The organism is Arthrobacter sp. SLBN-112 (assembly GCF_006715225.1).
In the GTDB taxonomy this organism is placed as follows: domain Bacteria; phylum Actinomycetota; class Actinomycetes; order Actinomycetales; family Micrococcaceae; genus Arthrobacter.
The window spans coordinates 3,780,152-3,837,392 of the sequence record NZ_VFMU01000001.1; the positions used below are offsets into that span (position 1 = coordinate 3,780,152).

52 protein-coding genes and 1 tRNA gene (2 of these 53 cut by a window edge) are annotated in these 57,241 nt (G+C 66.5%); 14 read left to right on the plus strand and 39 right to left on the minus strand.

Translation table 11 applies throughout. The annotated features are described in order from the left end of the window. The 4 genes from FBY33_RS17380 to clpS all read right to left on the minus strand — a co-directional run. Positions 1-325: the beginning of an MBL fold metallo-hydrolase gene (locus tag FBY33_RS17380; protein ID WP_142031605.1), read on the minus strand. The gene continues 473 nt to the left of window position 1, outside the view; the window shows 325 of its 798 coding nt (coding positions 1-325); its start codon is at positions 323-325; its stop codon lies beyond the left edge, outside the window. Then, positions 322-1,392 (minus strand): glutamate racemase, encoded by a 1,071-nt coding sequence (gene murI, locus FBY33_RS17385; RefSeq protein ID WP_142031606.1) that lies wholly within the window; start codon positions 1,390-1,392, stop codon positions 322-324. Before murI ends, FBY33_RS17380 begins: the two co-directional genes overlap by 4 nt. A 66-nt stretch (positions 1,393-1,458) precedes the next feature. Further along, on the minus strand, positions 1,459-2,025 hold the full coding sequence (locus FBY33_RS17390) for a DUF2017 domain-containing protein (protein ID WP_142031607.1): 567 nt from the start codon (positions 2,023-2,025) through the stop codon (positions 1,459-1,461). Next, the gene (gene clpS, locus FBY33_RS17395) at positions 2,018-2,401 is read right to left on the minus strand and encodes an ATP-dependent Clp protease adapter ClpS (RefSeq protein WP_056335145.1); all 384 of its coding nucleotides are present in this window, start codon (positions 2,399-2,401) and stop codon (positions 2,018-2,020) included. The genes FBY33_RS17390 and clpS overlap by 8 nt, the downstream gene beginning before the upstream one ends. Before the next feature lie 38 nt (positions 2,402-2,439). Between clpS and FBY33_RS17400 the strand changes: the two genes are divergently transcribed. Beyond that, complete coding sequence (locus tag FBY33_RS17400) at positions 2,440-3,768, plus strand: nicotinate phosphoribosyltransferase (RefSeq protein WP_142031608.1); 1,329 nt, start codon at positions 2,440-2,442, stop codon at positions 3,766-3,768. Positions 3,769-3,778: 10 nt separating this feature from the next. After that, positions 3,779-4,411, plus strand: a complete 633-nt coding sequence (locus FBY33_RS17405) for an isochorismatase family protein (protein ID WP_142031609.1) — start codon at positions 3,779-3,781, stop codon at positions 4,409-4,411. A gap of 4 nt (positions 4,412-4,415) precedes the next feature. Here FBY33_RS17405 and FBY33_RS17410 read toward each other — a convergent pair whose 3' ends face one another. The 5 genes from FBY33_RS17410 to FBY33_RS17430 all read right to left on the minus strand — a co-directional run bounded on the left by FBY33_RS17410 (position 4,416) and on the right by FBY33_RS17430 (position 9,796). Further along, complete coding sequence (locus tag FBY33_RS17410) at positions 4,416-6,197, minus strand: DEAD/DEAH box helicase (protein ID WP_142031610.1); 1,782 nt, start codon at positions 6,195-6,197, stop codon at positions 4,416-4,418. Further along, positions 6,197-6,538: a DUF3039 domain-containing protein gene (locus FBY33_RS17415; protein WP_142031611.1), complete on the minus strand. Its 342-nt coding sequence runs from the start codon at positions 6,536-6,538 to the stop codon at positions 6,197-6,199. The genes FBY33_RS17410 and FBY33_RS17415 overlap by 1 nt, the downstream gene beginning before the upstream one ends. Positions 6,539-6,646: 108 nt before the next feature. Beyond that, entirely contained in the window at positions 6,647-7,426 is a 780-nt protein-coding gene (gene nagB, locus FBY33_RS17420) for a glucosamine-6-phosphate deaminase (protein WP_142031612.1), read from the minus strand. Positions 7,427-7,448: 22 nt separating this feature from the next. After that, positions 7,449-9,020: a transporter gene (locus tag FBY33_RS17425; protein WP_142031613.1), complete on the minus strand. Its 1,572-nt coding sequence runs from the start codon at positions 9,018-9,020 to the stop codon at positions 7,449-7,451. Then, on the minus strand, positions 9,002-9,796 hold the full coding sequence (locus FBY33_RS17430) for an ABC transporter ATP-binding protein (RefSeq protein ID WP_142031614.1): 795 nt from the start codon (positions 9,794-9,796) through the stop codon (positions 9,002-9,004). Before FBY33_RS17430 ends, FBY33_RS17425 begins: the two co-directional genes overlap by 19 nt. Positions 9,797-9,847: 51 nt before the next feature. On the opposite strand from FBY33_RS17430, the gene FBY33_RS17435 reads away from it, so the two are divergent. Further along, entirely contained in the window at positions 9,848-11,722 is a 1,875-nt protein-coding gene (locus FBY33_RS17435; RefSeq protein ID WP_142031615.1) for a Na+/H+ antiporter, read from the plus strand. 34 nt (positions 11,723-11,756) lie between these two features. On the opposite strand, the gene FBY33_RS17440 is transcribed toward FBY33_RS17435, so the two are convergent. From FBY33_RS17440 to FBY33_RS17450, 3 genes are read right to left on the minus strand one after another with little or no spacing between them, the layout of a single operon-like run. Next, a complete protein-coding gene (locus FBY33_RS17440; protein WP_142031616.1) occupies positions 11,757-12,854 on the minus strand; it encodes an NADH:flavin oxidoreductase/NADH oxidase in 1,098 nt (365 codons plus the stop codon). Continuing rightward, positions 12,854-13,867, minus strand: coding sequence for a tetratricopeptide repeat protein (locus FBY33_RS17445; protein WP_142031617.1), 1,014 nt, complete (start codon positions 13,865-13,867; stop codon positions 12,854-12,856). The genes FBY33_RS17440 and FBY33_RS17445 overlap by 1 nt, the downstream gene beginning before the upstream one ends. Before the next feature lie 52 nt (positions 13,868-13,919). Continuing rightward, a complete protein-coding gene (locus tag FBY33_RS17450) occupies positions 13,920-15,596 on the minus strand; it encodes a hypothetical protein (protein ID WP_142033008.1) in 1,677 nt (558 codons plus the stop codon). A gap of 234 nt (positions 15,597-15,830) precedes the next feature. Here FBY33_RS17450 and FBY33_RS17455 point away from each other — a divergent pair, with 234 nt between their 5' ends. Next, complete coding sequence (locus tag FBY33_RS17455) at positions 15,831-17,150, plus strand: AI-2E family transporter (RefSeq protein ID WP_142031618.1); 1,320 nt, start codon at positions 15,831-15,833, stop codon at positions 17,148-17,150. On the opposite strand, the gene FBY33_RS17460 is transcribed toward FBY33_RS17455, so the two are convergent. Next, positions 17,147-17,944 carry an alpha/beta hydrolase gene (locus FBY33_RS17460; RefSeq protein ID WP_142031619.1) on the minus strand — a complete coding sequence of 266 codons (798 nt, stop codon included), beginning with the start codon at positions 17,942-17,944 and terminating at the stop codon, positions 17,147-17,149. The two genes, FBY33_RS17455 and FBY33_RS17460, sit on opposite strands and share 4 nt — an antisense overlap. 78 nt (positions 17,945-18,022) lie before the next feature. Continuing rightward, positions 18,023-18,376: an ATP/GTP-binding protein gene (locus FBY33_RS17465; RefSeq protein WP_142031620.1), complete on the minus strand. Its 354-nt coding sequence runs from the start codon at positions 18,374-18,376 to the stop codon at positions 18,023-18,025. A gap of 119 nt (positions 18,377-18,495) precedes the next feature. On the opposite strand from FBY33_RS17465, the gene nucS reads away from it, so the two are divergent. Together nucS and FBY33_RS17475 are read left to right on the plus strand one after the other, a co-directional pair. Further along, entirely contained in the window at positions 18,496-19,191 is a 696-nt protein-coding gene (gene nucS, locus FBY33_RS17470; protein WP_142031621.1) for an endonuclease NucS, read from the plus strand. A 306-nt stretch (positions 19,192-19,497) separates the two neighbouring features. Beyond that, positions 19,498-19,701 carry a cold-shock protein gene (locus FBY33_RS17475; RefSeq protein ID WP_011692441.1) on the plus strand — a complete coding sequence of 68 codons (204 nt, stop codon included), beginning with the start codon at positions 19,498-19,500 and terminating at the stop codon, positions 19,699-19,701. 157 nt (positions 19,702-19,858) lie between these two features. On the opposite strand, the gene FBY33_RS17480 is transcribed toward FBY33_RS17475, so the two are convergent. The 14 genes from FBY33_RS17480 to FBY33_RS17545 all read right to left on the minus strand — a co-directional run bounded on the left by FBY33_RS17480 (position 19,859) and on the right by FBY33_RS17545 (position 33,399). After that, positions 19,859-22,429: a phosphatidylglycerol lysyltransferase domain-containing protein gene (locus FBY33_RS17480; RefSeq protein ID WP_142033010.1), complete on the minus strand. Its 2,571-nt coding sequence runs from the start codon at positions 22,427-22,429 to the stop codon at positions 19,859-19,861. 32 nt (positions 22,430-22,461) lie between these two features. Continuing rightward, on the minus strand, positions 22,462-23,790 hold the full coding sequence (locus tag FBY33_RS17485) for an alpha/beta hydrolase (RefSeq protein ID WP_142031622.1): 1,329 nt from the start codon (positions 23,788-23,790) through the stop codon (positions 22,462-22,464). A gap of 5 nt (positions 23,791-23,795) precedes the next feature. Then, positions 23,796-24,227 (minus strand): DUF2550 domain-containing protein, encoded by a 432-nt coding sequence (locus tag FBY33_RS17490; RefSeq protein WP_142031623.1) that lies wholly within the window; start codon positions 24,225-24,227, stop codon positions 23,796-23,798. 10 nt (positions 24,228-24,237) lie between these two features. After that, complete coding sequence (locus FBY33_RS17495) at positions 24,238-24,522, minus strand: F0F1 ATP synthase subunit epsilon (protein WP_056335099.1); 285 nt, start codon at positions 24,520-24,522, stop codon at positions 24,238-24,240. Position 24,523: 1 nt separating this feature from the next. Then, positions 24,524-25,978 carry a F0F1 ATP synthase subunit beta gene (atpD, locus tag FBY33_RS17500; RefSeq protein WP_056335096.1) on the minus strand — a complete coding sequence of 485 codons (1,455 nt, stop codon included), beginning with the start codon at positions 25,976-25,978 and terminating at the stop codon, positions 24,524-24,526. An 82-nt stretch (positions 25,979-26,060) separates the two neighbouring features. Further along, positions 26,061-26,951: a F0F1 ATP synthase subunit gamma gene (locus FBY33_RS17505; RefSeq protein ID WP_142031624.1), complete on the minus strand. Its 891-nt coding sequence runs from the start codon at positions 26,949-26,951 to the stop codon at positions 26,061-26,063. Positions 26,952-27,023: 72 nt separating this feature from the next. Next, positions 27,024-28,661, minus strand: coding sequence for a F0F1 ATP synthase subunit alpha (gene atpA, locus FBY33_RS17510; protein WP_142031625.1), 1,638 nt, complete (start codon positions 28,659-28,661; stop codon positions 27,024-27,026). Between the two features lie 77 nt (positions 28,662-28,738). Further along, positions 28,739-29,566, minus strand: coding sequence for a F0F1 ATP synthase subunit delta (locus FBY33_RS17515; RefSeq protein ID WP_142031626.1), 828 nt, complete (start codon positions 29,564-29,566; stop codon positions 28,739-28,741). Next, on the minus strand, positions 29,566-30,117 hold the full coding sequence (locus tag FBY33_RS17520; protein ID WP_056335084.1) for a F0F1 ATP synthase subunit B: 552 nt from the start codon (positions 30,115-30,117) through the stop codon (positions 29,566-29,568). The genes FBY33_RS17515 and FBY33_RS17520 overlap by 1 nt, the downstream gene beginning before the upstream one ends. A gap of 51 nt (positions 30,118-30,168) precedes the next feature. Next, entirely contained in the window at positions 30,169-30,372 is a 204-nt protein-coding gene (gene atpE, locus FBY33_RS17525; RefSeq protein WP_009356484.1) for an ATP synthase F0 subunit C, read from the minus strand. A gap of 107 nt (positions 30,373-30,479) precedes the next feature. After that, complete coding sequence (gene atpB, locus FBY33_RS17530; protein ID WP_142031627.1) at positions 30,480-31,280, minus strand: F0F1 ATP synthase subunit A; 801 nt, start codon at positions 31,278-31,280, stop codon at positions 30,480-30,482. Positions 31,281-31,361: 81 nt separating this feature from the next. Continuing rightward, positions 31,362-31,700 carry an AtpZ/AtpI family protein gene (locus tag FBY33_RS17535; RefSeq protein WP_142031628.1) on the minus strand — a complete coding sequence of 113 codons (339 nt, stop codon included), beginning with the start codon at positions 31,698-31,700 and terminating at the stop codon, positions 31,362-31,364. Positions 31,701-31,704: 4 nt separating this feature from the next. Further along, a complete protein-coding gene (locus FBY33_RS17540; RefSeq protein WP_142031629.1) occupies positions 31,705-32,175 on the minus strand; it encodes a hypothetical protein in 471 nt (156 codons plus the stop codon). 111 nt (positions 32,176-32,286) lie between these two features. Further along, a complete protein-coding gene (locus FBY33_RS17545) occupies positions 32,287-33,399 on the minus strand; it encodes an MraY family glycosyltransferase (protein ID WP_142031630.1) in 1,113 nt (370 codons plus the stop codon). A gap of 286 nt (positions 33,400-33,685) precedes the next feature. On the opposite strand from FBY33_RS17545, the gene FBY33_RS17550 reads away from it, so the two are divergent. Then, a complete protein-coding gene (locus tag FBY33_RS17550; RefSeq protein ID WP_142031631.1) occupies positions 33,686-34,582 on the plus strand; it encodes a glycosyltransferase in 897 nt (298 codons plus the stop codon). Positions 34,583-34,634: 52 nt separating this feature from the next. On the opposite strand, the gene FBY33_RS17555 is transcribed toward FBY33_RS17550, so the two are convergent. The 10 genes from FBY33_RS17555 to argS all read right to left on the minus strand — a co-directional run bounded on the left by FBY33_RS17555 (position 34,635) and on the right by argS (position 47,380). Further along, the gene (locus tag FBY33_RS17555; protein ID WP_142031632.1) at positions 34,635-35,393 is read right to left on the minus strand and encodes a WecB/TagA/CpsF family glycosyltransferase; all 759 of its coding nucleotides are present in this window, start codon (positions 35,391-35,393) and stop codon (positions 34,635-34,637) included. Further along, positions 35,393-36,205: an L-threonylcarbamoyladenylate synthase gene (locus tag FBY33_RS17560; RefSeq protein ID WP_142031633.1), complete on the minus strand. Its 813-nt coding sequence runs from the start codon at positions 36,203-36,205 to the stop codon at positions 35,393-35,395. The genes FBY33_RS17555 and FBY33_RS17560 overlap by 1 nt, the downstream gene beginning before the upstream one ends. After that, a complete protein-coding gene (gene prmC / locus FBY33_RS17565) occupies positions 36,202-37,101 on the minus strand; it encodes a peptide chain release factor N(5)-glutamine methyltransferase (RefSeq protein WP_142031634.1) in 900 nt (299 codons plus the stop codon). The genes FBY33_RS17560 and prmC overlap by 4 nt, the downstream gene beginning before the upstream one ends. 13 nt (positions 37,102-37,114) lie before the next feature. Further along, positions 37,115-38,188, minus strand: coding sequence for a peptide chain release factor 1 (gene prfA, locus FBY33_RS17570; RefSeq protein WP_142031635.1), 1,074 nt, complete (start codon positions 38,186-38,188; stop codon positions 37,115-37,117). 204 nt (positions 38,189-38,392) lie between these two features. After that, positions 38,393-40,558: a transcription termination factor Rho gene (gene rho, locus FBY33_RS17575; RefSeq protein ID WP_142031636.1), complete on the minus strand. Its 2,166-nt coding sequence runs from the start codon at positions 40,556-40,558 to the stop codon at positions 38,393-38,395. A 293-nt stretch (positions 40,559-40,851) separates the two neighbouring features. Further along, positions 40,852-41,826 carry a homoserine kinase gene (gene thrB / locus FBY33_RS17580; protein ID WP_142031637.1) on the minus strand — a complete coding sequence of 325 codons (975 nt, stop codon included), beginning with the start codon at positions 41,824-41,826 and terminating at the stop codon, positions 40,852-40,854. 2 nt (positions 41,827-41,828) lie between these two features. Next, complete coding sequence (thrC, locus tag FBY33_RS17585; protein ID WP_142031638.1) at positions 41,829-42,935, minus strand: threonine synthase; 1,107 nt, start codon at positions 42,933-42,935, stop codon at positions 41,829-41,831. Beyond that, positions 42,936-44,252, minus strand: a complete 1,317-nt coding sequence (locus FBY33_RS17590) for a homoserine dehydrogenase (RefSeq protein ID WP_142031639.1) — start codon at positions 44,250-44,252, stop codon at positions 42,936-42,938. Next, on the minus strand, positions 44,253-45,725 hold the full coding sequence (gene lysA, locus FBY33_RS17595; RefSeq protein ID WP_142031640.1) for a diaminopimelate decarboxylase: 1,473 nt from the start codon (positions 45,723-45,725) through the stop codon (positions 44,253-44,255). It lies immediately after the preceding gene. A 5-nt stretch (positions 45,726-45,730) separates the two neighbouring features. Beyond that, the gene (gene argS / locus FBY33_RS17600) at positions 45,731-47,380 is read right to left on the minus strand and encodes an arginine--tRNA ligase (RefSeq protein WP_142031641.1); all 1,650 of its coding nucleotides are present in this window, start codon (positions 47,378-47,380) and stop codon (positions 45,731-45,733) included. A 164-nt stretch (positions 47,381-47,544) separates the two neighbouring features. Here argS and FBY33_RS17605 point away from each other — a divergent pair, with 164 nt between their 5' ends. From FBY33_RS17605 to FBY33_RS17620, 4 genes are all read left to right on the plus strand, one after another. Further along, positions 47,545-48,036, plus strand: a complete 492-nt coding sequence (locus tag FBY33_RS17605) for an FMN-binding protein (protein ID WP_200831418.1) — start codon at positions 47,545-47,547, stop codon at positions 48,034-48,036. Positions 48,037-48,039: 3 nt separating this feature from the next. Next, positions 48,040-48,912, plus strand: a complete 873-nt coding sequence (locus FBY33_RS17610) for an FAD:protein FMN transferase (protein WP_142031642.1) — start codon at positions 48,040-48,042, stop codon at positions 48,910-48,912. Further along, entirely contained in the window at positions 48,909-50,477 is a 1,569-nt protein-coding gene (locus FBY33_RS17615; RefSeq protein WP_142031643.1) for a ferredoxin--NADP reductase, read from the plus strand. Before FBY33_RS17610 ends, FBY33_RS17615 begins: the two co-directional genes overlap by 4 nt. Positions 50,478-50,587: 110 nt before the next feature. Then, positions 50,588-50,660: transfer RNA gene (locus FBY33_RS17620), tRNA-Arg, on the plus strand. A gap of 79 nt (positions 50,661-50,739) precedes the next feature. On the opposite strand, the gene FBY33_RS17625 is transcribed toward FBY33_RS17620, so the two are convergent. Further along, positions 50,740-51,690: a cation diffusion facilitator family transporter gene (locus FBY33_RS17625; protein ID WP_142031644.1), complete on the minus strand. Its 951-nt coding sequence runs from the start codon at positions 51,688-51,690 to the stop codon at positions 50,740-50,742. A 125-nt stretch (positions 51,691-51,815) separates the two neighbouring features. Here FBY33_RS17625 and FBY33_RS17630 point away from each other — a divergent pair, with 125 nt between their 5' ends. The 3 genes from FBY33_RS17630 to hrpA form a co-directional block, all read left to right on the plus strand. Next, entirely contained in the window at positions 51,816-52,868 is a 1,053-nt protein-coding gene (locus FBY33_RS17630) for a M4 family metallopeptidase (protein WP_142031645.1), read from the plus strand. A 58-nt stretch (positions 52,869-52,926) separates the two neighbouring features. Next, on the plus strand, positions 52,927-53,265 hold the full coding sequence (locus FBY33_RS17635; RefSeq protein WP_142031646.1) for a protealysin inhibitor emfourin: 339 nt from the start codon (positions 52,927-52,929) through the stop codon (positions 53,263-53,265). Positions 53,266-53,332: 67 nt separating this feature from the next. Further along, positions 53,333-57,241, plus strand: the 5' portion of a protein-coding gene (hrpA, locus tag FBY33_RS17640) for an ATP-dependent RNA helicase HrpA (protein ID WP_142031647.1). It continues 51 nt past the right edge of the window; only the first 3,909 of its 3,960 coding nucleotides appear in the window; the start codon lies at positions 53,333-53,335; its stop codon lies off the right edge, out of view.

Below are 57,241 nucleotides of genomic sequence, written 5' to 3' on the forward strand. Positions count from 1 at the left end.
GCCCGTAAGCCGTTGCCATCCTGTCCGCTGTGGCGGCGGGGCCCCACACGGGAATCCGGCCGCGGTCCCAGCCGCCGGGCTTCCAGCGGATGGCCACGTGCAGCCCGCACAGGTCCATGCAGTGGTCCGGGTGCAGGTGCGTGAGGAAGATCGCGTCAATGTCTTCAAGATCCGTGTAGCGCTGGATGGCTCCCAGCGCACCGCTGCCGAGGTCCATCACCACCTTCCACGTCCGTTCACCGTCCGTGGCGGTCAGGAGGTAGCACGACGCCGGGGAGCCGGGCCCGGGGAACGAGCCCGTGCATCCCACAATGGTGAGCTTCACAGGGCGGGCCCTCCGGCTCGGCGGGCACGGGCCAGTCCGCCGCCCACGAAGTTGGAGATCCTGGGGCGGTCCCGCGCGCTCTGCGCCGCGGCGATCATCTCCGGGGTGATCCGCGCCAGGCTGCCCGTGGGGTACTGCGCGGCCACATGGTCCACGTGGCGGACGGACAGCACCTCGGGGCCCAGGAAGCGCCGGGCCAGCGCCTCGAACTGTCCGGCGTCGCCGGTGGCCACGAAGTGGTGCTCGGGCGGGGTTGGGGAAGTTCTCTGCAGGTTGTGGGTGGCCAGGGCCCGGTAGACGTCCTTGGCGGTTTCCTCGGCACTGGAGACCAGCGTGACGTCCGCGCCCATGACGTAGGAGATCACGCCCGTCAGCAGCGGGTAGTGCGTGCAGCCCAGGACCACGGTGTCCACACCGGCGGCCTTCAGGGGCGCAAGGTATTCCTCCGCAACGGCGAGCAGCGCCGGGCCCGTGGTGATTCCGGCCTCAACGTAGCTGACGAACTCAGGGCACGCCACGGAGGTGATCTCCAGGTCAGGCGCGGCGGCGAAGGTGTCCTCGTAGGCGCGGGAACCAACGGTGGCCGACGTGCCGATGACGCCCACCCGCCCGCTGCGCGTGGCGGCAACGGCGCGCCGCACGGCGGGCTGGATGACTTCGATGACCGGGATGCCGTACTTGGCGGTGTAGCGTTCCCGGGCGTCCCGCAGGACAGCGGCCGACGCCGAGTTGCAGGCGATGGTGAGCAGCTTGACGCCGGAGTCCACCAGTTCGTCCATGACGCCCAGGGCGTTGGCCCGCACCTCTGCGATGGGCAGCGGCCCGTAGGGCCCGTGGGCGGTGTCCCCCACGTAGAGGATTGACTCATTGGGCAGCTGGTCGATGATGGAGCGTGCCACGGTGAGCCCGCCGACACCGGAATCGAAGACGCCGATGGGACGGGTTTCCGGGGCAGCGTCCGGAAACCCGCTGTCGGGGTCCGTGTCCTGCGCGTCCGCCGGTGGTTCCAGGCTCGGGGCTGTAGTCATGATTATTCGAGGATAGGTGTTCCCGGAAGCGTCAGCCATCATCTTGTGTCCTGCGACTCATGTCGTCTGCGTCACAGCGGACGGCCTCCCCCTGGCCGCCGTGGCTCACCGGGGGGATTCCATGGACTGCAGCATGGCCTGGACCAGTGACTCCTGAAGCCAGGTAGTGAAGTTGTATACGAGCGCCAGGTAGCTCTCCACGTCCTCGGCCTGGGACCAGTCCTGCATGCGGTGGACGTGCTCGGCATCTGCCTCGTCCCGGATGTCCAGCCGCTCTGCGAGGACCAGCCGGACATCGTTCAGCGCCATGGACCAGTGCTGCGCCCCCTCGGGCGTCAGGACGATCTCGTCCTTGTCCAGGTCCAGGGCCGCGGCGCGCAGGGCCCCGATCTTTGTTTCCCGAAGCGTTCGCTCGGTGAGCTGGCGGAACTCGAGGGACGCGCCGCCGTCGTCCTTCACCACGTTGGGGAGCAGCCGCTTTACCGCACGGTCCGTGGGTTCGGCCACGTCCATGTCCAGGCCGATCAGCGCTGCCAGCGGGTCCTGCCCGGTGCGGTCCTCGGGCTCAAGCATGGAGATGACGTCGTCGATCAGGCTGCGCAGCAGGTCCCGTTCAGCCGGTTCCAGGTAGCCGGTGATGCCTTTGAGCCCGTATTTAAATGCCTTAGCCACGTTTTCCCTTACCCTGGCGCGGACCGCCGGACTTGCCTGATGCGCCGCCGTTGCCGCCGCTGGCCTTTTCCACCGTGGCCCACAGGCCGAACCCGTGCATGGCCACGGCGTGGCGCTCCACCTGCTCCTTGCTGCCCGAGGCGACGATGGAGCGGCCCTTCCGGTGGACCTCCATCATCAATTTGTTCGCTTTCGTCTCGGAGTAGCCAAAGTAGCTTTGGAACACGTAGCTGACGTAGCTCATCAGATTCACGGGATCGTTCCAGATCACCAGGTTCCAGGGGATGTCCGGTGCCGTCAGGGAGTCGGTGGACTCTGCCGTGCCGGTCCGGGTGCCCTCCTGTGTATCAGGGCCGGGCGCAACGCTTATGGTCATCTGTCCATTCTATGGGGATGCCCGTTAGAGTGACTTTCGTGAGCACCTCAGCCGGCTGGGACCATCCCCGCACGTCCTTTTACACCGACCACTACGAGCTGACCATGCTGCAGGCATCCCTCCATTCCGGGGCCGCGCACCGCAGGTCGGTGTTCGAGGCGTTCGCGCGGCGGCTGCCCGACGGCCGGCGCTACGGCATCGTGGCCGGAACCGGACGGCTCCTGGAAGGCATCGCGCAGTTCCGCTTCGGCGACGCCGAACTGGAGTTCCTGGAGCGGACCCGGGTGGTCAACCGGGAGACGCTGGAGTACCTGGCCAACTACAAATTCTCGGGCGACATCTGGGGCTATGCCGAGGGCGAGGCGTACTTCCCCAACTCCCCCATCCTGATCGTCGAGGCCTCCTTCGCCGAAGCCTGCATGCTGGAGACCTACCTGCTGTCCGTGCTTAACCACGACACCGCCATTGCCTCCGCCGCTTCCCGGATGGTCAGTGCCGCCGGTGGGAGGCCCTGCATCGAGATGGGCTCGCGGCGCACCCATGAGGAAGCCGCCACGGCATCGGCCCGCGCGGCCATCATTGCCGGTTTTGACAGCACGTCAAACCTTGAGGCAGGCATCCGCTACGGCGTGAAGACCGTGGGCACCGCAGCCCACTCGTTCACGCTGCTGCACGACACCGAGCGGGAGGCCTTCGAGGCCCAGATTGCCTCGCTGGGAGAGGGAACGTCGCTGCTGGTGGATACGTACGACGTCGAAAAGGCAGTCCGCACGGCAGTGGACCTGGCAGGACCCCGCCTGGGCGCCGTCCGGCTGGACTCCGGCGACCTGGTGGCCCAGGCGCAGTGGGTGCGCAGGCTTCTGGACGACCTCGGCAACGAACACACCAAGATCGTGGTCACCTCGGACCTGGACGAATACGCCATCGCCGCCCTGCAGTCGGCGCCGGTGGATTCCTACGGCGTGGGGACGTCGCTGGTGACCGGCTCCGGAGCTCCCACCGCCAGCATGGTCTACAAGCTGGTCAGCCGCGCCGGCGATGACGGCAACTTCGTGTCCGTGGCCAAGGCGGCCAAGAACAAGGCCAGCGTGGGCGGGCGCAAATACGCGCTGCGGAAGCTGGACGAACGCGGCACCGCCACCGCGGAGATAGTGGGCGTGGGCCACCGGCCCGAAGACGATGGCAATGACCGTGCGTTGCTGCAGCAGTTCATGAAGAACGGCGAACTGCTGCCTGGCTGGACCGGATACGACGGCGTGCTCCGCGCACGGCAGCGCCACGCCGACTCCATGGCCGAGCTGCCGTCCGTGGTCAACCGCCTGCAGCGGGGCGAGGCCGCCATCCCCACTGTCTATGAGGAAAACTGAAGGAGCACTGATGTCCCGCGCTTTGATCATCGTGGACGTGCAGAACGATTTCTGCGAGGGCGGCTCGCTCGCCGTTCCCGGCGGCGCGGCCGTGGCAGGTGCCATCAGCGAGTACCTGGATGCCCACAACGGCGAATACGACTTTGTGGTTGCCACCCAGGACTGGCATGTGGACCCCGGCAGCCACTTCTCGGACACCCCTGATTTCAGGGAGAGCTGGCCGCCGCACTGCGTGGCCGGCACCCGCGGAGCCGATCTCCATCCGGATCTGGACACCGAGTACATCGATGCCTACTTCCGGAAAGGCCAGTTCGCTGCCGCCTACTCAGGCTTCGAGGGACTGCTGGCCCCGGAGGACGCCGTTCCCACCGGGGAACGGCAGGCCGGCGGCCTGGCCGGCGCCAGGGAGTCGCTGGAGCCCGATGAAGACGCCATCGGCCTTGATGACTGGCTGCAGAGCCACGACGTGGAGGACGTGGTGGTGGTGGGCATCGCCACCGACTACTGCGTGAAGGCCACTGCGCTCGACGCCGTCCAGGCCGGCTACGGCGTCACGGTGGTACGGTCGCTGACCGCCGGCATCGCCGAGGACCTCGAAGACACGGTGGCCGAGCTGGAACTGGGCGGCGCCGACATCGCCTGAGCCGCTACTTGCGGCCCACGAACCAGTCCTGGAGCTTGCGCAGCCGCGACTTCAGCTGTTCCTCGTTGGCCTGCGCCACGGGAGGCCCGCCGCAGACCGTGCGCAGCTTGGTGTGCACCACGCCGTGGGGTGTCCCGGTCCGGGCAGCCCAGGCAGCGACGTTCTTGGCCAGTTCGTTGCGCAGGTCCATAAGCATCCGGTGGTCGGGAACGGCCGGGACCTGGCTTTCGGCGGCCGCCGGCGCTTTCCGGTTCTTCCGGTTCAGCTGCTCGTGCTGGCGCTGGCGCAGCAGTGTCCCCACCTGCTCCGCGTCCAGCAGGCCGGGGATGCCCAGGAAGTCCAGCTCGTCGTCGGACCCCACTTCGCCGCCCGTGCCGAACTCGCCGCCGTCAAACAAGACCCGGTCAAAGGAGGCCTGGGAGTCCAGTGCCTCGAACTTGCCCTTGGTCAGGCTGTCGGAGGCCTTTTCCTCACGGTTGGCCTCCTCCATGAGCGAGTCTTCGGGATTGAACAGCCCGTCCCCGTCCTCCTTCTCCGGCCGGTCCAGGGCGTGGTCGCGTTCCATTTCCATGGAGTTGGCCAGCGCCATCAGCTGCGGTACCGAGGGCAGGAAGACCGACGCCGTCTCTCCCCTTTTGCGGGCACGCACGAAGCGGCCCACAGCCTGGGCGAAGAACAGCGGCGTGGAGGTTGAGGTGGCGTAGACGCCGACCGAGAGCCGGGGCACGTCCACGCCTTCGGACACCATGCGCACGGCCACCATCCAGCGTTTCTCGCCGGCGGAAAATTCCTCGATCTTGCTCGAGGCCTTGGCGTCGTCGGACAGGATGACGGTTGGCGATTCGCCGGTAATCCTCTTCAGCTGCCCGGCGTAGGCACGTGCGTCCTCGTGGTCGGTGGCGATGACCAGGCCGCCGGCGTCCGGGACGGTGCGCCGGACTTCGCTGAGCCTTTTATCCGCACCGGCCAGGACCGCGGGGATCCACTCCCCCGCCGGGTTCAGCGCCGTCCGCCAGGCATGGCTGGTGATGTCCTTGGTCACCGCTGCCTCACCGAGGGACGCCGCCATTTCCTCGCCCGCGCTGGTGCGCCAGCGCATCTGGCCGGAGTAGGCCATGAACATCACGGGCCGGACCACATGGTCGCGGAGGGCGTTGCCGTAGCCGTAGGTGTAGTCGGCCTTGGAGCGCCGGATGCCGTCCCGGTCCTCCGCGTATTCGACGAACGGGATGGGCGAGGTGTCGGAGCGGAATGGCGTACCGGTCAGGGACAGCCGGCGCACGGCGGGATCAAACGCCTCGCGCAGGCCGTCGCCCCAGGACAGGGCTTCGCCGCCGTGGTGGATTTCGTCCAGGATCACCAGGGTCCGGGCCGCTTCAGTCTTGGCCCGGTGCAGCAGAGGCTTGCTGGCCACCTGGGCATAGGTGACGGCGACGCCGATGAAGCCGCGGCCGTGCTGGCCGTCGGAGTTCTTGAAGTTGGGGTCGATGGCGATCCCCACTTTGGCGGCAGCATCCGCCCACTGGCGCTTCAGGTGGTCAGTGGGCGCCACGATGGTCACCCGGTTCACAGCACCGGAGTCGATGAGTGTGGAGGCGATCCGCAGCGCGAAGGTGGTCTTGCCTGCACCCGGGGTTGCCACCGCAAGGAAGTCCCGGGGACTGTCCTTCAGGTAAAGGTCAAGGGCTTCCTGCTGCCAGGCACGGAGTTTCGGGGCGGTTCCCCAGGCTGCGCGTTCCGGATAGGCCGGAGGCAGGGTGGGGCCGCCAAAGAGCGTCTCCGTCACTACTTGTTGCTGCCCGAGTCCCCTCCGGGACCCTTGCCGCCGTCGTTGCCCGGCCGGAGGCCTTCGTAGACCTCCTTGCACATGGGGCAAACCGGGAACTTCTGCGGGTCCCGGCCCGGCGTCCAGACCTTGCCGCAGAGGGCGATGACGGGCTCCCCTGTCAGCGCGGACTCCATGATTTTTTCCTTCCGCACATAGTGCGAAAAGCGCTCCCGGTCCCCGGGTTCCACTTCCTGGCGCAGTTCCTCGCGCTCAATGGTGGCCGTGGACGATCCAGCCCCGGAAAGCTCGCGCATCGGGTCGTTGTCGAGAGGGTCCGTCATGCTAGTCATGGCATTCATCTTAGCCGTTCCACGGTCCGGGCGTTCGACGGCGGCACGCCCGCGGCGGGGTCCGGCGCCGGCCGCCGTCGTACTTTTTCATGGTCGGCGGCAGCGCCGGTAAGGCATCTAAAGCCCCTGCCAGGCCGGCTTGTTCTCGTAGGTGTGGCGGTAGAAATCCGCCAGTTTCAGGGCGGAAGCGGCGGCCTCGTCCAGCAGGACGGTGGCGTGCGGATGGAACTGCAGCACCGACGCGGGGCAGATGGCTGCCACCGGCCCTTCGACGAAGTCGCGGACAGCCTGGGCCTTTTGCGCCCCCGTTGCCAGCAGGATCACATGCCTGGCGGCCATGATGGTGCCCAGCCCCTGGGTGATGACGTGGTGCGGCACCTCTGCGAGGCTGTTGAAGAACCTGGCGTTGTCCCTGCGGGTCTGCTCGATCAGGCTCTTGATCCTGGTCCGGGATGCGAAGGAAGAGCCTGGTTCATTGAAGCCGATGTGGCCGTCGGTGCCCACGCCCAGCAACTGCAGGTCCACGCCGCCTGCCTCGGCGATGGCCTGTTCGTACGCGGCGCAGGCTGCGGGGATGTCGGTAGCGGTTCCGTCGGGGCCATGGACGTTCTCCGGCGCGATGTTCACCCGGTTGGTGAATTCACGGCGCACCACCTCGCGGTAGGACTCGGGATGGCCTGCCGGCAGGCCCACGTATTCGTCCAGCGCGAATCCGGAGGCACGGCTGAAGTCCAGCCCCTGTTCGTGCCGGGCGGCCAGTTCGTCGTAGACGGGCAGCGGCGAGGACCCGGTGGCCAGGCCAAGGACGGCGGCCGGCTTGCGCCGGACCAGCTGTTCAATGGCGTCGGCTGCGAGCTTTCCGATCTGCCTGCTGCCGCCAAGGATGACGATTTCCATATTGTTCCTTTCCGGTCGCTTGTCAGCGGTTGACGGTTACCTGCGCCAGAAGCTCGGGCCCCCGAGCCTCGAGCCACTTGCCGCCAAGGCGGACACCGGCCAGGAAGAGGACCAGGCCAACGATTGTTCCTGCGGCCAGGTTGAGCCAGCCGAACAGGACGTTCCCCGTGACAGCCTGGGCAACCAGCAGCGCGGCCTCGGGCAGGACCAGGACCATCAGGACCAGCATCCCCACGAACTGCACGGCCAGGGTCTGCCCCACGTTGCCCGGAGGCTTTTTGAACGGGCTGTCGCCAGGGAGCGGGACCGTTACCGTGTACCGGGCCGAGACCACCGAGGACAGCCCGAGGCCCGTGAAGAGGATTCCCAGGCTGAACCCCAGCTGGCCCGGCAGCGCGGCCCAGTTGTGGGTGAATGCCGCGTACCCCATGGAGAACGCCAGCACCACCGGCAGGGCGAAGGTCAGGCACGCCAGGGCCCGGCCAAGCCGGTCCGCTACCCCGCGGACCCCGATGGCCAGGTGCAGCGCAAAGGCGGTGTTGTCATAGGAGACGTCCGCGGAGATGGACCAGGCCAGGATAAAGGCCGCCACCGGGGCGAGGAAGGCAAGGCTGCCATAGCTCCCGGTCTGGGCACCCTGGAACGCCAGCACCACCGGAAGCAGTGGGATTACCACCAGCGAACCTGAATACCGCGGGTCCCGAAGCCAGTAGGTGAGCGACCTGGCCATCACGGCGCCGGCGGGGGTGGCCGGCAGCACGCCGAACAGACCCAGGCGGCGGCCCCTGCGCTTGCCGGCACCGGCGAATGGCGGGGTGACCAGCGCGCGCTCGAGCAGCAGCTTCCAGCACCAGGCCAGGGTGCCGAGGACCGCCACGGACACCAGCAGCTTGGCAGCGGCCTGCCCGGGCCGGCCGGAAGCGATGTCCCCGCCAAGCGCCCACGGTGCTCCGAGCGGGGTCCAGGACAGCGTCCGGGCGAACCCGGGCAGGAACCCGGTGGACGCGCTGATGCCGCGGCCAACCCCTGCCACGATGGGTCCCAGCAGGACCAGGGGCACCATGAACGCGATGGCGCTGATGTCCTTGAACCGCCGGGAAGCAGCCAGGCTTGCCGTTGCGGTGGTGACCACCTTGGCCAGTACGACGCAGGTCATCACGCCCAGGGCTGCCCCCAGGAGGGCTGCGAGCGCGGGAAGCACTCCGCGGGACCAGGTCACCACCGTGGACAGGGCCACGAGCGCGGTGGCCAGGCCCGGGATGCCGATCAACCCGCCAAGGGCCAGGCCGGCGAGCAGCTGCTTCATGGGAACCGCAAAGGTGGTGAAGCGCGCCGGATCAAGGGTCATGTCCGTGGCGGATGCCACCACCGGTATGACGCCCCAGCCAAGCACAGCGGCGGAGCCGCCGAGGACAACTGCGGTGTGTGCAGTCACGGGGTTTGCGTTGCGCAGCAGGACCAGGGCGATGATCAGTGTCGCCACCACCCCCAGCGCATAGAGCCCTGCGATGGCCATGCCCACCAGCTGCCAGGGGCTGCGGCGCAGCCCGTTGCGCAGCAGCGTGAGCTTGAGCCTCAGAAGGTGCGCAACCATTCCAGCCCTTCCGTGTGGCTGTGGCCGCCGACCAGCTGCACGAAGCGGTCCTCAAGGGAGGCGCCGGCGCGTACCTCGTCCACGGTCCCCGCCGCCAGCAGCCGGCCACGGGCCACCACGGCAACGTGGTCGCACATGCGCTGGACCAGGTCCATCACGTGGCTGGACACGATGACGGTCCCGCCGGAGGCCACGTACCGGTCCAGGATGGAGCGGATGTTCGCGGCCGACACAGGATCCACCGCTTCGAAGGGCTCATCCAGGACCAGGAGCCGCGGGGCGTGGATCAGGGCGGAGGCCAGGGCGATCTTCTTGGTCATGCCGGCCGAATAGTCCACCACCAGCGTGCCGGCGTCCTGCGTCAGGTCCATGGCTGCCAGCAGCTCCCCCACCCGGGCAGCCACCACGGCCTTGTCCATGCCGCGCAGCAGCCCGGCATACGTAATCAGCTGTTCTCCTGTGAGCCGGTCGAAGAGCCGGACGCCGTCCGGCAGGATCCCCATCAGCCGCTTGGCTTCGAGCGGGTGCTGCCAGACATCCACCCCGTGCACCACCGCCGTTCCGAAGTCGGGGCGCAGGAGGCCGGTGGCCATGGACAGCGTGGTGGTCTTGCCCGCACCGTTCGGGCCCACGATTCCGAAAAACGAACCCGCGGGGACCTCCAGGCTGATGCCGTCCACCGCGATTTTCCCGCCGAACCGTTTGGCGAGCCCGCGGATGGAAAGGGCCGCCACGGGCCCGGTATTCGACGCCTGGTCAGGTATCGGAGCAGTCATGAGGCCAGCCTAGCCGGGGACCGGTCCGGGCGGGGGTGGGAGACTAACTCCATGGACATTGCGTTGGGCCTGCTGGTGATCGTTGCTGTGGTGTGTGCCGGCAGCGCCGTGGGCCGCAGGTTCAACATCCCGGTTCCGCTGCTGCTGGTCCTGGCGGGGGTGGCGGGATCGTTCCTGCCGTTCATTCCGCCGGTGGAGCTGAACCCCGAACTGGTGCTGGTGGGCCTGCTGCCGCCGCTGCTCTACGCGGCCGCGTTCCGCACCTCGCTGTTCGACTTCAAGACCAACCGCCGGTCCATCGGCCTGTTGTCCGTGGGCTACGTCATCTTCGGCACCCTGGGAGTCGGGCTCGTGGTGTGGTGGCTCTTCCCCGAAATCCCGCTGGCGGCCGCCATTGCCCTTGGCGCAGTGGTGGCGCCTCCGGACGCCGTCGCCGCCACGGCCATCGCGCGGAAGGTGGGAATGCCGCGCCGGATCGTCAACATCCTGGAAGGCGAATCACTGGTCAACGACGCCACGGCGCTGGTGTGCCTGCGCGCCGCCCTGGCGGCCATCGCCGGCTCCGTCTCGGTACTGGATGTGGCCGGCGGCTTTGTGGTGGCGGCCGGCGGGGGCCTGGCGGTGGGCCTCGCCGCCGCTTACCTCCTCACCGAAATCAGGAAACGGATCAGCAACGTAGCCATCAACACCTCAACATCGCTGATGGCACCGTTCGTTGCGTTCCTGCCCGCCGAGGCGATTCACGCGTCCGGCGTGCTCGCCGTCGTCGTGACCGGCCTCGTGATGGGCACCAAGGCGCCCTCCATGCCCAACGGTGCCGCGCGGCAAAGCGCCCGGAGCAACTGGGACACTGTCCAGTTTCTGCTGGAGAACGCCGTGTTCCTCCTGATCGGCCTGCAGGTTCGAAGCATCATTGACAGCGTCCAGGACGATTCGCTGGGCGCCGGCCGGGTGTGGCTCGGCTGCGCCGTGATCCTGCTGGCGGTGCTGGTGCTGCGCCCCGTCTGGGTCTTTCCGGCCACGTACCTGCCCCGCCTGGTTCCTTCCGTGCAGCGGGCAGACCCTGCGCCGCCCTGGCAGTTTCCCGCCATCGTGTCCTGGGCGGGCATGCGCGGGGTGGTCACCCTTGCCGCCGTCTTGACGCTGCCGGATGACCTGGAGCACCGCAACGTGCTGGTCCTGGCCGCCATGGTGGTGGTGGCCGGCACCCTGGTGCTGCAGGGATTCACGCTGCCACCCCTGGTCCGGGCCCTGGGGCTGCCGGGGCCGGACAGGCGGGAGGACGCGCTGAACCAGGCCTCACTGATGCAGCTGGCCACCGCCGCGGGGATGAATCGGCTGGAGCAGCTGCGGCGCGACAGCGACCCGCCGGAGGTCATGGACATGCTGCGGCGGCGCACCCAGGAGCGGGGACTTGCGGCCTGGGAACGACTGGGCAGGTCCGCGGCAGAGGCGGCCACCCCCAGCCAGCGGTACGCGCAGCTGCGGATGGCCATGCTGGAGGCCGAACGGGACAAGGTGCTGGAGCTGCGGCGCGGCGGGGATTTTGCCCATGAAGTCCTCAGCGAAGTCCTGGAACGGCTGGATGTGGAGGAGTCCATGCTGGATGCTTCCCTCAACGAACTGGGCGCTGCCGCTGAAGGCGGCGGCGAAGGGTTGTCCCAGCCCGGCGGCATATGCGACCACCTGACGGCCACCATGCCATCGCCTGCCCCCGCCAATCCGTCCTGTGCCGCGTGCGAGCGGGAGGGAACCACGCCGGTGCACCTGCGCATGTGCCTGGGGTGCGGAAACGTCGCCTGCTGCGACTCCTCCGTGGGCCGGCACGCCAGCCGCCACTTCAAGGAGTCCGGTCACCCGGTCATGCGCAGCATCGAACCCGGCGAAGAGTGGCGCTGGTGCTATGTGGATGACCTGCTGGGCTGACGGCATCATGAACCGGCAGCCCGGGACGCCGCGGTCAGAAGGCCCGGCGCGGGATGGCCCGCTCGTATTGGGGCGGCCAGGCGAGGTCATGGCCCAGGTCGAATGCCGCGCGGAGCCACCAGTGGGGGTCCCGCAGGGCCGCCCGGGCAATGAAGACCCCGTCTGCCTGCCCGGTGGCGATGGCGTGCTCCGCCTGACCGGGGGTGGTCACCAGGCCCACGGTGCCGGTGGCAATTCCTGCCTCCCCGCGGATAGCGGCAGAGAATCCGGTTTGATAGCCCAGGCCCGGCTTGATCTGCTGGTTGGCCACTGCCCCGCCGCTGGAGACATCCACCAGGTCCACGCCGTGCGCGGCGGCCTCCCGTGCCAGGCGGACCGACGCTGCCTGGTCCACGCCGCCCGGCGCCCAGTCGGTGGCCGAGATCCGGAGCAGCAGGGGCATGGAATCGGGGATCACCGCACGGACCGCGTCAACCACGGCCAGCATGAGCCGGTTCCGTCCGGCTTCATCGCCGCCCCAGTCATCGCTGCGCTGGTTGATCAACGGGCTCTGGAACTGGTGCAGGAGGTAGCCGTGGGCCCCGTGGATCTCCATGGTGTCAAAGCCTGCGTCCACGGCGCGGACAGCGGCTGCGGCGAAATCGGCAATCACACCATGGATCTGTTCCTCGGTCATGGCGGCAGGCGCCGCATAGCCCTCGAAGGCCGTGGTGGACGGGCCCACGGTGTCCCAGCCGCCGTCGGACGCCGGAACACTGCCGTGCTTGCCTGAAAACGGCCAGTACGTTGATGCTTTGCGCCCGGCGTGGGCCAACTGCACGCCGATCTTCGTTCCGGCTACACCGTGCCGGTGGACAAAGGAAATGATCCGCTGCCAGGCCGCCGCCTGGTCGTCGTTGTAGAGGCCGGCATCGCGGGGACTGATCCGGCCGGCGGCGTTCACTGCCGCGGCTTCGGTGAGGATCATCGCCGCGCCGCCCGTGGCAAACCCGCCCAGGTGCACCAGGTGCCAGTCGTTCGGCACACCCGGAGCGTCGTCGGGATCGCAGCTGTACTGGCACATGGGCGACACCCAGCCGCGGTGCTCCAACTCCATGGACCGCAGCGTCAGCGGCTGGAACAGGGCCGGCACTAGAACAGCACCCGGGCAAGCGCCTGCCGTGCCTTTGCCACCCGCTCATCACCGGCGCCGACCACGTCGAACAGCTCCAGCAGCCGCAGCCGCGCGGTCTCCCGCTCCGGGCCGAAGTTCCTGCCGATGAACGCCACCAGCCGGTTCAGCGCATCCTCGACGTGCCCGCCGGCCACGTCCAGGTCGGCCACCCCAAGCTGCGCGGCCAGGTTGTCCGGCTCATCGGCGGCCCGCGCCCGCAGCGCCTCGCTGTCCTGGGCCGACAATGACTGCAGCCGGTCCATCAGCTCCACCTGCGCCAGCCCGGCCTTGGCCTCGTGGTCCGACGGCATCTCCTTCAGCGCCTGGCGGTACGCCTCGGCGGCAGCGGCGTAGTCGCCGGCCTCAATGGCGTCGAAGGCGGCCTGGTGCAGCGGCGGCAGCGGCGCGGGCTCCGGCTCTCCGCCCGCTCCGCCGTCAAGGCTCCCGGTGACCCCGTTCGCCGCAGCCACCTTGAGGAGTTCGTCAAAGAGGCTGCGCACCTGCTGTTCCTCGGCCCCGCCCTGGAAGAGCGGCACCGGCTGCCCCTTGAGGACGGCGACGGCGGTGGGGACGGCCTGCACCTGGAAGGCCTGGGCAAGCTGCGGGAAGGCTTCGATGTCCGCGGCGCCAAGGACCAGCCGGCCGCCGTAGCTGGCAACCACGCGCTCAAGGGTCTCAACCATCCTGCCGGACTCGGGCGAGTAGGGGGCCCACAGGGCAAACACCACCGGCACCTGGGCGGACAGTTCCACCAGCTGCTGGAAGTTGGCCTCGGTGACGTTGACCGTGAGTTCGGTGCCGCCGGCGGAGGCCCCCGGCTGCGGGGACTGCGGCGCTCCTGCGGCAGGGCCGGAGGGGGCGGTAGTACCGGAGGCGGCGGCAGTACCGGCGGGTGATGCGGGGCGCTTCAGCGAGGAAAGGTCGACGGCGCCGCGCAGATTAAGCGGGTTGGCAGCGGCAGGAGGGACTGGGCGGGAAGCTGGCGAACTCATGTTTCCCACTCTAGCCACTCCGGCCGCTGCCGGTGGTAATACAGCCAGGGGCCTACTTGAAGGAGGCCCCGACCAGGCCGCGGGTGGCGGCGACGAGCTTCATCGGATCCGTGGATCCTGCGGGCGGGACGTAGACCGCCATGGATTCGGCGAAGCTCAGGACCATGCCCGTGCTGGTCTCCTTGCCGCCGGCCAGGGCTGCCGCGTCGTCGCCGATGCTCAGCTTGTCACCGGCCGCCTTGGGGGTGCCTTCGAAACCGAAGTTGATCCGGCCCAGGACCAGGGCCCCGCCGTCGGAAGTGTGGAACACCACGGTGCTCTCGGGGACCACCTTGTGGGTGAAGGAGAAGTTGCCGTTCTCGCCTGCCTTGACCACCTCGGCCTGGTAGGACAGGGTGTCGGCGATGTACGGCGAGGACTGGCCCTCGACCAGCTTGTCCTTGAAGGGCGAGTCCGCTGAGGTGAGCCTGTCAGCCAGGCCGGACATTGCTTCCTCGCCACTGTAGAGCAGCCCGGTCTTGTCCGATGCGGCGAGCGTCTCGGTACCGCCCCGGCTGATGTTCGGGAAGGTGGTGCCCGGCTGAAGGGGGGTGGTTTCCATCAGCTTGTAGTTTTCGCGCGGTGACTGCTGGACCAGGGTCAGGATCTGCGGAACCACGTTCCCTTCGCCCTGGGTCACGGCCAGCACCGAGCGGGGCCAGTCGCGGCCGCTGGTGACCACGGTGGTGAGCAGCTTGGTGGAGCGCACGGGCATCCGCGGCTCGTAGGAGCCCACCTGGGAGCGGATCTTGTAGTTCTGGGTGCGGATTTCCAGTTCGGGTCCGGCCACGCGGTCCGACAGCTTGGCCGCATCCTTGGCTGCATCACCGGCGTCGGTGGCGCTGGAGACCTGTTCGAGGATCCGGCGGAACTGGGCGTCCAGGAGGACAGGCGATCCCGCGGCCTCCTTGGCTGCCGGCGATGCGGCGCCCCCGGACGGCTGCGGGCTGGGAGTGGCCGCCTGGGCTGCGGTGCCGGATCCGGCGAGCAGGGCTGCAACCACACCGGCCGCCACCATGGTGGCCTTGGAAGAGGAGGACGACGGCGGGGCCTGGCCCTGCGGCGCGGCGTTGCGTTCACGGGCGCGGCGGGCGTAGCTGCTGTCGCCGCCCTCGCCGTCCTTCCGGCGGGCCGAGAGCAGCGCCAGGACGATGCCGCCCAGGATCAGCAGGCTGCCCAGGACCATCAGCGGAACGGCCCAGGGGGTGGAGGTGTCGTTGGGGAAGGTCATGGAGACAGAGGCGGGAGCCGGCTTGGTGCCGTCGGAGGCGAGCAGCAGGCTCCAGTCACCGTCCGCAGGCGGGGTCCAGGTGTAGTCGAGCTCGCCGCCGGCGTTCTCGGTGGAAACCCAGAGATCTGAACCGGCGGGGTTGGGCGCGGTGCCTTCGCCGTCTGCGTGCTCAACCACGAGGGATTTTTCATCCCCGGACACGCCCGTGATGGTGTTGTGGGCCGTCTGGCCCACCCAGGCGCTGACGTCATCAGGCCGTCCGGTGGCCAGCATGAAGTTTCCGTCGCCCTGGACGGTGATCTTGACCGGTCCTTCGTGCAGGGTACGCAGCTTCTGGTCGATGACGGTCAGCGGCGCGGCGGCGGAATCGGCCGGCACGGACGCGGTGAACGTCTCGGATGGAGCCCAGATGGTTCTCTGGCCGATACCGGCCAAAAGTGTCAGGAGGCCGAGCAGCACAAGTGCGGCTGCAGTCTTTAAACGCAAGGGAAACACCTATCATCAGCGGGGGTTTGCCTTCAATAGTAACCTTTTTGTTACCACTGGCCCCTTTTTGCCTGGTCCGCCCCTTCCGTTGGCGGACCCAAGGTGGTGGCTTCAGCTCGCGGTGACAAGCCTGCTGATAGTGTTTGCGATGATCATCACACCCGCCCGCAAACGCGGAGCCACACACGGAACAGGCCCCCAAGACCAGTGACTGACAAGACGGACCCGTCCTCGGCGGCAGCCGGAAAATCCGGGGATGCCAAGGGCCCTGTCCCTGCGCCGGTGCCTCCCCTCGGCATGGCAGCAGCCGCGCACCGCAGGGGTCACGCCACCGCCGCCCTTGGCCAGGTGGTCCGCAGGCTCCGCCAGCCCCTGCCGGGGGCACAGCCCAGGCTTCGCTTCGAAATGCCACCCGAATACACCGGGCAGGTGCCCGAGGCGGACCATGGCGGCGAGGACGAACCCCAGTTCGGCCACCCGGGTCCACGCATGTCCCCCCAGCATCCGCTGTACATGGGCTTCATGGGGACGGTGGGCGTGGGACTGGCGCTGCTGGTCTACTGGATCGGGTCCCACACCACGCAATTGCTGCTGTGGATCGTCGCGGCGCTGTTCATCGCCCTGGGGCTTGAACCCGTGGTGGGCTGGCTGGAGAACCGCAGGATCCCCCGGCCCGCGGGCATCCTGGTCTCCGTGGCTGTCCTGATGGGCGCCGTCGTCGGATTCTTCGCCACGCTCATCCCCACCATTGTTGAACAGGTATCGGAGATCGTGCGGCAGGCGCCGGACTGGGTGCGCAGCTTCATGGACTCGGACTTCTTCCGCAGCCTTGATGACCAGTTCGGCGTGCGCGACCGCATTACCGAGGAACTGGACAAGTTCGTCAACGATCCCGCCGCCATGGGCGGTATTTTCGGCGGCGTGGTGGGATTCGGTTCCACCGTGGCCAACGGGCTGTTCGGCACCCTGATCGTCCTGGTGCTGAGCCTGTACTTCCTGGCGGCGCTGCCGGCCATGAAGAAGTGGGGCTACCGGCTGGCGCCGCGCTCCCGCCGGAAACGGGTGGCAGCCCTCTCGGAGGAAATCACCCGGTCGGTGGGGAACTACGTGATCGGCCAGGCCTGCGTGGCCCTTCTCAATGCCACGTTCGCCTTCGTGGTGATGTCCATTGTGGGCATTCCGTTTGCCCTGCTCCTGGCGTTCGTGGTGGTCCTGCTCGCATTCATCCCGCTGGTTGGCGGCATGATCGCAGGCATCGTGGTGGTCCTCGTGTCACTTACGGAGGGCTGGCAGGCGGCTGCCATCTACGCGGTCTGCTACTTTGCCTACCTGCAGTTCGAGGCCTACTTCATCTCGCCGCGCATCATGCAGAAGGCAGTTGCCGTGCCCGGTGCGGTGGCGGTGATCTCCGTCATTGCCGGCGGCAGCCTGCTGGGCGTGCTCGGTGCCCTGATCGCCATTCCCACCGCCGCCGCCGTGCTGCTGCTGCTCCGGGAGATCTACATCGTCCGGCAGGACCAGCACTAAGCGCCGGCAGTGGCCACCGGGCCGTCCCATTCCTGTGGCAGCGGGGCCGCGCCGGAGTCGGGGCTGACCAGGGCCACGATGTCGTTCAGGACCCGCCCCGCGTACTTCTCCCCCACCCACAGATGCTTGGCCCCGGCCACGCCCACCACGCGCGCCTGCGGCACCAGCCGGAACCGTTCGGCGGCCTCGGCAGGCTGGAGGAAGTCGTCATGCTCCGGCACCAGGACGGTCAGGGGCTTGCCCGATTCCGCCCACAGCTGCAGGTGCTTGTCCGTGGCCCGGTGCAGCGGCGGCGACAACAGCACCGCGCCCTCGATCTCCCCGGCCACCGGCTCCAGGGCGCCGTACATCAGCGCCAGTTCGGTCCCGAATGACCAGCCCACCAGCCAGCGGTTGGGAAGTCCCCGCTCAACGGCGAACCGCACGGCCGCCTCGACGTCATGCCGCTCCCCGATCCCTTCCTCGAACGCCCCGCTGCTTGTGCCGCGGTCGGAGGCGGTACCCCGCGTATTGAAGCGCAGCACCGCAATTCCCGCCAGCGCCGGCAGCCGGTAGGAGGCCTTGCGGTAGACGTGGGAATCCATGAAGCCGCCGTGCGTCGGCAGCGGATGGAGCGTGATCAGCGTGGCCTTGACCGGACCCGATTCCGGCAGCGCCAGTTCGCCCACCAGCCTGTGGCCGTCCTCGGTCTGCAGTTCGATGTTCTCGCGCCGGGCAGGCAGGACAGTGGAGGCACGGATGGGGACAAGGCCCCCGGACTGGGTGAATTGGTACGACGCCGGATCAAAAGTCATGCCTGCCAGCTTAGCGACAGCGGGCGCGTGGCTGCGTCACACGACAGGGCCTGCGGGGCGGCTGCCCGCAGCGGGTGGTCAGCGGTACCGGTAGCTGCGCGTCATCCAGCAGTTGGTATGCCAGTGCCGCCGCTCCGCCAGGCCGGCGGCCGCACCAAAGAGGTGGTCATCCTTCCAGACCACCAGGTGTGCAACGCCGGGCAGCACGGCCGTGGAGCATTCCGGGCAGATGTAGGTCTTCTCCGCGTTCCTGGCGGTCATGGTCCGGACCATCCACTCGCCGTCAGGGGCGCTTTCCCGGCGGGCAATCCCGGCCCGGGCGCGTTCCAGGTCCAGCTCGGGGACCTCGCCGCTCCTTTTCCCTCCCGTGCCCCTGCCGGATGCGGAACCCTTGCCGGAAACGGGACGGCGGGGACGGTTGGAACGCGGCATGTATCCATTCTGCCCCAGCCCGCCCACTCGCCCGTCCCGCTCCATGCCGCCCCTTGCGGCGCACCCGGCCTCCCGCCGTCGGGCATGGCATGCCGGGCCCACGCGGTAGTCTGTACGGCGTGCGACTTGTCATAGCCCATTGCTCCGTTGATTATGTTGGCCGGCTCAAAGCCCATCTCCCCCTCGCCACCCGGCTCCTGCTGGTCAAGGCGGACGGCTCCGTGCTGGTCCATTCCGACGGCGGTTCCTACAAGCCGCTGAACTGGATGAGCCCGCCGGCCACGCTGCGGGTTTCGTCCCCGGACGACGTGGACCTCGAACTTGGCGTGGTGGAGCAGTGGACCGTGCAGTCGGCCAAGACCGATGACCGGCTCATCATCAACATCCACGAGAAGATCACTGAGTCATCCCATGACCTGGGCGTGGACCCCGGGCTGATCAAGGACGGGGTGGAAGCGGACCTGCAGCGGCTGCTCGCTGAACAGATCGAGACGCTCGGCCAGGGCTACTCGCTCATCAGGCGCGAGTATTTCACCGCCATCGGCCCCGTTGACATCCTGGCGCGGGACGCTGACGGTGCCACGGTGGCCATCGAGCTCAAGCGCCGGGGAGACATCGACGGGGTGGAGCAGTTGACCCGGTACCTGGAACTGCTCAACCGCGACCCCCTGCTGGCACCGGTGCGCGGAATCTTCGCGGCCCAGCAGATCAAGCCGCAGGCCAAGGTGCTGGCCAACGACCGCGGGATCGATTGCGTGACGCTGGATTACGACGCCATGCGCGGCGTTGACGACAGCGAATCCCGCCTCTTCTAGGTTTTCCTTTCCTGCTTAGGCATTTAATCGCCGGGCTTTGGCTGCACGCTTCTGAGACATCTGAATTTTTACCCAAATTTTGTCCTTTTTGTCCTCCGGGCCGTTGACCTGCGGGAATGGGCATGAAATTCTTATCTCAGTCTTTGTGTAGGTGTTTTTCATGCTCGCAAGACATGTTGCGAGCGCGAAGCTCCTGCAGCGCCGGACCTCCCTTTGGGACGAGGCAATCAGGATTCTTCTCGCGGAGTGACCAAGGTCGGCACGAGGTGTGCCGGTCTTAAAAAGTTCCACAATGAGGAGAAATAAATGGCACAGGGAACCGTCAAGTGGTTCAACGCTGAAAAGGGCTTCGGCTTCATCACCCCGGATGACTCCGATGGCGATGTCTTCGTTCACTACTCCGAAATCCAGACCGGCGGCTTCAAGACCCTCGACGAGAACCAGCGCGTTCAGTTCGAAATCGGCCAGGGTGCCAAGGGCCCCCAGGCCACTGGCGTAACGCTGGTCTAGTACCGCCCGGCCGCCCACCGCGGCTGTCAGCGAAACAAATGGTCCCCGGCACAATTGCCGGGGACCATTTGTTTATGCCGCAATTGTTGCCACAGAAATACTGCATTTCCGGCAAACCGACCTGACGATTGCCGGGCCGTTCCCTGTTGATGCCGCGTCAGGTCACCAGTTTGCGGACCAGCCTCGCGCCCTGTGCCAGGGAAAGTCCGGGCAGGTACGCCCGGGTCAGCGCCCTGCCGATGGCTGGCAGGTGCAGCGGGTCCTGGTAGTACAGGTAGAGGGCGCGGTACTCCGGCTTGAACCGGGATTTGAAGGCCGCCAGGGAGCGGAAGCCGTAGACCGGCTCAAGCGCGTGGCCCACCAGGTCAAGGATCCTGACCAGGTTCTGCGCGCCCTCATCGGGAGCCTCCTGCCCTTGGTCACCGGGCCCACCGATTCCTTCGGTGCCTGTGCCCTCTGCGCCTGTTCCCCGTTCCGGCGGGCCATCGGGCCGGCTGGCCAGCGGCGACCCCGACAGGGAGATGACGTCCACCGAACCCCGCAATTCCAGCACGGCAGAGGCAATCAGGAATTCCATCACCCCTGGAAATCCCTCACTCCCCCGGCGCATGACGTCCAGCGTCCTGCTCACCAGCCGCCCGCCGTCGTACACCGGCAGCCAACTGGTCACTCCATGGACGGCACCGCTGCCGTCCACGGCCAGGCAGCACAGGACTTCCTCGTCGTCGAGCTCGTCCACTCCCCCCAGCGTGAAGCCCATCTCCGGAACGGACTTGCCGGCCGCCCATTCCTCGGAGACTTCGCTCAGCCGTGACCGGAGCGTTGCGGGCAGCGAATGGTACGAACCCCAGACGGCATGGACCCCCAGCTTCGCGGCGCGGTTGAGGGCGGTCCTGACGTTCTGCCATTCCTTGCCCTTGAACTCAAGCTCGTTCAGCGCCAGCCGGGTCTCCTGGGCGACGGCCACACGGGAAAAGCCGCGTTCCCTCAGCATGGGCCACATGGTGTCATCACAGGAATACAGCGCCGGTATCAGAGCCTGGCTGCGGCAGTAGTCGAGGAACCCATCGGTCACCCGCTGCTCAGCCTTACGGTCACCGAACGCGCCGCCCAGGGTCAGGGCAACGGTCCCGTGCTGCTGGAACGCCATGCCGCCTGCCCCGTCCGGGCTGAACCAGTACGTGTTGGGCTCCCAGAGGGCCATCCAGGACAAGGGGCCGCCGCCCTGGTGGAGCAGCTCCCGGGCACGGCTGCGGTCCTGCCGTCCGAAGTGGAGCCCGTGGTGCCGCCCCACCAGGATCCACCACACCGCAGCCAGGGCTACGACCCAGAACACCGGGCCCGAGTAGGCAAACAGCAGTGCTTCGGCACTGTCGCGCTCGGGGAAGACCCGGCGGAACTGCTGCGGAATCGGCACCGGGACGTACTGCCGGGCCAACTCGGCGAAAAGGCCCAAAAGTCCGCCGTCACGGGACAGCCCGCCGGACCAGAACCAGGCCACGGTATAGGAACTGGCCAGGACAAGCCAGGTTCCGCAGATCACAGCCCCGAGCGTCCGCCGGGCGCCGGGACGCGTCTGGACGCGGAACTGCCGGCGGTTCAGCCACAGGACTACCGCCAGCAGGAGCGGGACACCCACGAGTGGCAGCACATGGGCGAAGGCGGAGGACAGGGGCGTTGCGTGCGTGCCCTGCAGGCGCGAAGGGACAAGGGCGAACAAGGCAAGGTAGACCGCCGCGAGGGCAGTGACAGCCAACTGGATGGCCAGCGCAATGTTCAGTGCCAGCCGGCGGCCCCGGCGCATGCCGTCGGCGCAGATCAGCAGCAGGATGACCGGGACCACGGCCAGCGCCAGGCCGAAGGGTCCGGCGAATCCTGCCCTTCCCGTTTCCAGGCAGGTGGCGTCAACGGTGGCACCGCAGTTGAAAATCAATTCATTCAGCGTGGGCATCGGGCTTAGCACGACATCCCGCAGCAGTGCCAGCGGGCCGGTCGGCGCCCGCGTGATTCCGGTCAGGATGGGACCCACCGCAAACACGGCGACGGTCAGGGCCAGGAGGTTCCTGGTTTCCCGTCCGGTGGACCGGTGCCGGTGAAGCCTCCCCTGGTCCCCCTGGATCCACCAGCCGGCAAGGAGGCCAAGGAGGGCACCGATGAGGCCAATGACGGTTTCGGCGTGCCCCACATAGAGGACCAGCAGCAGGGAAATGGACAGCACCGCGGTGCGGAGCCGGCGCTGCCACAGCAGCGTGATCCGGGCACTGGCCGCCAGGCCCGCGGTGAGCACCGGGGCGTAGGGGCCGATGAGCCGGTCATCCACCATTGCGTCCAGCCAGCCGTCGCCCACATACCCGGCCAGCTGGGTCACCAGGAGGAACACCGTGACGGCCGCGAACTGCCCGCCAAAGAACAGTCCGACGGCGGCCCGCCGGCCAAGTTTGCGCTCCGCCAGGCCCAGCAGCAGCACGATCATCAGCGACGCTGCAAGGTAAGCGAGCGGGTTGGTGGCGAAGAAGAGGCTGGTGAAAAGTGTCCACCACTGCCCGCCGCGCAGCCCGGGGCCGCTGACGGAGGCCAGTCCCAGGAGCTGCTCCGGCGGCCCGTCGAGGAAGCTTCCGGTCAGCGCCGCGGCGGCAAGGAAGGTTACAAGCACGCCCAGGGTGAAGGGCATGGACTTCAGCGTGAGCAGCGCCTGCCGGACTGCAGGGCGTCCGACGGCGGCCCACATCAGGGCGGTGGTACGGTCCGAGTTCCTGATGCTCACCACTGCAGCCCCCACTGGGTGCCAAGGAACTGAAGGGCATCCGCGAACCGCTTGGACGAGGTGTCCCAGGAGTGGCCGGTGTGCTCCACCTCGTGCGCCTGCACGGTGAAGCCCGCAGCCTGCGCCGCATCGGCCAGCGTGTGGAGGTTCGCCACGAACTCGGGGTCGTTCCGGCCTGCGGTGAGGTACATGCCGCTGGACGCAAACCGTTGGTGTTTCATAATCTCCAGTGGAGTCTGCCTGGTGAATTCATCAGGGTTTCCGGGGAAGGCTGCGTCGATGGTCTTCTGCCGTTCCTTTGCAATGGCGGGCTCGGCCTCACTGGAAAAGGCGAGCACATCGGCGTAGATGTCGGGATGCCGTGTGCCCATCTGCACGGCGCAGGTGCCGCCAAAGGAGAACCCGCCCACGGCCCAGTGGCTGTGGTTGGTATCGACCGCCAGGGTGGAACTGATCCACTGCGGAACGTCCCGGGCGAGGTAGGTGTCCGCTTTGGCAATGCGGCTGTCCATGCACATGGTGTTGGCAGACTGCGAGCCATTGGGATCCGGGATGACCACCACCGGGGACACCCCGCCGTGTGCCGCGGCAAAGGAATCCATGTGGCCCCGGAGGGCTCCGCCGGTTAGCCAGTCCGCAGGCCCTCCCGGCTGGCCCGCCACCAGGACCAGTACCGGCAGTGCAGGTCGGTTCGATGCAAAATAGGCCGGCGGAAGGTAGATGTAGGCGTCGCGGGTGTTCATTCCGGACAAGGTCCCGGGGATCGCGGACTTCCGGACGACGCCCCCGGCCGGCAGCTCCCCCTCCGGCTTCCAGCCCTGGAGCGGTACGCCGTCAAATTGGCCCGGTGGACGCATGAGGTCCTGCTCGAGGACCGGGATCCGGGCCTGGGCCGTGCCGAGCAAATCGCTGACCGTCCTGTTCAGCCCGAAATAGGCGTTGATTTGGACCGCCGAGAGCAGCGCCACCAGCAGCGCCGCGAGGATAGCTCCCCCGCGTGCGCCCCAGCTGGTCCGCGGCAGCCGGAGCAAGCCCAGGAAGACAGCAGCTACGCCGGGCACCAGCCACAGCAGGACGGGGTCCGGCAGGTCCTCGGGGAAGGTGGTGAAGATATTGATGAGCGCCCAGTGGACGGTACCCACCAGCGCAAAGGCAGCTGCCGCGGCGGTGAGGATGCGGGACGCCCATGCCGTGGCCCGGTGCGCCGGCGTCATGGAGGCGCGCCAGGGTGGCACCAGGAGGTAGGCTGCGCCGCCCATTCCCAATACCAGGACAGTTCCATACAGTGGACCGTCCGTGAGCCGGATGTCTGAAAGCCAATCCACGTCGGCTAACGCCAGGTCCCCACGCCTATCACCGGACCTGCTTCCAGCCAGGATGAGAGACCCGTATAGGCGTCGAACTTCATGGCCAGGTGCAGGTCCTGCCCCTCATAGCGGAGTTCAACGATCACCACATCCGGCTGGACCTTGACGGCCTCAGCCTCCGTGGGTTTCCGGCGGCCCAGCAGCTCCAGTGAACTGCGCTTGAACGTGTACTTGGGGCGGACGCTCAAGGAGATGAGCCTGAACCATTCCAGGTCATTGTCCTGATAACGACAAACCCCCATTTGCCAGCTGTTTCCAGCCAGGCGAATGGAGGCGTCCACCGTGCCGAGGGCACGCCGCAGGTTGAAGCGGCGCACCCCCGAAAGGCACAGTGCGATAATCAGCAATCCGAAGGCGATTGCCAGTGCGATGAACGGAATACCCGGAGCGTCCATCAAGGTCGTGCTAGCGGATCCCAGCGGTAGCCGAGCCGCCCATCTGGGCATTGTCGGCGACGATCACCACGCGGTTGTTGTCAACGGAGAAGAACCCGCCATCCACATCCACCGCAATACGGTCCCCGGACACCGGCTGGATGGCCAGTTCACCTTCGGCCAGGATCGCCAGCAGGGGCGAGTGGCCGGGCAGGATTCCGATTTCACCATCGCTGGTGCGGGCCTTGACCATCTTGGCCGCTCCGGACCACACGAAGTGGTCCGCTGCGACAATCTCAACCTCAAGCTCAGCCATATTACTTGGTCTGTTCCTGGATCTTGGCCCACTGGCGCTCGACGTCATCGAGGCCGCCGACGTTGAAGAACGCCTGCTCCGCGATGTGGTCCAGCTCGCCGTCGCAGATGGCAGCGAAGCCTTCAACGGTGTCCTTGATGGAAACCGTGGAGCCCTCGACGCCGGTGAACTGCTTGGCGGTGTAGGTGTTCTGCGAGAGGAACTGCTGGATGCGGCGTGCACGCGACACGACGATCTTGTCTTCTTCGGAGAGTTCATCGACACCGAGGATGGCGATGATGTCCTGGAGTTCCTTGTTCTTCTGCAGGATCTGCTTCACACGGACTGCCGTGTTGTAGTGGTCCTGTCCGATGTACTGGGGATCCAGGATGCGGGAGGTGGACGTCAGCGGGTCAACGGCCGGGTACAGACCACGGGAGGCGATTTCACGGGAGAGTTCCGTGGTCGCGTCGAGGTGTGCGAAGGTCGTGGCCGGAGCCGGGTCGGTGTAGTCATCTGCGGGGACGTAGATGGCCTGCATCGAGGTGATGGAGTGGCCCTTGGTGGAAGTGATGCGCTCCTGCAGGAGGCCCATCTCATCCGCCAGGTTGGGCTGGTAGCCCACGGCCGAAGGCATGCGGCCCAGCAGGGTCGAGACCTCGGAGCCGGCCTGGGTGAAGCGGAAGATGTTGTCGATGAAGAGCAGCACGTCCTGGTTCTGCACATCGCGGAAGTACTCCGCCATGGTCAGTGCGGACAGGGCCACGCGCAGACGCGTTCCCGGCGGCTCGTCCATCTGGCCGAAGACAAGGGCGGTGTCCTTGAGGACACCCGCCTCTTCCATTTCAACCCAGAGGTCGTTGCCTTCACGGGTACGTTCACCCACACCGGCGAAGACCGATGTACCGCCGAAGTTGCGTGCAACACGGGTGATCATTTCCTGGATCAGAACGGTCTTGCCCACGCCGGCACCGCCGAACAGGCCGATCTTTCCACCCTTGATGTACGGGGTGAGGAGGTCGATGACCTTGATGCCGGTTTCCAGCATCTCGGTGGAGCCTTCGAGCGAAGCGAAGCTCGGTGCCTTGCGGTGGATGGGCCAGCGTTCGCTGATCTCCAGCTCCGACTCGGCAACGTCCAGGGGCTGGCCGAGGACGTTGAATATGTGGCCCTTGACGCCGTCGCCAACCGGGACGGAAATCGGGGCACCGGTGTCCACCACGTTGGTGCCGCGGACGAGGCCGTCGGTCGCCTGCAGCGAGATAGCGCGGATGAGGTTGTCGCCGAGGTGCAGCGCAACCTCGAAGGTGATGGTCTTGGTTTCACCGTTGAGAGTAATCTCGGTGGTGAGGGCGTTGTAGATCGACGGGATTGCGTCAGCCGGGAATTCGACGTCGACAACCGGGCCGATTACGCGCGCAATACGGCCGGTTGCACCGGACGTTGCGGCTACGTGTTCGGTAGCAGTGGCAGTCATCTCTCTCACTTCATTCAGTAGATGGCGTGGGGTTAAGTCTATCTGTGGTGGTGCTGGTTACGCGGAACCGAGGCGGTGGAGGCTACGACGCCAGGGCGTCGGCACCGGCAACAATCTCGGAGAGTTCCTGCGTAATTTCGGCCTGGCGGGCCGTGTTGCGCAGACGCGTGTACTTCTTGATCAGGTCCGTCGCGTTGTCGCCTGCGGACTTCATCGCCCGCTGGCGGGCGGCGAGCTCGGAAGCTGCTGCCTGCAACATGGCTGCGAAGATACGGGATTCGATGTAGCGCGGGAGCAGGGCGCCAAGAACACGCTCCGTTTCCGGCTCGAACTCGTACAGCGGCAGGAGATCCGACTCGGACGCGGCCTGCTCTTCCACTACTTCAAGCGGGAGCAGGCGGATGACCGTCGGCTCCTGGGTGACCATGGACTTGAAACGCGTGTAGACAACGTGGATTTCGTCCACGCCGCCCTCTTCGAAGTCCGTTGCGAATTCTGCCAGCAGCGCTTCGCGGAGCTCACGGGCGGTTGCGAACTCTGGCGCGTCCGTCCCTCCGGTCCAGACCCGCGCGTACTCGCGGTTCCGGAAGTCGAAGTAGGCCTGGGCCTTACGGCCCACAAGGTAGGTCTTGACTTCCTTGCCTTCAGCGTGGAGCAGCTCGTTGAGACCTTCCGCCTGCTTGAGGACGCTGGCGGAGTAGGAACCGGCCAGGCCGCGGTCCGAGGTGATTACCAGGACGGCGGCACGGCGGATCTGCTCCGGTTCAGTGGTCAGCGGGTGGTCGATTTCGCTTTGGCTGGCGACAGCAGAAACGGCGCGCGTGATCGCGTTCGCGTAAGGCAGTGAAGCTGCTACGCGCGCACGGGCCTTCCCGATGCGCGAGGTAGCGATCAGTTCCATCGCCTTGAAGATCTTGCGCATCGACGTGGTCGAGCTGATCTTCTGGCGGTAGACCCGGATCTGGGCTCCCATACTTATCCTTTCCTAACATTCCGTGACCGGGTGTGCCGGGCCGTTGGCCCGGCACACCCGAATCATGCGGAACTAGCGCTTCTGCTTGACGATCTTTTCCTGGTCGACTTCGCCCTCGGAGATAGCATCATGCTCCTCGTGGCCGGCGCCTACCAGGTGGTTGTCACCCTGGCCGAAGAAGCCCTTTTTGAAGTCGACGATCGAGGACTTCAGAGCTGCAACAGTGTCGTCGTCCAGCACGTTGGTCTGGGCCAGCGTGGTGAGGATCGAGGACTTGTGGCGCAGGTGCTCCAGGAACTCACCTTCAAAACGGCTGATGTCCTCGACGGGAACGTCATCCAGGTAGCCGTTGGTGCCGGCCCAGATGGAGACGACCTGGTCCTCGACCGGGAACGGCGAGTACTGGCCCTGCTTGAGCAGTTCCATCAGGCGGGCGCCACGCGTCAGCTGCTGGCGGGATGCTGCGTCCAGGTCGGATGCGAACATTGCGAACGCCTGCATATCGCGGTACTGCGCCAGGTCCAGCTTCAAGGTACCGGAGACCTTCTTCATGGACTTCACCTGGGCGGCACCGCCAACGCGGGAAACCGAAACACCCACGTCAACAGCAGGGCGCTGGTTGGCGTTGAAGAGGTCGGACTGCAGGAAGATCTGGCCGTCCGTGATGGAGATGACGTTGGTCGGGATGTAAGCGGACACGTCGTTCGCCTTGGTCTCGATCAGCGGCAGGCCCGTCATGGAGCCGGCACCGAGCTCGTCGGAGAGCTTGGCACAACGCTCCAGCAGGCGGGAGTGCAGGTAGAAGACGTCGCCCGGGTAGGCTTCGCGTCCCGGCGGGCGGCGCAGCAGCAGCGACACGGCGCGGTAGGCTTCGGCCTGCTTCGACAGGTCATCGAACACGATGAGGACGTGCTTGCCGCCGTACATCCAGTGCTGGCCGATGGCCGAGCCTGCGTACGGAGCCAGGTACTTGAAACCTGCGGGGTCGGAGGCGGGAGAAGCCACGATGGTGGTGTACTCCAGCGCGCCGTTGTCCTCGAGGGTCTGGCGGATGGCGGCAATGGTGGACGCCTTCTGCCCGATGGCCACGTAGATGCAGCGGACCTGCTTGGTCACATCGCCGGAAGCCCAGTTGGCCTTCTGGTTGATGATCGTGTCGATGGCGATGGCGGATTTACCGGTCTGGCGGTCGCCAATGATGAGCTGTCGCTGGCCGCGGCCGATCGGGATCATGGCGTCGATCGCCTTGAGGCCGGTCTGCATCGGCTCGTGCACCGACTTGCGCTGGGTCACGCCGGGAGCCTGGAGCTCCAGGGCGCGTGTGGTCTCGGCCTTGATCTCGCCGAGGTCGTCGATGGGCATGCCCAACGGGTCAACGACGCGGCCGAGGAAGGCGTCACCCACGGGGACGGACAGAACCTGTCCGGTGCGGTGCACTTCCTGGCCTTCTTCGATGCCGGTGAAATCACCGAGGACGATGACGCCGATTTCGCGGACGTCGAGGTTCTGGGCGAGGCCCAGGGTGCCGTCCTCAAAACGAAGCAGCTCGTTCGCCATGACCGAGGGAAGGCCCTCAACACGGGCGATGCCGTCACCAGCGGTGGTTACGCGGCCGACCTCTACGCGCTCTGCGTTTCCGGGTTCGTAGGACGCCGCGAACTCGTTCAGCGCATTACGGACGTCGTCGGCGTTGATGGTCAATTCGGCCATCTGCAGTCCCTGCTCTCCTGTTTGTGGTCACCGCAATCGGTGACCGGGGTTTCTATCAGTTTGGTGTGCTTGTCCGGCTAGCCGGCCAGCTGGCGTTGCAGTTCGCCCAGCTTGGTGAGAACCGAAGCGTCAAGCACTTCGTCACCGACCTGGACGCGGATGCCGCCAATGAGTGCCGGGTCAACGTTGACGTTGACCTTCAGTTCCCGCCCGTACAGGGCATTCAGGCCGGCCTGCAGGCGGGCAAGCTGCGTCTGCGTCAAAGGACGGGTCACGCTGACCGTTGCAATCCAGCGCCGCTGCCGCTTGGCTGCCAGCTCGGCGAACCGCTGCACAAGCCGGGTGGGCTTGATGCCGCGGGGCTGGGTCACAGCCTGTGCAATGAGGACTTTGGCTTCCTCACTGGCAGCGGGTACAAGCTTCTCGGCAAGCGCAACCTGGGCTGCACTGCTGGCCTGTGGTTCGGACAGAGCACGTTGTACCTCATGGCTGGAGGCAACAGCCTGGTTGAAGGAAAACAGATCGTTCTCCAGCTCTTCCAGGCCAGTGATTCCGGAGGCAGAAACGGCCGACTTGTTTTCAGCAACGGAAATGACCACCGTTGCGGCAAGAGTCTCGAGTGCATCGCCGATATCACGGGCGTTTGCCCAGCGTGAGCTGGCCAGTCCGCCTGCGATGTCTGCAGCATCAGCGGAGACTTTCCCGCCAACCAGCTGCCTGACCAGCGCCGACTTTTCGTCACCGTTGCGGGACGGGTCAGTCAGGGCGCGGCGCAAGCCAGCCGAGCTGTCCACCATTCCCAGAATTCCGAAGAGTTCCTTTGCCAGCTGCAGCGACGCCGTCGGAAGCTTTGCTTCCAACTCCGCCAGCGCTGTTGCCAGCGATTCGCTCGATACGCCTGCCATTACTTAGCTGCACCTGCGTTCTGGGACTCCAGATCTGCCAGGAAACGGTCCACGACCCGTGCGGCGCGCTCATCGTCGTTGAGCGATTCGCCCACGATGCGGCCGGCAAGGGTGGTGGCCAGGGTGCCCACCTCAGAGCGCAGCGACACAACGGCCGCCTGGCGCTCGGACTCGATCTGTGCGTGGGCCTGCGCGGTGATGCGGGCAGACTCGGCTGCAGCCTTCTCCTTGAGATCCGCGAGGATCTGTGCACCTTCGGCGCGGGCTTCCTCACGGATGCGGTTGGCTTCGGTGCGGGCGTCGGTCAGCTGCTGCTTGTACTCTTCGAGTGCAGCAGACGCCTCAGCCTGTGCCTTTTCAGCCTTGGCGATGCCGCCTTCGATGGCCTCGGCACGCTCCGCGAAGGTCTTCTCGAACATCGGGACAACAAACTTGACCACGATGAACAAGAGGATGAGGAAGCCCACGAGGACAACGCCCATTTCCCAGAGGTTGGGCATGAGGGGGTTGACTTCGCCCTCAGTGGCGGCTGAGATGATCAGCTGATTCATATTTCACCCGTCCTTTTCTACTCGGTTCTGAAAGTTCGCTTCGCTCTAGGACTAGAGAACGAAGGCGAAGACCAGGCCGAGGATGGCAAGGGCTTCGGTCAGCGCAAGGCCAAGGAACGCGATCGGCTGCAGGACACGCTGTGCTTCCGGCTGGCGTGCAACGCCGTTGATGTAGGCAGCGAATACGAGGCCAACACCGATACCACCGCCGATTGCGGACAGACCGTAACCTACGAGGTTGAGATTGCCTTCCATTTTTCTTCCTTTCAAGATGCCACCCATGTGGCAGGTTGTTTGGGTTGCTTCATCCCCGCGAGGGGAAGTCTGTGGTTGCCCCGAAGCTGCGCTTCGCCGGCGGGTGCCTAGTGGCTGTCGGCGTGCAGGGCGCCTTCGATGTAGATCGCGGTCAGCAGCGTAAAGACATAGGCCTGCAGGACCATGATCAGGGCTTCAAGCATGTACATGGCGATGGCGCCGGCGAGGACCAGGACCGAGGTGCCCTTCAGCAGGACGTTCTCCTGCATCACCAGGTATTCGATGCCGGATCCGGCGATCATCACGATCAGGTGGCCGGCGAGCATGGTGGCGAACAGACGGAGGCTGTGCGTCACGGGCCGGACGAGGAAGTTGGAGATGATCTCAATGGGGATCACGATCGGCAGGATGAACCACGGCACGCCCGAAGGGACGGTGGCCAGCTTGAAGTAGCGCAGGCCGTTCTTCTTGACGCCGATGGCGATCCAGGTGAAGTACACCAGGCCGGCCAGCACATACGCTCCACCCACATGCGAGAACGTGGGGAGCTGGATTACCGGGATGGCACCGTAGATGTTGTTGACCAGGATGAAGAAGAACAGGCTGAACAGAAGGGGAACATACTTGATGAAGTCCCTGCCGCCGATGATGTCCTTGGCAATTCCGTTGCGGACGAAGCCGTATGCGGCCTCGCCGGCGAACTGGAGCTTGCCGGGTACCAGCTGCTGCTTGCGTGCAGCCAGCACGAAGAAGGTAGCGATAATTGCGACAGAGAGGAGGACCAGCAGCATCTGCTTGGAGAATCCTTCTGCGGCACCCCACGGCAGGATTGCCGGCAAATGCATTTCGTTAATACCAGGAGGAGTAAACTCTCCTGAATCTTGGGCCGGGAGCGCAAGCGCGATCAACGCGTTTCCTCTCTGCAGTGTCCATCATTGGGCGTTGGGCGGGGTCCGGCAGCATGAGCGCCTGCTGTTCCCCCTGTGAAATTATTTGGCACTATCTTTTCCGTCCTGGGACGGTGCGCTGGGAGCATGGCGCTCATCAGCATTTTTGCGGGAACTGGTGAGGCCATGCATGTGGGAAAGGTAGAAACCTCCGACGGCTCCGAGCAGAGCGCCTGCGAGCACAATCCAGCGCGTTCCCCACAGATAATCCAGTCCCCACCCTATCAAACTCCAGACGATGATTCCGCCAACGATGTAGCTGAAGACAGCTATTCCAGCGTTGTAGCCGCCGTCGGTGTTATCGCCTGCGACTCCGGGCGCGGATACCCCGCGGGTGGGAGCGGAGTGGTCCGCCTGCCCGCGTTTCCGTGTGTTGCGCATAGGGTTATTCCTTCCCCTCTGGATCGTTGTAGATCTGGAGGCGCGCCCTGCTGAAGCCGTGGATCTCCGCGGCCTGCCACAGGACCACCGCAACGACGGCGCCGATGACGAACCAGCGTCCGTGGAGCCACTCCGGGGCGCCGATGACGAACAGGACGACGGCGAAGCCAACTACCTTGATGAAGTACGTGGCCACGAACATCCCGATCGCGCCGGAAGGATTCCCGCGTCCCACGAAGTGGCCAACCAGCAGGCTGATCCCGAAGAACAGCATGACCAGCAGGCCCCCGAGGGAACTGGAAGCCGCGCCGGTTGCTCCATTGAGGAGTCCGGCAGGAATGGCACAAAGCGCAAGTCCTGCTGCAGCAGCAATCGAGCTGCGCTTGAGCAGGTCCAGCCACAGCGAAGGGGTGGGACCGGAGGCGCCAACGTGTCCGTTGCCGGAGGCAGGTCCGGACTCGGCGTTGGAGGTCATTCGATCCCAATCGTCGGCACCACATGGCAGCTGGCCAGGAGGCAGGGGGTGGAGTGGCAGCTTGGGCTGCCCCTAAATTCTACACGAGATAGAAATAATTCAGAACCGGCGTTACGCCACGGTTTGCCCGTTGCCCCGGGACAGATATGGCCATGCGGTCACCAGCCCCATGACCAGTGTGGCGAAGATGTCGACGGTGAGAACCACCTGCCAGGGAAAGATGGCAAACGCCAGGCCGCCGAAGGAAAGCACCGCGGTCCAGAGATACATCAGGATCACGGCGGTTCTGTGGGAGTAGCCGATGTCAAGCAGCTTATGGTGCAGATGCCCGCGGTCGGCAGACCAGGGCGATCGCCCGCGGGCCGTGCGGCGGACCACGGCAAGGCCCAGGTCGAGCAGCGGCAGGAAGAGCACGGCGAAGGGAAGCAGGATGGGAATCACGGTGGAGATACCGTTGGCACGGTCGTAGAGGCCGGAGGAGATCTGTCCCGTGGATACCACACCGGCCGAGGCCATGAGCAGTCCGATCAGCATCGCCCCCGAATCGCCCATGAAGATCTTCGAGGGAAAGAAGTTGTGCGGCAGGAAGCCCAGGCAGCCGCCCACCAGGACGGCGGTGATGAGGGTTGCCAAGTCCGAGTAGTCCAGCAGCACGGCGTTCCGGTGCACCCAGTAGGCGGTGAAGAAGAAGGCGGTACCGCCGATGATGGCCACGCCTGCGGCCAGGCCGTCCAGTCCGTCAATGAAATTGAAGGCATTCATGGTGGTGACGATCAGCCCCGCCGTCAGCACCACGCGGAGCATCCCGTCCTGGAGATAGATGGGTTCGGGCACCCAGGGGACGATGGTCATCTGGACACCCCAGATGGCCACTGTCAGTCCGGCGGCACTTTGCCCGATCAGCTTCACCCACCACCGGATGTCCAGGAGGTCGTCCGCCACGCCTACCAGGACGATCACGGCAGCGCCGGCCAGGACGCCCCAGGGCGAGAAATTGTTCCGGTAGATGTCCCTGACGAAAAAGGACTGGCTGGCCACAACCAGTGCCACCAGGACGCCGAGGAAGATTGCCACGCCGCCAAGCCTTGAAACGGGGGTGGAATGCATATCCCGGCTGCGGATGGGCAGGTGCAGTTCCAGCCGGTGCCCCACGATGCGGGCACCCCAGGTGGCTGCATAGGAGACGACGGCAGCCGTGAGCCCCATCAGCAGGTACATGATCATGGGACTGGAGCCGTTTCAGGAGTGGTGTCGAAGCCGCTCGGCTGCGTGGGCAGCCGGTCCGTGGTGGGTGGGCTCACTGGCCGGGAATCTGTTCTTCGATAAATGAAACTTCTCCGTCGCCGAGCGCGCAGCAGGCAGTGCGCACAGACTTACGCGCAGCGCCTTACAGGGCTGTATTACAGTGGACTCTAGTCAAAGATACTAGTGCCACCGGCACCATGGCTCCGCGCCACACGGGCGCACATCAGGCGGGGAACTCCCTGGCGGCCATGCTGAAAGGACCCCCATGACCCCCCGCATTGCGGTTGCCGCGGTGACGTTCGACCGGCCCAAGGAACTGTCCGTTCTGCTGGATTCGATCAACGCGCAGAGCCTGCACGTTGACACGATTTGCCTGGTGGACAGCGGTACAGCACCTGCGCGCGGCGTAGCCGAAAAACACGGCAACGTCGACTACGTCCGCTCCGAAGCCAACCTTGGCGGCGCAGGCGGGTTTGCGCTGGCCGCCCTCAAGGCAGTGGCCAGCGGTGCGCGCTGGATCTGGATGATGGACGACGACGCCGAGCCGGCTGATCCCGAATGCCTCGCCACGCTGCTGCGCGAGGCCGAGGCACGCGACCTCGAGGCCGTGGTCCCACTGGTCACGGCCCCCGGCGATCCCAACCGGCTGTCCTTTTTCTTCCGTCTTGACGGCAAGGTCACGCACGACCGCGCTGAGGTGGAGAAGCTCGGCTTCCTCCCGGACGACGGCCACTTCTTCAACGGCGCGCTGATCCGTTCAGACGTGTTCTTCAAGGTCGGTTTGCCGGACATGCGGCTGTTTATCCGCGGAGACGAGGTGGATTTCACCATCCGCCTCCGCCAGGCGGGGATCCGCTTCGGGACCGTGACCACCACTTCCATCACCCACCCGCACGCCTTCTCGGAAACGCAGCATGTCTACGGCGCCCGATGGCATGTCATCGTCCCCGACTCCGCCTTCAAGCGCTATTACTACTACCGGAACCGCGGCTACCTGATCCGCCGGTACTTCCGGGTGCGCTCTTTCGTGGCCGACGTCGGCGGCTACCTGGGCTACTTCCTGCAGCGCCGCGACCTGCCGGGCTTCCTGGGCTGGGCGCGTGCATTCGGCACCGGCCTGCGGGGCAAGGGCTTTGCCCCGCTGGAAGACCAGAAGTTCTAGCCGGCCCTGCTTCAGCCCTGCCGGCGTCCAGGTTCGGCCCTGCGCTGCCTGTTCAGGCTTTGGCCTTCAGCCGGCGTGCTGCCAGGAGCCACAGCAGGACCCATGGCTCACCCAGCACGCGGTAGGCGACACGGCGCGGATGCAGGAGCAGGCGCCAGGCCCACTCCAGCCCCATCCTGCCGAGCCACCGGGGCGCAAGCTTCTGGACCCCGGCCAACTGTTCGATCGCCCCACCCACGGCACAGTACACAGCCGGCGGCATGTCACCCAGCCGGCGCTGCAGCACTTCCTCCTGCAGGGGCATGCCCAGGCCAAGCAGAACCAACTGCGGCTGTTCGCGGTGCAGCCAGGCAACGGCCGCTTCCTCCAGGGCAGGACCCCAGCCTTCCCCCGGAAAGCCTGATACGTGGGCGCCCGGAACGATTGCCGCCAGCCGGCGCACAGCCCCGGCGTTCGCTTCCGGCCCCGCGCCGATCACCGCAATCCGGTCAAGCCCCCGGACCTGGTCCAGGGCCGGCAGCCAGTCGGTGGAGCCCAGCCGGTAGTCCATGACGGGGCCGTCGGCATTGCCGGTCCTCCCCCACAGCCACAGCACCGGCGCCCCGTCCAGGAGCACCACATCGCTTTCCTCGTAGAGGCGGCGGAAGCCGTCATTGGACAAGGCAAGCGTGACGCTGTGCAGGTTGTGGCCCAGCACTGTGCGCGTGGAACCTTCCGCAATATAGCTGCTCAGTTCTGCAACCAGCTCGGAAACCCGCAGTGGAGTGGCATGGACGTCCAGGACGGGAATTTGCTGGCGGTCAAGCGCCATCAAGGCTGTGCGTTCCCGGCAGGAGTGGTGGGTTCTGCTTCTGTGCCCGTCACCGCTGACGAGCCGGAAGCGGCGGGCAAGGACCCGGCGTCGTTCTCTTCGTCCCCAATTGCACCTTGCTCCGGGGCCGGTTCCTCCTCGGCCATGGGGATTTCGCCCAGGCCCAGGACGCCCGGGACGTGCTCGCGCAACCGGTCCAGGCTCACTGCCCCGTTGCGCACCACGCGCAGGATGGGGCCGGTGGCGTCAACGATGGTGGACGGGACGCCGGCTTCACCCTCCAGCGGGCGCGGCCCGCCCTCCAGGTACACCTCCACCGAGTCAGCCAGCTGTTCCCGTGCCGCTGCGGCCGTCTGGGCTGGAGCCTGGCCTGTGCGGTTGGCCGAGGAGACGGCCAGCGGTCCCGTCAGGGTCAGCAGTTCCAGGGCCACCTCGTCGGCGGGCATCCGGAGCGCCACGGTGCCTTTGGTTTCGCCGAGGTCCCAGTCCAGCGACGGCTGGGCGTGCAGGATCAGGGTCAGGCCGCCGGGCCAAAAGGCCTCCGCCAGTTTGCGGGCCTCGGCGGACACCTCGGTGGCCAGGCCGTCCAGGGCGTTAATGCGCGGAATCAGGACGGGCGGGGGCATGGTGCGGCTGCGTCCCTTGGATACCAGCAGCATGGTGACGGCCTGCGGGGAGAACGCATCCGCGCCGATGCCGTAAACGGTGTCCGTGGGGAGCACGACGCACTTCTTCTCGCTGATGGCACGCTGGGCATGTTCCAGTCCCCGTGCCCGTTCGTCGTCAGTGGTGCAGTCATAAGTTGTGGTCACTGGCCCATTCTTTCATTCCGTAGGGCCTGGTCCGCGAGCAGGGCGCTGGTGGCGCGCTCCTTGCCGTTGAGGTCCAGGTGCGTCGTGATGGCTGTCCAGGATCCCGTCCTGGCAAGCATTGCGGCGATCCAACCGGACTGGACTTCCGCGTGTTCCATGACGAAGTAGCCCCCGGGACGCAGCAGCCGGGCAGCGGAGGCGGCCGCCGCCGTCGGAAGCTCCATGCCGTCCGCTCCCCCGCCGTACAAGGCCTCCGGGGGATCATGCAGGGCTACTTCGGGTTCGTTGGGGATGGCTTCGGCAGGGATGTACGGCGGGTTGGAAACCACGACGTCGACCGTCCCGTTGAGTTCCGGAAAGGCGTCACGCAGGTCCCCCAGGACAAGGTTGACGCCCAGCGGGGCCAGGTTTTTCGCAGCCCATGCGTGCGCAAACGGGCTGAACTCGACGGCATGCACCTCGGCGCCCGGCACTTCATGGGCAAGGGAACCGGCGATGGCACCGGAGCCCGTCCCGAGGTCCACGATCCGGGGGTGGGGCAGGTCCCTGACGTGGTCGATGGCCAGCTGGACCACTGATTCGGTCTCCGGACGCGGGATGAACACCCCGGGCCCCACGGCCAGTTCAAGGTAGCGGAAGTGCGCCACCCCGGTGATGTGCTGCAGCGGGATGCGGCGCGCACGCTCGGCCACGAGGGCTTCGTAGCCTTCGGGCGCCGGCGTATCGCCCAGCATCAGGGAGCGGAGGCGACCCAGCCCGACGTTGAGGAGATGGTCCGCCAGCAGCTCCGCGTCCACACGGGGACTGGGGACACCTGCCTCGGCCAGTATTGCCGCGGCCTCGCGGACCGCCGCGGCCAGCGACCGTGCAGGCTCCCCACGGGTGGGCTCAGTCATGCGAAGCTCCCGGTCAGTCGCCGATGGCGTCCAGCCGCGCCTGCTCATCCATCTCGATGGCGGACTGGATCACCGGTTCCAGGTCCCCGTTCATCACCTGGTCAAGGTTGTAGGCCTTGTAGCCGGTCCGGTGGTCGGCGATCCGGTTTTCCGGGTAGTTGTAGGTCCGGATGCGCTCCGAGCGGTCCATGGTGCGGATCTGCGACTTGCGCTGGGCGGAGTTCTCGGCGTCGATCTGCTCCTGCTGGTGCGCCAGGATGCGGGCGCGCAGGACGCGCATGCCGGCCTCGCGGTTCTGCAGCTGGGATTTCTCGTTCTGCATGGCCACCACGATGCCGGTGGGAAGGTGCGTGATGCGGACGGCGGAGTCTGTGGTGTTAACGGACTGTCCGCCGGGGCCGGAGGAGCGGTAGACGTCGATCTTGAGGTCGTTCGGGCTGATTTCCAGCTCCTCGGGCTCATCAACTTCCGGCAGGACCAGCACGCCGGCGGCGGAGGTGTGGATACGGCCCTGGGATTCCGTAACCGGGACGCGCTGGACGCGGTGCACGCCGCCTTCGAACTTAAGCCGGGCGTACACACCCTCGGCGGGGTCATTCGAGTTGCCCTTGACGGCCACTTGGACATCCTTGTACCCGCCAAGGTCGGACTCGGTGGCAGAAATGATTTCGGTCTTCCAGCCGCGGGACTCCGCGTACCGGGTGTACATGCGCAGCAAATCGCCGGCGAACAGGGCAGCCTCGTCGCCGCCTTCACCGCCCTTGACCTCGAGGATCACGTTGCGGGCATCGTCAGGATCGCGGGGAATCAGCAGGCGGCGGAGCTTGGCGGCGGCAATCTCCAGAGCGGCTTGGAGTTCAGGCACCTCGGCAGCGAACTCAGGATCCTCCGAGGCCATTTCCTTGGCAGCAGCAAGGTCGTCCCGGATGCCTTCCCACTTGTGGTAGGCCTCAACAATGCCATTAAGCTGAGCCGACCGCCGCCCCAGCTTCCGGGCAAGCCGCTGGTCAGCATAAACAGCAGGATCCCCCAGCTGCGCCTGGATAGCATCATGCTCATCAAGCAGGCCCTGTACGGACTCAAACATTTTTCAAAACCTTTCGACGCGCTGGGAAACAGTCTAGTGACGCCCACAGCGGCAGGTGACGTACGGCCGTCGTCGCATATTTTTGCCGGCCAGGGAGTGGCATCGGGCCTGTCGGAGCGTTGCTGCTGACGTACGCAGTATGTCAGCAGCAACGCGAAGGGGCGGGGCCGGCAAAAATATGCGACGGCCCCGCCCCGGATAAAGCTACTTGTCGTTATCCGACTTCGCGCCAAGCGTCGTCTTCTGGACCTGCATGAGGAACTCGACGTTGCTCTGGGTTTCCCGGATCTTGTTGGTGAGCAGCTCAAGGCTCTGCTGGGTCTCGAGTCCGGAGAGGACGCGGCGCAGCTTCCACATGATCTTGACTTCTTCGGGCGAGAGCAGGTTTTCCTCGCGCCGGGTGCCGGACGCGTTGACGTCCACGGCGGGGAAGATGCGCTTGTCCGCCAGCTGGCGGGACAGGCGGAGCTCCATGTTGCCGGTGCCCTTGAACTCTTCGAAGATGACCTCGTCCATCTTGGATCCGGTCTCGACGAGGGCGGTGGCCAGGATGGTGAGCGAGCCGCCGTTCTCGATATTGCGGGCGGCACCGAAGAAGCGCTTGGGCGGGTAAAGGGCTGCGGAGTCCACGCCACCGGACAGGATGCGGCCGGAGGCCGGTGCTGCCAGGTTGTAGGCACGGCCCAGGCGGGTCATGGAGTCCAGGAGGACCACCACGTCCATCCCCATTTCCACGAGGCGCTTGGCGCGTTCGATGGAGAGTTCGGCCACGGTGGTGTGGTCGTCGGCGGGACGGTCGAAGGTGGAGGCGATGACCTCACCCTTGACGGTGCGCTGCATGTCCGTGACTTCTTCGGGGCGTTCGTCAACCAGCACCATCATGAGGTGGACCTCAGGGTTGTTGGTGGTGATCGCGTTGGCGATGGACTGCAGGATGAGCGTCTTGCCGGCCTTGGGCGGGGAGACGATCAGGCCGCGCTGGCCCTTGCCGATGGGGGCAACGAGGTCGATGACGCGGGGACCGATCTTCTTGGGGTCGGTCTCCAGGCGCAGGCGCTCGGACGGGTACAGCGGAACCAGTTTGGCGAACTCTACGCGGTCCTTGAGCTCTTCCGGGGTCTTGCCGTTGACAGACGTCACGCGCACCAGGGCGTTGAACTTCTGGCGGTTGGACTGCTGGCTGCGGTCCTCCCCGTCACGGGGTGCGCGGATGGCACCGACGACGGCGTCGCCCTTGCGGAGGTTGTACTTCTTGACCTGGGCCAGGGAGACGTAGACGTCGTTGGGGCCGGGCAGGTAGCCGGAGGTCCGGATGAACGCGTAGTTCTCCAGGACGTCCAGGATGCCGGCGACGGGCAGCAGCACGTCGTCTTCGGTGACCTCGACGTCGTCCACGTCCGGGCCCTGGTTGCGGCCGCGGCGGCGGTCGTTGCGGTCGCGGAAGCGGTCGTTGCGGGAGTTGTCCCGGTCCTGGCCGCCGGAGCGGTCATTGCGGTCGTTCCGGTCGCGGCGGTTCCGGCGGTTGCGGCGGCTTCCGCCGTCGCTGTCATCGTTGTCGCGGTTGTCCCGGCTGCCTTCACGCTGGCCTGCATCGCGGCTGCCGCTGTTGTCACGGCCGCCGTCCGAGTCGCGGGAGGTGTTGTCGCGGCCGCGGGTACGGCCGCCGTCGCGGCGTTCGGTGCGCTGGCCGGCGTCGCCCGTTTCAGTCGCGGGGGCTTCGGTGCGCTGCTCACCCGAACGCTGCTCACCCGAACGCTGCTCGCCTGAACGCTGTTCGGTGGCGGGCTGCTCTGCCGGAGTTTCCGCCGGGGCCTCCTGGATGACGGCGGCAGCAGCCTCGCTGCGGCGGCGGTTGCGGGTGCGGGGCTGGCGGCGCTCCTGGGCGCCTTCGGTTCCCTCCGTGGTTTCCGCAGGAGCGGCCGACGGCGACTCAACGGTTGCGCCGGAAGGCGCAGCGGGGGTTTCCGCGACGGGAGCTTCGGCAACCGGGGCAACCACACCGTCACTGACGGCGCGGCGGCTGCGGCCGCGTCCGCGGGCACGGGTGCCCTCGGCGGCGGGAGCTTCGGCGGCCGGGGCCTCCGGAGCGGAAGCCGGTGCAGCTGAAGCCACGGCGGTTTCCGGAGCCTTTTCCGCTGACTTTGCGGGGGCCTTGGCGGTGAGTGTTCCTGCACGGTGGGCGGAAATGGCCGAGACCAGGTCCCCCTTGCGCATGCGGGATCCGCCTGAGATACCGAGCTGGCTGGCCAGGGCCTGCAGCTGGGCGAGCTTCAGGCCGGCGAGGCCGCTGCTCTTGGCGGTTGCGGCCGGTGATTCGGCAGCAGAAGTTGTGTGTTCCACAGCTGGCGACAGCTCAGTGGTTTCGGTCACGAAGGATCCTTCCCCCTCGACGGCGTCCAGACTGGGAGCTGGGCGCGATGATTTGATCTGGGCTGCAGTTCAGATCTGCAGCCGGGATTTCGGCCTTGCCGGTTGGATTTCGGCCAGCAGGGCCGGATACTGATTCACCTTGCGCTGCGCCCATGGCACAACGCCGGGCTGACGGTTCAGGGGCAGTTGAATGCTGCAGATTCCTGCGACAGACCAAGCAGGCGGCACCGGAATACATTCACAGTGGTAGATCAAATAGCAACTGAATGCAGGAGCAGATCAGATAGGCGGAATTACCGCCGGTGCAGTTCAACCTTAGCACCTTCGACGTCCACTGCCAGCTTCAGCACGCGCCAGCCAATATCCGGCGTGTTCTCCGCCGTATAGGCCTGGATGAAGGCGAGGGCGTTGCCTGCCTGTTCTTCACCGTTTGCCAGCACCAGGACGGTGGGCCCGGCCCCGGAAACCACTGCAGCATAGCCCGCTTTGCGGAGCGCGCCGATCAAGGCGGCACTGGGCCGCATGGCGTCGGCGCGGTAGCTCTGGTGCAGGTAATCCTCGGTGCCCGGCAACAGGAATTCGGGATTCTGCGTCAGTGCGTGGATCAGCAGGGCGGCGCGGCCGGAGTTCATGGCGGCCGCATGGTGTCCCACGGATGCCGGCAGCAGGGCGCGGGCCGCTTCGGTGGACAGTTCAAAGTTGGGTACCGCCACGATGGGGATCACGGACCCGGCCACGGTGGCACGGGTGCTGCTGTACTGCTCACTGTCCTGCCATGACAGCGCCAGTCCGCCGAAAAGGGCCGGTGCCACGTTGTCCGGATGGCCCTCCAGTTCACTGGTGAGCTGGAGGATCCAGTCCTTTCCGCGCTGGTCTGCGGCCGGCACCATGGCGTTGGCAGCCGAGACTGCGGCCACCACGGCAGATGCGGACGAGCCCAGTCCCCGGCCATGCGGGTTGACGTTGTCGGCAACCACCTTCAGTCCGCCGTGCCGGTAACCCAGCCGCTCAAATGCCGCGTCCATGGCGCGGACCACCAGGTGGCTGGCATCGCGCGGCAGGGTCTCAGCGCCCTCGCCGCGGAGCTCGAACACGAGGTCGTCCGTGTCGAGGCTTTCCACGGTGAGGGTGTCGTGCAGGGCCAGTGCGAGCCCAAGGCTGTCGTAGCCGGGGCCGAGGTTGGCGCTCGTGGCGGGGACCCTGACGGTGACGCGCTGCCCCGGCTCAATCAGGTGCAGTCCGACCGCGGCCTGCGAGGTGGTGTCCAAGGCTATTTTTCTTCCAGTCCCAGCTCAGCGGCAACGGTGACCACATCGTTCGGAACCTTGACGGGCTGGACGTCGCTGCCGTCCTCCGTGCGCAGGGCCCACTGGGGATCCTTCAGGCCGTGGCCGGTGACGGTGATGACGATGGTCTTGCCGGAGGGCACCTCGCCGGCGGCGTGCTTCTTGAGCAGACCGGCTACACCGGCGGCGGAGCCGGGCTCCACGAACACGCCTTCACGGGATGACAGCCAGCGGTGGGCGTTCAGGATTTCCTCGTCGGTGACGGCTTCGATGAGTCCGCCGGATTCGTCGCGTGCGCCCACGGCTCCGTCCCAGGACGCGGGGTTTCCGATGCGGATGGCCGTGGCGATGGTGTCCGGCTCGGTGATGGGGTGGCCCGCCACGAACGGAGCTGCCCCGGCAGCCTGGAAGCCCCACATGGCCGGCGTCCTGGTGGAGACGGCGGGCAGCGTGCCGGATGTTTCGGACTCGAACGGAGCCGAGTACTCCTTGTAGCCCTTCCAGTACGCGGTGATGTTGCCTGCATTGCCCACGGGCAGGACGTGGATGTCCGGTGCATCGCCCAGGGCGTCCACCACCTCGAAGGCGCCGGTCTTCTGGCCCTGGATGCGGGCAGGATTGACGGAGTTGACCAGGAAGACGGGGTAGGACTCCCCCAGCTTGCGGGCGATGTCCAGGCAGTTGTCGAAGTTGCCGTCCACCTGGAGGAGGGTGGCACCGTGGGCGATGGCCTGGCTGAGCTTGCCCATGGAGATCTTGCCTTCGGGCACCAGGACGGCGCACTTCAGGCCGGCGGCGGTTGCGTAGGCGGCGGCGGACGCGGAGGTGTTGCCGGTGGAAGCGCACACCACGGCCTTGGCGCCGGAGGCCACCGCCGCCGTCATGGCCATGGTCATGCCCCGGTCCTTGAAGGAACCGGTGGGGTTCATTCCCTCCACCTTCAGGTAGACCTCGGAACCGGTGAGTTCGGAGAGCTTCTGCGCGTGCACCAGCGGGGTGCCGCCCTCGCCCAGGGTGATGACCCTGGTGGACTCCGTCACGGGCAGACGGTCAGCGTATTCGCGGATGACACCGCGCCATTGGTGAGCCACTTAGACTCCTTCTACCCGCAAAACGGATGTAACTGAATTGATGACGTCCAGGCCCTTCACGGCCTCGACGGTGGCTGCAAGGGCAGCCTCTGACGCGCGGTGGGTGACAATCCGCAGTTCGGCCGACTCCACGTTGGATTCCGAATCCCGGTGGATGGTCTGCCGCATGATTTCGATGGAGACACCGTGCCCGGCAAACAGCTGGGCGATCTTTGCCAGCACGCCGGGCTGGTCGGCGACGTCCAGCCCGATGTAGTAGCTGGTGGTGGCCGCATCGATGGGCAGCGCCGGAACATGGCCGGTGGTGGTTTCGGTGCGTCCCGGACCGCCCAGGACCAGGCGGCGGGCTGCCGAGACGAGGTCGCCCAGCACGGCGGATGCCGTGGGGGTGCCGCCGGCTCCCTGGCCGTAGAACATCAGCTCGCCGGCGTTTTCGGCCTCAATGAACACGGCGTTGAACGCCCCGCGCACAGCGGCCAGCGGGTGTTCGCGCGGCAGCAGCGTGGGGTGGACGCGGACGGACACGCCTTCCTTGCCGTCGGCACCGGTCAGTTTCTCCGCGATGGCCAGCAGCTTGATGACGAAACCGGCATCCTTGGCAGCGGCGATGTCCGCGGCGCTGACGGACGTAATGCCTTCACAGTGGACGTCGTCCAGGGCGAAGCGGGTGTGGAAGGACAACGACGCCAGGATGGCGGCCTTCGCTGCAGCGTCGTGGCCTTCGACGTCGGCGGTGGGGTCCGCCTCGGCGTAGCCAAGGCGCTGGGCCTCGGCGAGGGCGTCGGAGAACTCGGCGCCGGTGGTGTCCATCTGGTCAAGGATGAAGTTGGTGGTGCCGTTGACGATGCCCAGCACCCGGGTGATCCGGTCGCCCGAGAGGCTGTCGCGGATGGGGCGGAGGATGGGGATGGCTCCGGCCACGGCGGCTTCGTAGGACAGCTGGACGCCTGCCTTGTCCGCTTCTTCGTAGAGGGTGGGTCCGTCCTGTGCCAGGAGCGCCTTGTTGCCCGTGACCACGCATGCGCCGTTGCGCAGCGCGGAGAGGATCAGCGTGCGGGCCGGTTCAATGCCGCCCATCAGTTCGATCACCAGGTCGGCGTCCTTGACCAGGGTGTCGGCGTCGGTGGTGAAAAGCTCCTGCGGCAGGTCCACGTCGCGCGGGGCGTTGACGTTGCGCACGGCAATGCCGCTGAGCTCCAGGCGGGCACCGGTGCGGGCGGCGAGCGCGTCGGCGTCCTCAATGAGGATCCGCGCAACCTGGGCCCCAACGTTGCCACAGCCCAGCAGGGCCACTTTCAGCGTTCGCATTTCCGTCATTCAGGCTCCCATGTCGCGGTTCAGCAGGTCTTCTTCGGTTTCCCCGCGGACAATCAGCCGGGCAGATCCGTCGCGCACCGCGACAACGCCCGGCCGGGCCAGATAGTTGTAGTTGCTCGAGAGGGCCCAGCAGTAGGCGCCGGTTCCCGGTACAGCAAGCAGATCACCGGCTGCCACGTCCTCGGGCAGATATACATCTCTAACAACTATGTCGCCGCTCTCGCAATGTTTGCCCACCACGCGGGACAGTTGCGGAGCTGCGTCGGACGTGCGCGAGGCCAGAACGGCCGAGTAATCCGCGTCGTACAGCACCGGCCGGGCGTTGTCGCTCATACCGCCGTCAACCGAAACATACCGGCGCGGATACGTAACGTTGTTGCCCGCGTCACCGTCGGCGGAAGCCGCAGGGGCATCCACGCGTACTGTCTTCAGCGTGCCCACCTCGTAGAGGGTGAAGGTGGTGCTGCCCACGATGGCGCGGCCGGGCTCGATGGAGATGCGGGGCGCGTCGATGCCCAGCTCGGCGCAGGTTGAACGCACGACGGCGGCCATCGCCGTCGCGATTTCTGCTGCGGGGCGGGGGGTGTCCACCGGGGTGTAGGCGATCCCGTACCCGCCGCCGAGGTCCAGTTCGGGCATGGTGATGGAGTACTTGTCCTGCATGGCGGCCAGGAAGCGCAGGAGCTTCTGGGCGGCCAGCGCAAAACCGTCCGGTTCGAAGATCTGTGAACCGATGTGGCAGTGCAGGCCCAGCAGTTCGATGCCGGGGTGTGCTGCTGCCGCCGCCACTGCTTCCTCGGCAGCGGAGAGGCCGGCCTCATCCGTGGTGTCAGCCGCCATGGACAGGCCAAACTTCTGGTCCTCGTGGGCGGTGGCGATGAATTCGTGCGTGTGGGCGTGGACGCCGGGGGTGAGCCGAAGCATGACCTTCGCCTGTTCACCGCGGGCCTGGGCAATGCTGCCTACGCGCTTCAGTTCGGCCAGGCTGTCCACCACGATCCGGCCCAGGCCCATGTCAAGGGCCCGGTGGATCTCGCCGTCGGACTTGTTGTTGCCGTGCAGGGCGACGTCCGCCCCGGGAATCCCGGCCCGGTGGGCAACGGCGAGTTCCCCGCCCGATGCTGTATCCAGGCGCAGCCCTTCCTCCTCCACCCACCGGACGACCGAGGTGCACAGGAACGACTTTCCGGCGTAGTAGACGTCCACTCCCCCGCAGATGTCGGCGAACGCATCATTGAACGCGTCGCTGAAGGCCCTGGCCCGGGCACGGAAGTCGATCTCGCTCATCACGAAAAGCGGCGTGCCGTACTGCCGCTGCAACTCGCTGACGGGGATACCGTCAATGCTGAGTTCGCCATCCCCGTTGCGCGCCACGTCACGGGCCCACATGGGTTGGTGGAGGGCATTGAGGTCAGCCGGAACGGCGAGCCATTCCGGGGCAAGCGGAGAACCCTGTGCTCCTGTGTGCGTCATCAGTCCTACATCCGTTCCGGGGCTGAAACGCCCAGCAGGTCAAGTCCGTTGGCCAGCACCTGGCTGGTGGCGTCGTTGAGCCACAGCCGGGTGCGGTTGAGGTCGGTCACCGCTTCGTCACCCATGGGGGCAATGCGGCAGGCGTCGTACCAGCGGTGGTAGGCCCCCGCGATGGCCTCCAGGTGGCGGGCCACGCGGTGCGGTTCGCGCAGCTCTGCCGCCTTGGCCACGATGGACGGGTAGCTGCCCAGGTAGGACAGCAGCTCGTTTTCGGTGGCGTGGTCCAGCAGCGAAGCCTCGAATGCGGAGCGGTCCACGCCTGCATCCACCGCATTGCGTGCGGCGCCGCGCGAACGGGCATGGGCGTACTGCACGTAGAACACAGGGTTCTCGTTGCTGTGCTTCTTCAACAGCTCCGGATCAAGGGTCAGCGGCGAGTCGGCCGGGAACCGGGCCAGGGAGTAGCGGACGGCGTCCTTGCCCAGCCAGTCGATCAGGTCCTTGAGCTCGATGATGTTGCCGGCGCGCTTGGACAGCTTGGCTCCGTTAACGGACACCAGCTGGCCGATCAGGACCTCGATGTTCATTTCGGGGTCATCGCCTGCAGCGGCAGCGATGGCCTTCAGCCGGTTGATGTAGCCGTGGTGGTCAGCGCCCAGGAGGTAGATCTTCTCGGTGAAACCGCGGTCCTTCTTGGACAGGTAGTAGGCGGCATCCGCGGCGAAGTACGTGGGCTCGCCGTTCGCACGGATCATCACGCGGTCCTTGTCATCGCCAAAGTCCGTGGTCCGCAGCCAGACCGCACCGCCGTCGTCGAACACGTGGCCCTGTTCGCGAAGGCGCGCCACGGCACTTTCGATGGCGCCGGCGTCGTGCAGTTCCTGCTCGGAGAAGAAGACGTCGAACTCCACGCCGAAGTCCGCCAGGGTGGCCTTAATGTCCTTCATCTGCGCTTCGTAGGCGGCGGCGCGGATGACCGGCAGCGCGGCAACCTCAGTGAGTTCGCGGATGTCCGGGTGCGCGGTGAGCACTTCGTGGCCAAGGTCTGCGATGTACTGACCCGGGTAGCCGCCGTCGGGCACGGGAAGGCCGTGCAGCCGGTTGTAGACGGAGTGGGCGAAGGTGTTCATCTGCGAGCCGGCGTCGTTGATGTAGTACTCGGCCGTGACGTCGGCGCCGGAGGCGCGCAGCACGCGGGCGATCGAATCCCCCAGCGCAGCCCAGCGGGTGTGCCCGATGTGCAGCGGCCCGGTGGGGTTTGCGGACACGAATTCCATGTTGACGGTGCGCCCGGCGAGCGCCGTGTTGGTGCCGTAGTCCCTGCCTGCCTCGACGATGGCCTTCGCCAGTGCACCGGCTGCTGCGGCGTCCACGGTGATGTTCAGGAAGCCGGGTCCGGCGATGTCCACGGCGGAGACGCCGTTGATCGACTTGAGGCGGGCGCTGAGCACGCTTGCGAATTCGCGCGGGTTGGTGCCCGCCTGCTTGGCCAGCTGCAGGGCGATGTTGGTGGCCCAGTCGCCGTGGTCCCGGTTCTTGGGCCGCTCCACGCGCACGTCCTCGGGGACTGCTGATGCCGCGAGGGCGATCTCGCCGGCGGCGACGGCGTCCTTGAGGCAGGCGGATATGGCGAGGGAAAGTTCTTCGGGAGTCACCCCTCTAGACTACCGGGGGCCAGTGACAGCAAAGAATTTGGCGCTCCTGGCTGCCGTTCCGGCTGCATCCAAAAGAGTGCGGTGAACCATTCGCGTGGATCCGGCGTTGACTAAACCGTAGCGAAAGTGAACGGTACAGCCCCAAAAGTGAAACGAGAGCCTTCATGAGACCCTCCAGCCCCCAAAGCCCCGCCACCTCCGGCACTGCGTTCCGCAAGAGTCTTTTCGCCGGTCTCGCAGGCCTGTCCCTCGCAGGAACGGTGGCGGGCTGTGCACCGTCCGCGGCGGACAGCACCCCTGGCACCGCGGGGACCCCGGCCGCTCCTGCTTCGGGTTCTTCCGCTCTTGCCGGCAGCGGCGGCAGTTACAAGGACGGCACCTACAGCGCGGACGGGAACTATGTGTCCCCGAACGGCACGGAAACAGTGGGCGTGCAGCTGAAGCTGGCGGCGGGAAAAGTCACGGACGTGCAGATCACCCAGCACCCGTCCAATCCAAACACCCGGAAGTTCCAGGGCCAGTTCGCCGGGGGCATCGCTGCGCAGGTGGTGGGCCGGAACATCGACGAGCTTAACGTTTCCAAGGTTGCCGGGTCCTCGCTGACCAGCGGAGGCTTCAACCAGGCCGTGGACAAGATCAAGGCGGAGGCGCAGTAGGCGGTGCCCCTCGCGGACTGGCAGGACTTTTCGTTCCAGGGCATTGGAACCGCCTGGGAAATCACCACTGCGCAGCCATTGCCCCCGTCCCTTCGCGCACACCTCCTGGACAGGGTTGAAAAGTTCGACGCCGACTGGTCCCGTTTCCGTGCCGACTCACGGGTAGCGGACCTGGCACGGACGCCGGGACGTTATGCCTTTCCGGAGGAGGCCGCCCCGCTGGGCGAGCTATACCGCCTGCTGTACCGGGTCACCGGCGGCGCCATGACCCCGCTGATTGGCAGCAGCCTGGAGCGTCTGGGGTATGACGCAGCGTATTCGCTGCGGCCGGCCGGTCCGCCACTGCCTGCACCGCCCTGGGAATCGGTGCTCAGCTGGTCCGGAGCAGTCCTGACCGCGGACGTTCCCGTGCTGCTGGACATCGGCGCGGCCGGCAAGGGCCTGTTGGTGGACCTGCTGGCCGCGGAACTGGAGGACGCGGGCATTGGCGCATTCATCATCGATGCCAGCGGCGACCTGCTGACACGCGGGGCAGGACCCGTCAGCGTGGCGCTGGAACACCCCTACAACCCGGCACAGGCCATCGGGAAAATCGACCTGGACGGCCGCGCTCTGTGTGCCTCCGCCGCCAACCGCCGGGCCTGGGGCGACGGAATGCACCACGTCCTGGACGGGACCACCGGGGAGCCGGTGCGGACCGCCGTCGCCACCTGGACCCTGGCTGGGACGGCCATGCTGGCCGATGCCATTGCAACGGCCCTGTTCTTTGTTCCCGGCGCCACGCTCCAGGAAACCTTTGATTTCTCCTGGCTGACCGTCTTTTCCGACGGCAGCGCAGCCTACTCCGCCGAATTCGAAGGGACGCTGTTCTCATGAACCCCGTGGAAACGCCGCAGGCCCGCCCGCCCGCGTCCCTGGCCGGCCGGATGGGGACTGCCGTGGGCAGGTTCACCATGTACCGGATTACCCTGGTGGTCCTGGCGGTACTGGCCGGCTACAGCATCCTGCTCAACGTCCTGGGCTGGCTGACGTTCGGCATCCCGGCCATTCTGGTCCACCTGGCACTGTGCCTGGGCCTGACCTACGCCTCCAACCGGGTGCTGGCGGCGCTTTTCCGGGTGAACCCCCATACAGAGTCTTCCCTCATCACGGGGCTGCTGCTCTACTTCCTGTTCTGGCCGTCGCTCCAGCCACTGGACCTGGCCGGGGTGGCACTGGCGTGTGTCCTGGCGTCCGCCTCCAAATACGCCTTGGCGTGGCGTGGCCGGCACATCTTCAATCCTGCGGCCGCCGGCGCCTTTGCCACCGGACTGACCGGTTTGAACATTGCTACGTGGTGGGCGGCGACTCCTGCCGTGCTGTGGCTGCTGGTGCCGGGCGTACTGCTGGTCCTGTACCGGACCCGCAAAGTGCTGATGGCGTCCGTGTTCACGCTGGCGGCCACCGCCGTCATCACGCTGGAACTGCTTCGCTCGGGCATGACGGCGGGAATGGGCATCTACCAGGCCCTGGCACAGCGGCCGGTCCTGTTCTTCGTCGGATTCATGCTGACCGAGCCCCTGACGCTGCCGCCCCGCCGCCGCCAACAGCTGGCGCTGGCCGCCGTGGTGGCGGTGCTCTTTGCAGTCCCGTGGAACCTTGGCTTCTTCGCCAACTCGCCCGAGGCAGCCCTGCTGGCCGGCAACCTGCTGGCCTTCCTGGCAGGCCAGCGCGGGGCCGTGAAGCTCCGGCTCGCCGGTACCCGGCAGCTGACGCCGGCTACCACCGAGTTCTCCTTCGAACCTGCCCGGCCGGTTCGCTTCCTTCCGGGCCAGTACATGGAAGTGGACCTGCCGCAGGCGAGGCCTGATGGCAAGGGCCGACGCCGGGTGTTCAGCCTGACCGGCTCCCCCGGCGGGCGCCTGGTGAAGTTCGCCGTGCGGACGGCCGGCCCCTTGTCCGCGGCGAAGGAGGCGCTCCTGGCGCTGCGGCCGGGCGACGAAGTGGCAGCCACGGCAGTGGGCGGCGATTTTGTCCTGCCGCGCGATCCGCACCGCCCGGTACTGCTCATTGCTGCGGGAATCGGGATCACACCCTTTGTTTCGCATTTGTCCTCCGGGGGCCTGCGGGAGCGGGACGCGGTACTCCTGCTCCTGGCCAGGAGCGCTGACGAAGTGGCCTACGCGGAAGAACTCCGGGATTCCGGCATCCGGGTGCTGGTGCGGACGGCGGACGGTTCGCGGCCGCCGTCCGGACTGGCCTCCGTTGCCGGACGCTCCGGTCCCGGGGACCGGCTCCCCGGGGACCGGCTGGACGGCGAAACCCTTGCGGCACTCGTGCCGGACATCGCCGCCCGCGAGGTCTATGTCTCGGGATCACCGGCGAGTGTTGCGTCCCTTCGCCGCGCCGCGAAGAGCGCCGGTGCCCGGCGGGTCCGGACAGACTCTTTCTCCGGCTATTAAGCCCGCTTCGTCGCCTGCCCTGTCCTGGCGTTGGCCCCGGTTTTCCCATGCGGGCCACCTTCCTGCTAAGCTCTAGGACGTCCCGCCGGGAACGGCAGGAAATCCCGATTGCCCTCGTAGCTCAGGGGATAGAGCGTCTGCCTCCGGAGCAGAAGGTCGTAGGTTCGAATCCTATCGAGGGCACAGAAAACCCCCGTCGCTTCACTGAAGCGGCGGGGGTTCTTTCGTTCCATGCCTTAGCCGGTTCCACCGTGCCGCAGGATCAAAACTTCAGGGCGGCCTCATCCAGCGTGGCCAGGGTCAGCACGGCCTCCTCGACCGTTTCATGGTCTTCCAGCTCACGCTCGATCCGGCGGAGGGTTACGGCGACTTCGTGTTCGGGATGGTCCCCCTGCAGGTCCACGGCCGCCACCAGATACAGCTTGCGGGGTCCCACGAATTCCAGGTGCAGGTAGGTGAGCCGGGCGATGTCCGGGTGCTCCAGCACGCGCCGGGCCATGGACCGTTCAATGTCAGGGGTGACGCCCTGGCCCACCAGGAAGCGCCTGTTCCGGTCGATCAGGACGACGGCGACGACGGCCAGCAGTACGCCCACGGCGATCGAACCGATCGCATCCGGCAACGGTGATCCCGTGACCTGGTGCAGGAACACGCCCACGAATGCCACAACGAGGCCGATCAGCGCGGCAGCGTCCTCGGCGAAGACGGCGCGCAGGGTGGGGTCTGAACTGATGAGTACCTGCTCCAAGGTGTGCCGGTCCAGCTCATGGGCCGCCTTCCTGGTCTGCCGGAACGCCTGGACGAAGGAAATTCCCTCGAAGACGAAAGCCACGGCCAGGACCACATAGGCCACACCGAAATCGGCCGCCGGCTCCGGCTCAATAATCTGCTGGACGCCATGCATGATGGACACCACCGCGCCGGCGGTAAAGAGTCCGAACGCGGCGAACATGGACCACACATAGGCTTCCCGGCCGTAGCCCATGGGATGGCTCTCGTCCCTGGGCCGGCCGGAACGCCGCTCGGCGAAGAACAGGAACACCTGGTTTCCCGTGTCTGCCCAGGAGTGGGCTGCCTCCGCCGCCATGGAAGCCGAGCCCGTAAGGACAGCGGCCACGGACTTCGCCGCAGCCACAAGGGTGTTGGCCACAAAGGCGATGATGACAATCAACAGGGTGGAGCTGGACGAGGATCCCTTTTCGGTTTCAGCCATGCGCCTACCGTACCCACCTGGGCTTGCTGCAGTACCCGGAAGGCTGCCGAATTTCCGGCCGCCGCCTGCCGTTGATTGTCGGTGGCTCCTCTTAAGCTGAAACCACCTAGCTGAGGGAGTACGCCATGCACGTTCAGTTCTGTTCCATCGTTCCGCCCTACCTGTTGCGCCGGCTGGCGCAGCAGGACGCTCCCGGATTCTCTTCCGCGGCCAGCGCTGCGCGGAAGGCCCTGGGCCACGTCGAATCATTCCAGGCCGCACGGGCGCAGGCTGTTCCGGTCCTCCCGCCCGGCCTGCGCCAGGCAAAGCCCGGCCCGGTCAACCGCACCATCTACGATGCCGGCGGCGAAGAGACCCTTCCGGGCAGTCCGGTCCGCAAAGAAAACGGACGCCCCACCGGCGATGCCGCCACCGATGAGGCCTACGACGGACTGGGACACACGCACCGGTTGTATGCCGAGGCTTTCGGACGGGATTCCGTTGACGGACGCGGGCTGAAACTCGATGCCACCGTGCACTTCGGAAATCTGTACGACAACGCTTTCTGGAACGGCTCACAGATGGTGTTTGGTGATGGCGATGGCGATGTCTTTGACCGGTTCACCAAGTCCATCAGCGTTATCGGCCACGAATTGGCGCACGGCGTCACCCAATACTCGGCCGGGCTTGTTTACCGGAACCAGGCGGGTGCCCTGAATGAGTCGATGTCGGATGTCTTCGGTGCGCTCGTTGAGCAGTACGTCAGGAACCAGACCGCCGCCCAGGCCAGCTGGCTGATCGGGGAAGGGCTTTTTACGCCCAAGGTCCAGGGGCTGGCCCTGCGGTCCATGAAAGCTCCCGGAACGGCATACGACGACGACGTGCTGGGCAAGGACCCGCAGCCCGGCTCCATGGACTCCTATGTCCGGACCAGCGCCGACAATGGCGGCGTCCACATCAACTCCGGCATCCCCAACCGCGCGTTCTACCTGGTTGCGGACGCCCTGGGCGGCCATGCGTGGGAGGCGCCCGGCCGCATCTGGTACGAGACCCTTACCAATGGATCGTTGCCGCCGGCAGCAACGTTCACCGTCTTTGCCCGCGCCACGGTACGTGCCGCCACTGACCTTTTTGGTTCGGACTCCAAAGAGCATGACGCCGTACGGGGGGCGTGGGAAACTGTAAAGGTCAAGGTTTAACCACCACCGGCTGCCGGTCACAGGCCGCCGGGCAAGAGGGAAGCCCAGGGGCCAGGCCATGAAGATCAAGGTGGAGCGGAGCGGCGGGTTGGCTGCGGTCACGCGGGTGTGGACCGTCGATGCCCAGTCGGACAGCGACCTCAGCCAGTGGCAGCCCCTTGTCGAGGCCTGCCCCTGGGACGCCGTTCCCAGCACGCCGCGGGCAGCCGCTGCGGCTTTCGCGGCACCGCAGCCGGACCGCTTCATCTACTCCATCTCGGCAGGACAGCGCCGGGCCGCCCTGCCGGAACAGGCCGTCACCGGCCCCTGGCGCGTCCTGGTTGATACCGCACGGGCGGCCGCAGAAGAATCTGCCGGGGGGACCCGGCCGGGGGCTGCCGGAGGCGGTCCGGCCTGAAGGTCCGTGCCGCAGCAGGGAGTCGAATGAAGGGCTGTTTCTGTCCGGCAGTAGACTGTCTGCAGCCATGACTTTTCATATCTCCTATCCCGCCGAGCTGCCGGTTTCCGAGCGCCGCGAGGACCTGATGGCCGCGATCGCCGCCAACCAGGTGACCATCATCGCCGGCGAGACCGGCTCCGGAAAGACCACCCAGATCCCCAAGATGTGCCTGGAACTTGGCCTGGGCGGGAAGGGCCTGATCGGGCACACCCAGCCCCGGCGGCTGGCAGCACGGACCGTGGCCGAGCGCATTGCGGAAGAACTTGGCGTGGACATCGGCCAGGAGGTGGGCTTCCAGGTCCGTTTCACGGGCGAGGTAAGCAAGGCAACCAAGGTCAAGCTGATGACCGACGGCATCCTGCTCGCCGAGATCCAGCGGGACAGGCTGCTGCGCAAGTACAGCACCATCATCATTGACGAGGCACACGAGCGAAGCCTCAACATCGACTTCATCCTGGGCTACCTGAAGCGGATCCTGCCTCAGCGGCCGGACCTGAAAGTCATCATCACCTCGGCCACCATCGATCCCGAACGGTTCGCCAACCACTTCGGCACCCCCGGGAATCCCGCCCCCATTGTCGAGGTATCGGGCCGGACCTATCCGGTGGAAATCCGCTACCGGCCCCTGTCCCAGCCGAAGGCAGAGGACGATGAGGCCTCGGATGATGAACTTGAGGAGGACCGCGACCCCCTGGATGCCGTCTGCGATGCCGTGGACGAACTCGCAGCTGAGGCACCGGGTGACATCCTGGTGTTCTTCTCCGGTGAGCGCGAAATCCGCGATGCTGCAGACGCACTGCAGGCCCGTATCCAGTCCAACCGCAGACTGGCCAACACCGAGATCCTCCCCCTGTTCGCCCGCCTAAGCCTCCAGGAGCAGCACAAGGTGTTCCACCCGGGCGGCAAGCGCCGGATCGTGCTGGCCACCAACGTGGCGGAAACATCCCTGACGGTCCCCGGCATCAAGTACGTCATCGACACCGGCACGGCCCGCATTTCCCGGTATTCACACCGCACCAAGGTCCAGCGCCTCCCCATCGAACGCGTCTCGCAGGCATCGGCCAACCAGCGCTCCGGCCGCTGCGGCCGCGTGTCTGACGGCATCGCCATCCGCCTCTACTCGGAGGAGGATTTCGAATCCCGGCCCCGCTTCACGGATCCGGAAATCCTGCGCACAAACCTCGCTGCCGTCATCCTCCAAATGACCGCCATGGGCGTGGCGAAAGGCCCCAAGGACGTTGAGGAGTTCCCCTTCGTCGAGCCGCCGGAAACCCGGGCCATCAACGACGGCGTCACCCTCCTTCGCGAACTGGGCGCCCTGGCTCCCCCACGCTCCCAGGGAAAGGGCGGCAGGCCCGAGGCAGGCGGCGGACTCACCGCCGTCGGACAGAAACTCGCCCAGCTGCCTGTCGATCCCCGGCTGGGCCGGATGATCGTGGAAGCCGGGAAACGGGGCTGCGTCCGCGAAGTCATGGTCCTGGCGGCCGCCCTGACCATCCAGGACCCGCGTGAACGGCCCACGGACAAGCAGCAGCTGGCCGCGGAAAAGCACAACCGTTTCCGGGACGAGAACTCGGACTTCACCGGCTACCTCAATCTCTGGAACTACCTGCAGGAGAAACAGCAGGAGCTGTCGTCGTCAGCCTTCCGCCGGTTGTGCCGCGCCGAATTCATCAACTACCTGCGCGTGCGGGAATGGCAAGACCTTTTCGCCCAGTTGCGCCAGCTCGCCCGGCCGCTGGGGATTTTCCTGGACAACAAGCGCCTGGCCGATCCGGCGGGCAACCATGACGGGATCCACATCAGCCTGCTTTCCGGGCTGCTGAGCCACATCGGGATCCTGGACGAGCGCAAGCGCGAATACGCCGGCGCCCGCGGCAGCCGGTTCGCGATCTTCCCGGGCTCCGCCTTGTTCAAGAAGTCCCCCACGTTCGTCATGGCAGCCGAGCTGGTGGAAACCAGCCGACTGTGGGCGAGGGTGGCCGCCAAATTCGATCCCCTGTGGGCCGAGCAGGTGGCGCCGGACCTGGTGAAGCGCAGCTACAGTGAACCGCACTGGTCCACCCGGCAGGGCGCCGTGATGGCCTACGAAAAGGTCACCCTCTACGGCGTTCCCATCATCGCCCAGCGGCGGATCAATTACGGCACGGTGGACCCGGTGGTGGCCCGGGAACTGTTCATCCGCCACGCACTGGTGGAGGGCGACTGGAAGACCCACCACAAGTTCTTCCACCGCAACCAGGCGCTGCTGCACGAGGTGGAGGAACTCGAGGCACGGATGCGCCGCCGCGACCTGCTGGTGGACGACGAGACGCTGTTCGAGTTCTACGACGCCAGGATCGGCCCCGACGTGGTGTCCGAACGGCACTTCGATAAATGGTGGAAGGACGCCCGCCGGGAGAACCCCGACCTCCTGGATTACGACAAGTCGCTGCTGCTCAGCGACGACGCCGACGACCTTGATGAAGCGGCATACCCCAAGACCTGGCTGCACAAGGGCTTCGAGCTTCCGTTGACGTACGAGTTCCACCCCGTCGCCCCGGGCTCGCCGCCCAATCCGTCCGACGGCGTCACGGCAGAAGTTCCTGTCCTGTTCCTCAACCAGCTGGATGACGGTCCGTTCCGCTGGCTGATCCCGGGCCAGCGCGTGGAGCTGGTGACGGCGCTGATCAAGTCGCTCCCCAAGCAGATCCGGAAGAATTTCGTTCCTGCCCCTGATGTTGCCCGGCAGGCGGTGGCCTTGCTGGAGTCGGACTTCGATCCGGCCAAGGATGAGCTGGAGCCGTCGCTGGAGCTCGCGCTGCGGCGGATCCGCGGTGCCATCATCCCGCCCGGTTCCTGGAACTGGGATGCCGTGCCTGCCCACCTGCGTGTGAGTTTCAAGGTGGTGGACAGCAAGGGCAAGGTCCTCGGCGAAGGAAAGGACCTGGCGGAACTCCAGGAGAGGCTGGCCCCCGCCACCCGGCGTGCCATTGCCGAATCGCTCGGCGCCACCCCGGCCTCCGCCGCGCCCGGCGGCAAGGGGCAGCGCGGGAACGGCAAGGCGCCCGACGCCGGGGCACCCGGACGGCAGCAGGCGGCCGGGGTGCCGGGAGCCGCCGCCGCGGCCGGGTTCGTGGAGCAGGAGGGCCTAAAGGAATGGACCTTCGGCACCGTCGAGCGCCAGGTGAGCAGCATGGTCAAAGGCCACACGGTTACCGGCTACCCCGCACTGGTGGACAAGGGCGCGTCAGTGTCGCTCCGGGTCTTCCAAACGCAGGAGGAACAGCTCGACGCGATGCGGGCTGGTGTCATCCGCCTGCTGGCCCTGCGGGTTCCGGCGCCGGACCGCTATGTCCTGGAGCATCTGAGCAACACGGAAAAGCTCACCTTCAGCCAGAACCCGCACGGCTCGGTGTCCGCCCTGATTGCCGACTGCGCGCTGGCGGCCATCGACAAACTCACGCCCGCGGACCTCCCGTGGGACCGGAAGGCCTTTGACCAGCTCTATGAGGTGGTGCGCGCCGAACTGATCGACACCGTCTTCACGGTGACCGCCGTGGTGGAGCGCATCCTGGCCAGCACCCGCCGGATCGAAAAGCAGCTCAAGGGCACCACCAGCCTCGCCCTGATCAGCGCGCTGAACGACATCAAGAGCCAGATGGAGCAGCTGGTGTATCCGGGGTTTGTGGCACGCACGGGCTACGCACAGCTCAGCCAGCTGCCCAGGTACCTGGCGGCCATCGAGAAGCGGCTGGAACGCCTGCCCGGCAACGTCCAGCGCGACGCCCTCAACATGGCTGCGGTCCAGCGGCTTGAGGACGATTACGACCATGCCGCTTCGGCACTTCTGCCCGGACGCCGTGCGGGACGTGAGTTAACCCAGGTGCGCTGGATGATCGAGGAGCTTCGGGTGAGCCTGTTCGCCGTCGAGCTCGGCACGGCCTATTCGGTA

Coding starts and splice junctions, on each gene's coding strand:
- murI (WP_142031606.1), bottom strand. CDS start 1,392: ATGGCTGACGCTTCCGGGAACACCTATCCTCGAATAATCATGACTACA.
- clpS (WP_056335145.1), bottom strand. CDS start 2,401: ATGACCATAAGCGTTGCGCCCGGCCCTGATACACAGGAGGGCACCCGG.
- FBY33_RS17405 (WP_142031609.1), top strand. CDS start 3,779: ATGTCCCGCGCTTTGATCATCGTGGACGTGCAGAACGATTTCTGCGAG.
- FBY33_RS17415 (WP_142031611.1), bottom strand. CDS start 6,538: ATGAATGCCATGACTAGCATGACGGACCCTCTCGACAACGACCCGATG.
- nagB (WP_142031612.1), bottom strand. CDS start 7,426: ATGGAAATCGTCATCCTTGGCGGCAGCAGGCAGATCGGAAAGCTCGCA.
- FBY33_RS17425 (WP_142031613.1), bottom strand. CDS start 9,020: ATGGTTGCGCACCTTCTGAGGCTCAAGCTCACGCTGCTGCGCAACGGG.
- FBY33_RS17430 (WP_142031614.1), bottom strand. CDS start 9,796: ATGACTGCTCCGATACCTGACCAGGCGTCGAATACCGGGCCCGTGGCG.
- FBY33_RS17435 (WP_142031615.1), top strand. CDS start 9,848: ATGGACATTGCGTTGGGCCTGCTGGTGATCGTTGCTGTGGTGTGTGCC.
- FBY33_RS17445 (WP_142031617.1), bottom strand. CDS start 13,867: ATGAGTTCGCCAGCTTCCCGCCCAGTCCCTCCTGCCGCTGCCAACCCG.
- FBY33_RS17460 (WP_142031619.1), bottom strand. CDS start 17,944: ATGACTTTTGATCCGGCGTCGTACCAATTCACCCAGTCCGGGGGCCTT.
- FBY33_RS17465 (WP_142031620.1), bottom strand. CDS start 18,376: ATGCCGCGTTCCAACCGTCCCCGCCGTCCCGTTTCCGGCAAGGGTTCC.
- FBY33_RS17475 (WP_011692441.1), top strand. CDS start 19,498: ATGGCACAGGGAACCGTCAAGTGGTTCAACGCTGAAAAGGGCTTCGGC.
- FBY33_RS17480 (WP_142033010.1), bottom strand. CDS start 22,429: ATGTGGGCCGCCGTCGGACGCCCTGCAGTCCGGCAGGCGCTGCTCACG.
- FBY33_RS17490 (WP_142031623.1), bottom strand. CDS start 24,227: ATGGACGCTCCGGGTATTCCGTTCATCGCACTGGCAATCGCCTTCGGA.
- FBY33_RS17495 (WP_056335099.1), bottom strand. CDS start 24,522: ATGGCTGAGCTTGAGGTTGAGATTGTCGCAGCGGACCACTTCGTGTGG.
- atpD (WP_056335096.1), bottom strand. CDS start 25,978: ATGACTGCCACTGCTACCGAACACGTAGCCGCAACGTCCGGTGCAACC.
- FBY33_RS17505 (WP_142031624.1), bottom strand. CDS start 26,951: ATGGGAGCCCAGATCCGGGTCTACCGCCAGAAGATCAGCTCGACCACG.
- atpA (WP_142031625.1), bottom strand. CDS start 28,661: ATGGCCGAATTGACCATCAACGCCGACGACGTCCGTAATGCGCTGAAC.
- FBY33_RS17515 (WP_142031626.1), bottom strand. CDS start 29,566: ATGGCAGGCGTATCGAGCGAATCGCTGGCAACAGCGCTGGCGGAGTTG.
- FBY33_RS17520 (WP_056335084.1), bottom strand. CDS start 30,117: ATGAATCAGCTGATCATCTCAGCCGCCACTGAGGGCGAAGTCAACCCC.
- atpE (WP_009356484.1), bottom strand. CDS start 30,372: ATGGAAGGCAATCTCAACCTCGTAGGTTACGGTCTGTCCGCAATCGGC.
- FBY33_RS17535 (WP_142031628.1), bottom strand. CDS start 31,700: ATGCGCAACACACGGAAACGCGGGCAGGCGGACCACTCCGCTCCCACC.
- FBY33_RS17540 (WP_142031629.1), bottom strand. CDS start 32,175: ATGACCTCCAACGCCGAGTCCGGACCTGCCTCCGGCAACGGACACGTT.
- FBY33_RS17545 (WP_142031630.1), bottom strand. CDS start 33,399: ATGATCATGTACCTGCTGATGGGGCTCACGGCTGCCGTCGTCTCCTAT.
- FBY33_RS17550 (WP_142031631.1), top strand. CDS start 33,686: ATGACCCCCCGCATTGCGGTTGCCGCGGTGACGTTCGACCGGCCCAAG.
- FBY33_RS17555 (WP_142031632.1), bottom strand. CDS start 35,393: ATGGCGCTTGACCGCCAGCAAATTCCCGTCCTGGACGTCCATGCCACT.
- prmC (WP_142031634.1), bottom strand. CDS start 37,101: ATGACTGAGCCCACCCGTGGGGAGCCTGCACGGTCGCTGGCCGCGGCG.
- prfA (WP_142031635.1), bottom strand. CDS start 38,188: ATGTTTGAGTCCGTACAGGGCCTGCTTGATGAGCATGATGCTATCCAG.
- FBY33_RS17590 (WP_142031639.1), bottom strand. CDS start 44,252: ATGACGGAAATGCGAACGCTGAAAGTGGCCCTGCTGGGCTGTGGCAAC.
- lysA (WP_142031640.1), bottom strand. CDS start 45,725: ATGACGCACACAGGAGCACAGGGTTCTCCGCTTGCCCCGGAATGGCTC.
- FBY33_RS17605 (WP_200831418.1), top strand. CDS start 47,545: ATGAGACCCTCCAGCCCCCAAAGCCCCGCCACCTCCGGCACTGCGTTC.
- FBY33_RS17615 (WP_142031643.1), top strand. CDS start 48,909: ATGAACCCCGTGGAAACGCCGCAGGCCCGCCCGCCCGCGTCCCTGGCC.
- FBY33_RS17625 (WP_142031644.1), bottom strand. CDS start 51,690: ATGGCTGAAACCGAAAAGGGATCCTCGTCCAGCTCCACCCTGTTGATT.
- FBY33_RS17630 (WP_142031645.1), top strand. CDS start 51,816: ATGCACGTTCAGTTCTGTTCCATCGTTCCGCCCTACCTGTTGCGCCGG.
- FBY33_RS17635 (WP_142031646.1), top strand. CDS start 52,927: ATGAAGATCAAGGTGGAGCGGAGCGGCGGGTTGGCTGCGGTCACGCGG.